Source organism: Bacteroides sp. OM05-12 (assembly GCF_003438995.1).
GTDB lineage: Bacteria > Bacteroidota > Bacteroidia > Bacteroidales > Bacteroidaceae > Bacteroides.
In genome coordinates, this window is sequence record NZ_QSUN01000015.1 from 1 (window position 1) to 57671 (window position 57671).

The following is a 57671-nucleotide window of genomic DNA, read 5'->3' on the forward strand; positions in this document are numbered from 1 at the left end:
TATAGAATCAATTATAGAAACAAATAATTAACTGTCCAACTTTTGGGGTGCAGTTCACTGTAATTAATTAGTAATCAACAATATAAGAGTAAAGAGTGATAAGGTGAAAGCAAGTCAAAGTAAAAGTTGAAAACTGCTGAATTAGCAAAAATACTATCAAAAACACTTAAGAGAGTGATGTCTTACGCTCCCGTAGATGTAAGCTATCGCTCCCTTAGGCGACAGGCAACGCTCCCTTAGGCGATTTTGGAATAACCTTGATGTTTTTTACAAACACCTCGATGTTTTAAAAAAACATCAGGTTGATTGAAAAAATCATAAGGACGATTGATGACAAAGATACGGTCGATTGACGACAAACTCCTATCGTTTGCAAATAATCGACCGTATGTCAAAGAATGAAGAATACAAAAAAGTGCTGCCCGAAATCGAGCAGCACTTAATCTATTATATCTAAATATCAACGCAATTACTTAACGGCAATCTTCTTACCATTTACAATATAGATACCCGGAGTGAGACCTTTTAATGCTTCGGAAACATCCGCTTTGCGCAAAAGAACTCCTTGTAAACTATATACTTCAACGACACCACTTAACTCACCTGCCATAACGGAATCAATACCGGATGCAAGAATAGTATAAGTGTAAGTCAACTCAGGATTATAAATAGCTCCAAGCGATACACCAAAATCCTCTGCCATATCATCGTAAAGACTATTATAAACCGTTCCTTCAGGTATAGTCAAAGTATAAGTGCCATTTTCTGCCACCTCTTTCTCAAGACTTATAATAGCATCCATAGGATGATCAAAATCTGAAAAATCGATAGTTCCTGTTGTTACTGTAGTTCCGGCTACATCTTTTAATACAATCTCTTTCGTGGTATCAAATCCACCGACCATATCAAATTCATCAACACCGACAAAAGTCAATATAAATTCTTTCAATGATTTTACCTCTCCTACTGCCGGAGTGATGTCAGAGCAGATAAATGTATTGGCTTCCACTTTCTTCGTGTATCCTGCTACAACATAATCATCTACATCACCATAAGTCACATAAGCACCGGTAATATCCGTCACTTGCAACATAAAATTAACAAATGTATAAGAATCAGTCATACCTTCAGGTAACGTTATAGTTAATACATTATCGGCAACTGCAACATATTCGCTGATATCAACACCACCTCTCGGATTCTCATCGCTCGTCATTCGTGCACTGCTAAGTGTCACATTACGACTGAAAGTAAATGCAAACTGTGTCGGAATAGCTTCCATATTCTGGGCAGGAGCAGGATCGACATTGGTACAAGTAGTAGGGGTTACATCACCTATTGTATAAGTAAATGTCAGTTCCGGATTGTAAATAGCTCCACCAGAAACGCCGAAATCATCCATAAAATCATCATACAAACTATTATAAGCTGTCTTTTCAGGAACGACTAATGTATAGATACCCGTCGTATTTACTTCATTCGCCAATGTTATGATCGCATCAAAAGGATATGTATAGTAATCTTCCGGCAGATCAATAGTCCCTGTCGTTACTTTCTCTCCTGCTTCATTCTTCAAAACAATTTCCTTACTGTTATCAAATCCACCGACATAATCATCCACGCCATCAAACGTCAAAGTAAATACTTTCAATGATTCAACTTTCCCCACTACAGGATCTATTCCAGAACAAGTAAACAGATCAGACGGTGCAGAGTAAGACACAGTAACATAACCTTCCGTATCTCCATAAGTAACAAAATTACCGGCTGCATTTTTCATACGCAATTTAAAAGTTAAATCACCATACATCGTGTTTTCATAACGAACAGTAAGCACATTTTTATTAACACTAGCTAAACGTCCAAGCGGCATTTCATCTCCGCCAATAACAAGAACAGATGACATATCCATAGTGACCAAATCACTGAAAGTAAACACAAATGCTTCCGGACGTGGAACAAGCTTACTTCCCGGTGTCGGAGTAACACTAAGACAAGTAGTTACATCCGCATGTTTACCTGCAGAAAGGAATGTTCCTTTTACTTCTACTGCATTGCCGTTTAAATCCATTCCACCAACAAACTCTACATCTACATTTCCGGCATCAAAAGATAAGTCTTTAATTGGAATATATGCAAAAAATGCTCCCTCATCATCATTCGGGTCATTCTCTATTGTAATTTGTTCCTTTGGTATAACAATGCTTGTCTCTCCGCCCCCTAAAGTATAAGAAAGTTTCACTCCATCAAAAGTAATAGGATAACTAAAATAACATTTTAGTTGTTCCACATTATCAATGTTACTTCCCTTGTCAGGAGTAAACCGGTACGAAACTTCTACTGATGAAGATTTAATATTATAATTTACCGCGTATGTACCAGGAGAGCCCGGAATATTACCTTCAAGTAATATGCCATCTGTCGTTTTTACTCTTGATATTTGCAGAGTTATAGAAGTTTGTTTATTTATGTCAGCAGGCGATAATTTTATTCCTTGAATATTGGCAGTCAACACCGAACCGGAAGCAACCGGAGTCTGAAGGTCTATACTCCCAAAAGTACCATCTTCTACGTTTCCATAAGATACCTTTGCCGATTCGCAAACAACCGGATCAGTAAAAGTAAAAGCAATCAATCCATCTGTTCCCCCTACAGCATAATATGAATTTATCGTTTCACCATCCTGAGGCTTAATACTAACTAATTCAGCAGGTAAATTTCCTGCTACGAATGTTGCTGTCACATCATTATAAGAAATGGAAGCATCTTCAGCATCTTTAATTCCCTGCAACTTTATTTGAAAAGTTCCACCAGCTGTAATCGTTCCATCTTTTATTAACGCTTTCATTTGACTACTAATTCCACAATAATAAAAATATGCTACCACCGTATATGAATCCCATGTATTGGCAATTTCAATAGGATTACCATTAGCCGGAATAATATATGCCTTATCAATCTTTAATTGTCGATCAAAGGTAAATACTATACTCCCATCATTCTCACTTATTAAATACGTTGCACCAATCTCAGGAGTCACGTTGGTCGGCTGCAAATCTTCCGCCGCCTTCATACCTACAGCAATAAGAAGTGCAAAAAATAAAAGTAACTTTCTTTTCATCTCTTTTGAATAATTATGATTAATAGTAGACAAATGTAGGCTAAAATCAAATACAAACAAAAAAAATTAAATTAATAACCACTAAATTATGGGCTAAAAAGGTCTATTAACCTATAAATTCAGGCATTTCCACTTTAGATAGAAGGGTCATGAGCTTATTCTATCCCTTCCTGCATATCTTCCGTTTCAGTAACTCTTTGCTTTATTTCATTTTCGATACTATCCTTAGCTTGTTTTGCCTTATTCTTTAATTTCAATGCCTGATAAATTCCTTTCTGTTTCGACAAGTTCATTTTCTCTTCCGGAGTTAATTGTTCCGAGAATTGTTCATCAATAATAGTAATAAACTTATCGTACTTTGTATTGGCTGCGTTCCAATCTTCCTCTGTATAATTAGGTGATTCGGTTTTCACATCTTCCACAAAACTATTAAAATCAATCAAATAAGTTTCTTTACTATCGTTACAGGCGCACAATACCAATACGGCAAACATTAATGATAAAATCGTTTTCATGATGATTGAGTTTTTATTATTATTTTTCTAAAATTCTTGCAGTCTCCACTTTCTCTAAGCGAGAATGCAATTTCTCCATCATCGATTTACGAATGCGGAGGGTAATTAAACAGTCCATATCATAAGATTGTTCAATAATCTCCGGTCCTTCCTCCTTTACAATACGCATTACATCATTCATAAAAGGATATTCAAAAACAACAGTAATATCCTCGTCTACTGTTTTCTCTATTATCTCAGCATTGGCTATAGCTTCAACAGCAGCGGCTTTATATGCAACAATCAGACCACTGGTTCCCAGCTTTATGCCTCCAAAATAACGAACGACAATAATTAATATATCGGTTAATTCATTTGAATTTATCTGACCCAAAATGGGTTTCCCTGCTGTACCCGAAGGTTCACCATTATCATTAGCACGAAAATCTTTTCGCTCATGTCCAAGCATATAAGCATAGCATACATGACGTGCATCATAATACTCTTTTTGGTATTGTTCCAAATATGCTTTAATTTGTTCATGCGTACGAACCGGCAAAGCAATTGCTATGAATTTACTTCGCTTTTCTGTATAAATACCTTCGGATATGGAAGAAATAGTTTTATAAGTATCTTCAATCATAAGAACAAAGATAATAGTTCCTGTCCTCTCAAACAAATATATACAAAAAATCATCCGTCACCGTTGTATGATTCTCTAATAGAATGACACACATAACAGGCAACGGATGATTCAGAAAAGATTTATCCTATTAAAAAACTACGATAATTTATGTATAACTAATCCGGAACGAAGTTTAGGTTCAAACCATGTAGTTTTCGGTGGCATAATATTACCGGTATCGGCAATATCCATTAATTGCTTCATTGAAACAGGATAAAGAGCCAAAGCTACTTTCATTTCACCACTATCCACCCGCTTCTTTAGTTCACCTAAACCACGGATACCACCAACAAAGTCAATTCTCTTATCAGAACGCAAATCCTTTATCCCAAGAATTTCATCTAAAATAAGATTTGATGAGATAGTTACATCCAAGACTCCTATCGGGTCATTATCATTATATGTACCTTTTTTAGCAGTCAGACTATACCACTTACCATTCAGATAGAGAGAAAAATTATGCAAGGCATTAGGTTTATAAATTTCAGCACCTTTTTCCTCTACTATGAAGTTCTTTTCTAAAGCTGCTATAAATTGTTCCGGAGTCAGACCATTCAGATCTTTGACTACGCGATTATAGTCAATAATTGTCAACTGATTTGCCGGGAAGCATACAGCCATGAAGTAATTATATTCTTCATCACCACGATGATTCGGATTCTGCTTAGCTTTCTCGGCACCTACCAATGCAGCAGCAGCAGAACGATGATGCCCATCTGCAATATACAATGCAGGCATTGCCTTAAACATACGGGTTATAGCTTCAATATCATCTTCCTTGTCAATTACCCAGAATGAATGTCCGAAGCCATCGCCCGGAGCTATAAAATCATATTCAGGTTTCTGAGAAGTATACTTCTTCACAATAGCATCTAATTCCGCATTATCCGAATAAGCAAAAAATACCGGTTCGATATTGGCATTATTTACTCTTACATGTTTCATGCGATCCTCTTCCTTATCCCTGCGGGTCAGTTCATGCTTTTTAATAATACCATTCATGTAATCCGGAACATATGCCCCAACTACCAAACCATATTGAGTTTTACCATTCATAGTTTGGGCATATACATAATAACATTCTTTCTTATCTTGTACTAACCAGCCCTTGTCTTGAAATTTCTGGAAGTTTTCGGCGGCCTTTAAATAAACTTTTTCGTCATGTTCATCTGTTCCTACCGGGAAATCAATTTCCGGCTTAATAATATGATACAACGACTTTTCATTTCCGGCAGCTTCAGTACGAGCTTCTTCAGAGTTCAATACATCATAAGGACGAGAAGCAACTTGTTCAACCAAATCTTGTGGAGGGCGAACGCCTTTAAAAGGTTTAATAACAGCCATAATTAAGGGGTATTTTTTTAGATTTATAAGGATTTCTTCTTAATAAAATATATAATCAGATAGATAGCACTACTCAATATTGACATAGCAGATGCGCCCTCGCAAAAACCGAGGGCGAAATCTGATAAATCATGTCTATATATACTACTTAGTAAAAAGAGGATACAACCGATTACAAGAAATAATACTGCAATGGTATATAGTCTTTTAGCTATCATATTTTAAGACTTATTTATTGACACGGAACTTCTCACATCCATCCTTAAAGAAACTTACAATCTGTTTTGCAGCAGCAATACCGGCATTTATATTTGCCTCGGCAGTCTGTGCTCCCATTTTCTTTGGAGTGGAGAAATAACGTCCTTCGAATTTAGAAACAAATTCATCATTAGCAGCAGGCATGATGTCTGTTACATACTTCAAGTCAGTGCGTTCTTCCATCAATTTTATTAATTCGGCCTCATTAATAACTTCTTTACGTGCAGTATTCACTAACACTCCACCTTTAGGCATCTTATTTACTAAAGCGTAGTTGATGGAGTTTTTCGTTTCCGGAGTTGCAGGTATATGAAGAGATACAACATTACAAGTCGAATATAATTCTTCTACAGAAGATACAGCTTTCACACCATCTTTCTCTATAACCTCTTTCGGGCAGAAAGCGTCAAAAGCATAGATATCCATTCCAAAGCCTTTAGCTACGCGGGCTACATTGCGTCCGACATTTCCATAAGCATGAATACCTAATTTCTTTCCCATCAATTCCGTACCGGATGTACCATTATAAAAATTACGAACAGCCATAACCATCATACCAAAAGCAAGTTCGGCAACTGCATTCGAGTTTTGTCCCGGAGTATTCATCACGCAAACACCACGAGCAGTAGCCGATGCCAAATCGACATTATCATATCCTGCACCCGCACGAACTACGATTTTAAGTTCCTTCGCCGCATCAAATACTTCAGCATCAATAATATCACTACGGATGATAATTGCATTAACATCTTTCACAGCTTCCAACAACTTAGTCTTTTCGCCATATTTTTCCAATAAGACCAACTCATAGCCTGCTGCTTCTACTTCTTTACGAATACCGTCCACTGCAACTTTTGCAAATGGTTTATCTGTTGCTACTAATATTTTCATATTTATAATGTGTTAAAATAATAAGGACGTGCCAAACACGTCCTTATCTGATGTTGATATTCAATTAATGTAGTTTTTCAAATTCACGCATACAATCAACTAATGCCTGTACGCTTTCCAATGACATTGCGTTATAGCAAGAAGCACGGAAACCACCAACAGAACGGTGACCTTTGATACCAACCATACCTCTTTCTGTAGCAAACTTCATGAAATCAGCTTCCAAATCTTTATATTGGTCATTCATCACGAAACAGATATTCATCAATGAACGATCTTCCGGATTTATAACCGTACCACGGAACAACTTGTTGCGGTCAATTTCACCATAAAGCAGATCAGCTCTTTCTTGTGCTCTCCTTTGCATTTCTTTTACTCCGCCCTGTTCCTTTATCCAACGTAGAGTTTGCAATGCAGCATAAATAGGTACTACAGGAGGAGTATTAAACATTGAACCTCCGTCAATATGAGTACGATAATCCAACATTGTAGGAATGTAACGGGATACTTTACCTAAAGTGTCATCTTTCACGATGACAAAAGTAACTCCGGCCGGAGCTAAGTTCTTTTGAGCACCACCATAAATACATATATATTTAGAAACGTCAATAGGACGAGAGAAAATATCAGAAGACATATCAGCAATCATAGGAACCGGTGAATCCAACTCTTTATGAAGTTCTGTTCCATAAATTGTATTATTAGTAGTAATGTGGAAATAATCCGCATCAGTAGGAATAGTATAATCTTTAGGAATATAATTATAAGTAGATTCAGCAGATGATGCAACTTCAACAGTTTCACCAAAAGCTTTTGCCTCTTTCATTGCTTTTTTTGCCCATACACCCGTATTTAAATAAGCTGCCTTTTTCTCTAAGAAATTATACGGAATCATACAGAATTCCAAGCTAGCGCCACCACCTAAGAATAAGACCGAATACCCATCCGGAATATTAAGCAGTTCTTTAAATAAAGCGACCGCTTCATCTAAAACTGGTTGAAAATCTTTTGCACGATGACTGATCTCCATCAGAGAAAGACCGGAGCCGTTAAAATCTAAAATAGCCTGTGCTGTTTTCTCAATTACCTCACGAGGTAAAATTGATGGTCCCGCATTGAAATTATGCTTCTTCATTTCTTTTTTTGTTAGGGTTAAACAATTCTTTAATTTTGTCTTGATGACACTGCGAATTTACAAATTATTTTCAGTATGCCAAACGAAAGTGGGTTAAAATTGAGTTACCGACCACTTTTTTCTTTCATTTTATTCAAAAACTGTATTTTTATACTTTCATTTTGTCAAATTGCACATTAAATAAGGTACATAAAATTTTGTCATTTCAAGTTTTTAGTTTATCTTTACCACAAACGAACAAAGAAAAGCAGATTAATGTTATTATAAACTATTTTAATATTATAGCCATGAAACTATTCATTAATTTTCTGTTATCTTCTCTTGTCGCATTTGCTGCAATTGAATTTTTACCGGGACTTGACGTAGACAATTACTTAATTGCTATTTTTATAGCTCTAATCATTGGACTAATAAATATTAGTATCAAACCCTTTTTATTAATATTATCCATTATTCCCACCTTTATTACTATAGTACTTGCTCTATTTTTCTTTAATGGATTAATCATTGTTTTATCGGACTGGATCATTGAAGGCTTTTCCGCAGAAGGAACTTGGTATGTTATATTATTTAGCGCTGTCATCTCAATATTAAATTGGGGCATCCATCGATTAATATGGAAATAAGCAGAAAACATCTATAAATTATTATAGTATGTTAACAAAGAAAACTATGTGAGAATAATTTAGTTTCCTTTGCTGCAAATTTATAAAGATACTTATGTATAAAAAGAATAAGATAGCATACATATTTCTTATTATTTGCTACTTAAATTGCGTATCTGCAAAAGCAATACTCCCAAATGATTCTATTCCACAGGAAAATGATATAACTAAAACTCTCTCAAAAAAAGAGTTAAGAAAAGAGCGGGTAAAAAACCGCAATTTCCATTATAATATATTAGGTGGTCCAAGCTATACGCCGGACTATGGGGTATTAATCGGAGGTAGCGCATTAATGACCTTTCGAATGAATCCCAGTGACAAGACTCAACTACGTTCCGTTGCTCCATTTGCAATTGCAGTCATGTTTAAAGGCGGCTTAAATTTAGGTACCCGTCCACAATTATTTTTCAAAAATGACCGTTTCCGGATATTCGGACAATTCGCTTATAAAAATACGATGGAGAATTTCTATGGAATAGGATATTCTACTAACAAAGATTACAACAGAAGTAAAGAAACAAGCGAATACCGATATAGCGGAATACAAGTAAATCCATGGTTCATGTTCCGTTTAGGAGAAAGTAATTTTTTTGTTGGTCCTCAAATAGATCTTAATCTTGATAAGATTCTCGATCCGGCTCCCGGTATGATTACTAATTCCGATTATATAAAAGCAGGAGGTAATGCCAACGGCTATAAGAACTTTAGCTCAGGATTGGGTTTCTTAATCTCGTACGACACAAGAGACGTACCAGCCAATGCATATAAAGGAGTTTATCTGAATGTACAGGGTAGCTTCTACAATAAGATATTAGGTAGTGATAATAACTTTTATCAGTTATTATTGGACTATCGTCAATATAAATCCGTCGGAAACCGTAAAGTAATAGCTTGGATGGCACAAAGTAAAAACGTTTTCGGCAATGTACCTTTAAACAAATATGCGCTTAGCGGAACCCCTTATGATTTGAGAGGATATTATATGGGACAGTACCGAGATAAAACATCCCACGTTATAATGGCTGAATATCGTCAAATGATCAATACAGACAAAGAAAACTTCGTTAAACGAATGTTGAGTCACGTAGGTTTTACAGCATGGGGAGGATGTGGATTCATGGGACCAAATCCTGTTCGTTTAGAAGGGGTATTACCAAACTTTGGAGTAGGTTTGCGTATAGAAGTACAACCTCGAATGAATGTTCGCTTGGATTTCGGACGAAACACAGTAAATAAGCAGAATTTATTCTACTTTAATATGACAGAAGCCTTCTAGATTTATGTTTATTTTCCGGGTTCAATCCTGAGTCCTCAAAATCAAGACATAATTTCAGTTGAATCCATCTCTTATTATTTATAAATCAAACTCATATTTTTCACAATAAGTCTTTGTATAATGCGTAGATAATTCATACCTTTGCATGCAAATTAACACATAGGTAACATCTATTACAAAATGAGCGAAAAAGCACCCTTTATGGTATTTTCTGGAACTAACTCCAGATACCTTGCAGAAAAAATTTGCAAAAGCCTTGATTGTGAAATGGGAAACATGAACATTATGCACTTCGCAGATGGAGAATTTGCCGTTTCTTATGAAGAATCTATCAGAGGTTCACATGTATTTCTAGTTCAATCTACCTTCCCCAACTCAGACAACTTAATGGAACTCTTACTAATGGTCGATGCTGCAAAAAGAGCATCAGCTAAAAGCATTGTAGCTGTAATTCCTTATTTTGGATGGGCTCGTCAAGATAGGAAAGACAAACCACGCGTTTCTATCGGAGCAAAATTAGTTGCAGATTTATTAAGTGTAGCCGGCATTGACCGTCTTATTACAATGGATTTACACGCAGACCAAATTCAAGGTTTTTTTGATGTACCGGTGGACCATTTATATGCATCCGCAGTTTTCTTACCTTATATAGAATCTTTACATTTAGAAAATTTAGTAATAGCAACTCCTGACGTAGGCGGTTCCAAACGTGCAAGTACATATTCTAAATATTTAGGAGTACCATTGGTTTTATGCAACAAATCACGTGAGAAAGCAAACGAGGTAGCATCTATGCAGATCATAGGTGACGTTAAAAATAAAAATGTCGTATTAATCGATGATATTGTAGATACTGCAGGAACAATTACAAAAGCTGCCAATATAATGCTTGATGCTGGAGCTGTTTCTGTTCGTGCCATAGCCAGTCACTGTGTCATGTCTGACCCGGCAAGCGAAAGAGTACAGGATTCCAGTTTAACAGAAATGGTATTTACAGATAGTATCCCTTATACTCATAAATGTGCAAAAGTCAAACAATTAACGATTGCCGATTTATTTGCAGAGACAATTCGCAGGGTTGTTAGCAATGAATCAATAAGTTCGCAATATATTATTTAAGCAAAAAATAAATATAATAAAAGCATCTTCATAAAATAATGAAGATGCTTTTTTACATTAAAAAATATCCAAGATAAACCTTTCCTATTATTTAATGCAATACCTATAATAAAATTCAATAGATCCAGCAACAGAAAGAAATAATCACATCTTAAATATAGCTTTTATTTCAAACAAATTTTATCAATAATTTATAGTTAAAACACCGCAATGCGAATATTATCAAATTTAGTAATAACTTTAGTTAAAAACAAATAGCCAAAGAAACAATCTAATAAAAAGATTCTAACTTTGCGCCCGAAAAGGAAACTAAAATATTTTTTCAAGTTTCCAACCTTTATATCCCTTATCTAAGACTTCCCCCTACTGGAAAACATGTTTATAGAACAGAATAAGGACAAATTATACTGATTAGAAAATATGAAAACGCAAATTTGTAGATTTATGATTAACAAAACACAGCGAATCTCACTATTCGCACTTAGCCTATCTTTCCTACTCGTATCATGCGGTAATAAAGGAATGCATATTGAACCAAACAAAAAGTTTGCAGTAGTAACTTTGCAACCAACTGATGTAGAGTTAAAAAGTTCCTATCCAGCAACTGTTCGTGGTAAACAAGATGTAGAAATCCGCCCTCAAGTAGCAGGATTTATCACTAAATTATGTGTAGACGAAGGTGCTACAGTACGTAAAGGCCAGCCACTTTTCATTATTGATCAAGTGCAATATGAGGCGGCAGTAAAACAAGCAGAAGCCGGTGTAAAAGTAGCAGAAGCCAGTGTAGCAACCGAGGAATTAACTTATAAGAATAAGATTGAGCTACATAAAAAGAAAATCATTAGTGATTACGAATTACAATCAGCTCAGAATACCCTTGCCAGTAAAAAAGCATCTTTAGCACAAGCTGAAGCACAATTAGTAAATGCTCGTCAAAATTTATCTTATACGGTAGTAAGCAGTCCTTCTGACGGTATAGTAGGTTCCATACCTTATCGTATCGGAAGTTTAGTCAGTGCATCTATTGCAACCCCATTGACTACTGTTTCCCAGTATTCTGAAATGTACGCTTATTTTTCATTAACAGAAAAAGAGCTTCTTAATCTGATTAGAAAAGATGCAGGAGAAAAGAAAATGATAGAAAGTTTCCCTACTGTAGAACTACAATTAGCAGACGGTTCACTCTATGACCAGAATGGAAAAGTAGAGACGATAAGTGGTGTAATAGACCCAACCACAGGTTCTGTTACACTTCGGGCTGCATTCCCAAATCCAAATCACCTGTTAAGGAGTGGTGGAACCGGCTCTGTACTTATACCTTATAAGATGGAGAGCGCAGTTGTTGTTCCTCAAAAAGCAACTTACGAGGTTCAGGACAAAAAATTCGTATATGTTCTACAACCGGATAATACCATTAAGAATACAGAAATTCAAATATTCAATGTAGACAATGGATCTGACTATGTAGTTATGTCAGGTTTAAAAGCCGGAGATAAGATTGTTGTAGAAAATGTTAGTACATTAAAAGATGGTCAAGCTATAGAGCCTATCACTAAAGAGCAATCTGAACAAAACTTCAAAGATGCTTTGAATAAATAGATTTTAATAACATTAGAAGAACTATGAAATTAGATAAATTTATTAATCGCCCGGTACTATCCACGGTAATTTCTATCGTAATAGTCATTCTGGGTATATTAGGTTTGCTGTCATTGCCTATATCCCAATATCCGGATATAGCCCCTCCTACCGTTCGTGTGTCTACTACCTATCAAGGTGCTAATGCACAAACAGTATTGAACAGTGTGATAGCTCCGTTGGAAGAGCAGATTAATGGTGTGGAAAACATGATGTACATGACATCTACCGCTACCAATACCGGCGAAGCTGATATCCAAGTTTATTTTAAACAGGGAACAGACCCGGATATGGCAGCTGTCAATGTACAAAACCGTGTTGCTAAAGCACAGGGATTCCTTCCTGCTGAGGTTACTAAAGTAGGTGTCATCACTTCTAAACGCCAAACAAGTATGTTATTGGTGTTCTCACTCTATAGTTCCGATGATAAATACGATAATGAATTTCTGGAAAACTATGCGAAAATAAATGTTATTCCGGAAGTACAGCGTGTACCGGGCGTAGGCGACGCAATGGTATTAGGTGCCGACTACTCCATGCGTATTTGGTTAAAACCGGATGTAATGGCACAATACAAATTGATGCCAACCGACATTACCAACGCATTAAGCGAACAAAATATAGAAGCAGCTCCGGGATCATTTGGAGAATCAGGAAATCAGACTTTCCAATATACATTAAGATATAAAGGACGTCTGCAAACTCAGGAAGAATTTGAGAATATAGTTATTCGTGCTACTGAAGACGGTCAGGTACTTCGTCTAAAAGATGTAGCAGGGGTGGAATTAGGACGTCTAACCTATGGTTTCACAAACTTGGTAAACGGTCATCCCGGTGTAACATGTATCGTATTCCAGACTGCCGGTTCTAATGCAACTCAAATTATCAATGATATTGAAGATTTGCTTAAAAGAACCGAAAACACATTACCTCCCGGTGTAAAAGTCAATATATCACAAAATGCAAATGATTTTTTGTTCGCTTCTATCCATGAAGTTATCAAAACATTGCTGGAAGCATTCTTGCTTGTATTTATCGTGGTATATATCTTCCTGCAAGATTTCCGTTCCACTTTAATTCCGGCAATTGCAATTCCGGTTGCCTTAGTGGGAACATTCTTTATCCTTTATTTAATCGGATTCAGTATCAACTTGCTGACACTTTGTGCCATGGTGCTCGCCATTGCGATAGTGGTCGATGATGCCATTGTCGTCGTCGAGGGAGTACATGCAAAGTTAGACCAAGGATACAAGTCTGCCCGCTTAGCATCTATCGATGCCATGAGTGAACTTGGTGGGGCTATCGTTTCCATTACTTTGGTTATGATGTCCGTATTCATTCCGGTAAGTTTCATGTCCGGAACTTCAGGTACGTTCTATCGCCAATTCGGTCTAACAATGGCAATTGCTATCGGACTATCCGCAATCAACGCTTTGACATTAACACCGGCACTTTGTGCTATCCTGTTGAAACCGCATAAAGAAGACGAGAAAAAGAAATCAACTTTCATCAGTCGTTTCCATATTGCTTTCAACGTATATTATGATAATTTATTGAAAAAATATAAGAAAGGTACTCTCCGCTTCATACACAAACCATGGCTTACAATCGGTTTTGTAGTTGTCGGTATAGCAGCATTGCTATTCTTCATGAAAATTACACCGACAGGTTTAGTTCCAAATGAAGATACAGGTACTATTATGGCAGTAGTAGATATGCCTCCAGGAAGTTCCAAAGAATTCACTGAAGCTACAATGATGAAGGTTGACAGTTTAATCGCTGCCGATCCGGCAGTAGAAAGCCGTACTATGATTGTCGGTTACAGTTTCCTTTCCGGTCAGGGTCCTAGTTACGGTTCTTTCATCTGTAAACTGAAGAACTGGGAAGAACGAGACATTAAGCAACGTTCGGACTTCGTTTCCGGTATGCTCTATTTATCAGCCATGAAAGTGATAAAAGACGCACGTGTATTATTCTTCGCACCTCCTATGATTCCTGGATATAGTGTATCCAACGGTTTTGAATTGAACCTGCAAGATAAGACCGGAGGTAGTCTGGATAAATTCTATGAAGTAGCACAAGAATTCATTCATAAGCTACAGGAACGTCCGGAAATACAGTCTGCACAGACCTCATTTAATCCGAACTTCCCACAATACATGATTGATATTGATGCGGCTGCTTGTAAGAAGGCCGGAATCAGTCCCAGTACCATCTTAACAACATTGCAGGGGTATTATGGTGGATTATACACTTCAAACTTCAACCGTTTCGGAAAGTTGTATCGTGTAATGATTCAGGCAGACCCAAGTGCACGTACCAATTTGGAATCATTAAAATCCATTATGATACGCAATGGAAACGAAATGGCTCCGATAAGCCAATTCATGAGTATGAAACGTGTTTACGGACCGGATAACATCAAACGTTTCAACATGTTTACCGCAATGACCATCAACGGTTCACCTGCGGACGGATATAGTAGTGGTCAGGCAATCCAAGCTATGGAAGAAGTTGCCAAAGAAGTATTACCTACAGGATATGGTTATGAATTCTCAGGTATGACACGTGAAGAGCAAAGTTCAAGCGGTAGCACTACTGCCATGATCTTTATCCTTTGTTTTGTCTTCGTATACTTATTATTGAGTGCACAATATGAAAGTTATATTCTGCCATTGGCCGTATTGTTATCCATTCCGTTCGGTTTGGCAGGTAGCTTTATCCTCGCGCACTTAATGGGATTGGTAAACAATATAATTCCTATACTTGGTGCCGCTACCAACAATATCTATATGCAGATTGCATTGATTATGTTGATCGGTCTTTTGGCAAAGAACGCTATCTTAATCGTAGAATTTGCCCTTGATCGTCGTAAAATGGGTATGAGCATCACTTGGGCAGCCGTCTTGGGAGCTGCCGCCCGTCTACGCCCTATCTTGATGACCTCTTTGGCTATGGTAGTAGGTTTATTACCTATGATGTTTGCATTCGGGGTAGGTGCCAACGGTAACCGTGCCCTTGGTACAGCGGCTGTAGGTGGTATGTTGATCGGTATGATTTGCCAGATTTTCGTTGTTCCGGCATTATTTGTCATCTTCCAGTATCTACAAGAAAAGATTAAGCCTCTTGAATGGGAAGATATGGATAACAGCGATGTTAAAACAGAAATTGAGCAATACTCTAAAAATAAAGAATAGCATAATATGAAAAAACAGATTATATATATGTTGTGTGCAACCGCTCTTTTGAGCAGTTGCCACATCTATAAATCATACGACCGTCCAGAAGTCAACGTTTCCGGCATCTATCGTGACCCGATGAATGCAAATGACACGCTTGCTTCCGATACGACGAACATGGGAAACCTCCCGTGGAAAGAAGTCTTCCGTGACCCCAAACTACAGACATTAATAGAACAAGGTCTGGAAAATAATGTAGATATGCAAGCTGCTATACTACGTGTACAAGAAGCTAAAGTAATGCTTACTTCAGCAAAGTTATCCTATCTTCCTTCTATCAATTTCGCACCGCAAGGAACAATTTCCACTTTAGATCATTCCCGCAATGTAAAGGCATATTCAATTCCGGCAGCAGCAAGTTGGGAAATTGATTTGTTCGGCAAAGTTCTGAATGCAAAAAGAGGTGCTAAAGCCAGCTTATTGCAAAGCGAAGCTTATCAACAAGCTGTACGTTCACAATTAATCGCAGGAATTGCCAATACCTATTATTCTTTACTGATGTTGGACAAACAGGTAGCTATCAGCGAAAAGACTTCTTTGATTTGGAAAGACAATGTCCGTGTTATGGAAGCGATGAAAGAAGCCGGTATGACAACAGAAGCAGCAGTTGTACAAAGTAAAGCAAACAGTCATCAAGTTGAAGCATCTCTCGCAGACCTTAGACGTCAGGTTCGTGAAACAGAAAATGCGCTGTCCGTCCTTTTAGCACAAGCTCCGCAAACTATTGAACGCAGTAGTCTTGAAGAGCAAGAGATGCCGGAGGAATTGACAGCAGGTATCCCCATACAACTACTTGCCAACCGTCCGGACGTAAAAGCTGCCGAAATGGCTTTGGCCGGTGCATATTATACGACCAATCAGGCACGTGCAGCATTCTATCCTTCCTTAACAATCGGAGGAACAGCAGGATGGACAAATGGTTCAGGAATGTCCGTGGCTAATCCGGGGAAATTACTGTTACAAGCTCTAGGCTCGTTGACACAACCCATATTCAACCATGGAAAAATTGTTGCTAATCTAAAAGTATCGAAAGCAGAAGAGAAAATAGCACAAATGAATTATCAACAAGCTATCCTAAATGCTGGTGAAGAAGTAAGCAATGCTTTATTCCTTTATGAAACAGCAAGTAAGAAAATGACTGAACATAAGGCACAAGTCGAAGAACTGACCAAAGCTGTCGAATATACTCAAGACTTGTTCCATTCGGGATCAGCATCCTATTTAGAGATACTGACTGCTCAACAATCATTACTCAATGCACAATTAAACGAAGTATCCGATACATTCCAACGTATGCAAGCTGTCATCAACTTGTATGAATCATTAGGAGGTGGAAGAGAGTAATTAACCTTTAAATTAAAAGATTATGATTAGTCCATTAGCATTTGTCGACCCCAGCGCAATAATAGGGGAAAACGTAACGGTTCACCCGTTTGCTTACATTGACAAAAATGTAGTTATCGGTAATAATAATGTTATCATGCCTTATGCCAGTGTTCTTAGCGGTGCACGCATAGGCGATGGAAACACAATATATCAGGGAGCGGTAATAAGTGCCGTTCCTCAAGATTTCAACTTCAAAGGTGAAGAAACAATCGCCCGTATCGGTAACGACAACACGATTCGTGAATACGCCGTTATCAGTCGCGCCACTCATCCGGACGGCGAAACCTGTATTGGAGATAACAACTTCATCATGCAGGCAGTACGTCTATCCCACGATGTACATGTAGGCAATCATGTGATTGTAGGAAACGGTTCACAAGTTTCAGGTGATACCACGATAGAAGATCATGCAATTTTAAGTTCATGCGTACTTATGCAGCAGCATACCCGTGTAGGACAATGGTCACTGGTACAAGGAGGTTGCCGTTTCAATAAAGATATACCGCCTTATATCGTGGCAGCTCTTGAGCCGACCGTTTATCACGGGGTAAACAAATTAGTTTTGTCTAACTGCGGATTTAGCGAGAGAGTACTTCGACATATTAGTAGCGCATACCGTTTGATATTCCAAGCCAGTATCATTAACTTGGACGATGCTTTAGACAAAATACGTAATCAGGTTCCAATGAGCGAAGAGATAGAAAACATTATCGCATTCTGTCAAAAGACACAATTAGGTCTTATAAAATAATTGTTTCTATATATTTGTATAGTAAAAAGCCGATATGAGAGTGATCTTATATCGGCTTTTCTATATTCTATAAATAAGTTATTTTACTTCTTCACATCTTCCAATCGACCAAAGTTATAAGTACCTTTTCTTATGACGTTCCCATTCTTATCCATCTCTACAAAAGGACCGTCTTTCTTTCCCTGACGGAAGAAACCTTCAAAGCGAACTCCGTTCTTATCCTCCATTATTCCTTTACCTTCCTCAAGACCATCGATAAAGCCTCCTTTGTATTTCGTTCCATCTTGAAGACGCATTATACCTTGACCGTTGGCTTTATTATTTTTCCATTCGCCTTCGTAAACGTCTCCATTTCCCCAAGTATATTTTCCTTTACCATTACGTTGGTTTCCTTTCCATTGACCTACATAGACTGCTCCGTTAGACCACGTAAATGTTCCTTGCCCCTCCTGTTCTCCATTCTTGAATTCTCCAACATACTTATCACCGTTCTTATGATAATAAATGCCTTGACCGGTTCGCTCACCATCTACATAACTACCTTCATAGCGATCACCTGTATGAAAATAATAGATACCTTTACCGTGCTGAACATCCTTATCCCAATCACCGATATATTTATCTCCGTTCACATAGTAATAAGTTCCTTTACCATGGCGTGTATCGTCTTTCCAATCACCATCATACTTCGAACCGTCTTCCCAGACCAATACCCCTTTACCGTTTTTCTTATCACCGGCCCATTCTCCTTTGTATTCGGCTCCATTCTTCCATGTATAAGTACCGCCACCTTCACGTTTATCATTCACCCAGTTACCAACATAAATATCCCCATTATAATAAAACATGGTTCCCGTTCCATGCTGATAATCCGTAAACCACATACCTTCATAACGGTTGTTATTCATGAAATAATACGTTCCTCTACCATGCTGCTGGTCTTGAAACCACTGTCCTTCATACTTTTCTCCATCAGGGAAAGTATAGATTCCGAATCCTTCGCGCTTGCCTTTTACATACTCACCTTCGTAAATATCACCGTTCTTAAAAACAGTCTTACCTTTACCGTAAGGTTTACCATGTTTCAGTTCGCCGGTATAAACAGAACCGTCTTTGAATGTATAGTTGCCAATCTTTATTTGAGAAGAAAAAAGCCCGGTTACCTTATCCATAAAACCACTTTTTCCTTGTGCATTAACAGTAGTAGATATTGTTTGTATACTGAATAATATGAACAATAAATAAATATATTTTCGCATGTTATGACTATTTATTCCTTTAATGAGGTTTCAAAGGTAACATTAATCCCTCGAAAAGCAGGAACATGTTATAATTTGTTAGATATTTTTTTGCCGACCACGACTTCCGTCAACCCGTCATTATTAAAATACTTTATTGCCAGTTCTCTCAAATCGGAGGAGGAAACTTCACGCACTGCCTCCAACGAACGTTGATAATAAGACTCATCCAAATGATTGGTCTCGATGAAAGTCCACGCTTCCGCTAAAGAAAAAGGTCCTTCATAGTTGCGGCACATCTGCCCTAACATATAATTTCTCACGATTGACAATTCCTTATCGGTTACGAGGTCATTCTTCAAAACTTCCATTTCGTGATAAACTTCTTTCACGATATTCTCCGTATATTCCCCGTCAGCTTCCGTGGAAACCACAAATACGCCCGTACCGGGATAAAAAAGAATCCCTGAACTTATACCATAAGTATATCCTTTATCTTCCCGGATATTCGACATCAAACGACTACCGAAATAGCCTCCGAACAAGGTCATAAGAACACGCATCTTCAAATAATCCGGATTATTTCTATCCATCGTCACGCATCCCATTCTTAATGAACTCTGCATGGCATCCGAACGCTCTACGAAAATACGTTTCTCCATAGATGAATCCGGACGAAACGTTTCAAACTCCTCACGTTCTTTTATCTCTCCCCAAGACTGTTTGCCGAAAGCATTCTCCACCCGTGATTCAATTTCTGCCGTTACCTTTCCCGATAGATAAACCGAACAATTAGCGGAATGATAATAATGACGATGAAATTTCTTCAAGACTTCACGATTCAGCACGTCATAATCATCCACCGTTACAGTTCTTCCACTCGGATGGGCTGTACCGAACACTGATAAATTAAAATATTTCTGAGAGATAAAGTCTCCTTTCGTACTATTTACTAATAGTTGTTGCCTGTTGACATCCAACGTCGTACGCAATTCTTTTTCGGGGAAAGTAGGTTCTTTTATAATAGACTCGACAATCTCCAAAACCTGCGGGAAATACTTATTTAATGAATAAAGTGTCAGAAAAGAATATTCCATTCCTGCGGACAACTCCAGCCACGCACCATAATAATCCAGTTTCTCTTCTATCTGACCGGAGGTGTAGCGACTGCTTCCCTCCCGGAGCATACGGTTGGCAAACAAAGCCTGAAGCGGTTGCGATTGTTGGTAACGCCCGCCACGCAGCAACAGATCGAGGCGAACTACATCTTGCTCTCCTGCCTGAATCACATTCAGCATTACTCCGTTCGACATTACCCTACGTTCCGGTTGCACGATATCTATCTTATCCAGTGAGTTAGTCAATGGTTGTATGGTACGGTCAAGCATAATTATTACTTATCGGTATTAATAGTTTTCAAAAACATTTCCGCTCTCTGCAAATCCTGCGGTGTATCGATGCCTATCGTCTCCACATCGCTAACGCCTACCTTTATCTTATATCCATTCTCAAGCCAACGAAGTTGTTCCAATGATTCGGCTATCTCCAAGGAAGACTGGGGAAGCGAAGTAATCTCTTTCAGCACCTCACCTCTATAAGCATATAAACCGATATGTTTGTAATAAGTATGATTCTTCAACCAGTCCTTCGTATCCACATAACGCTGATACGGAATAATGGAACAGCTGAAGTAAAGTGCATTCATATCCTTGTCTACCACTACTTTCGGTGAATTTATGTTTTGCAACGCTTCGAAAGAGCTTTCCTCTGTAAACGGTTTTACCAAGGTAGCTATCTGCGTCTTATCATCTTCAAAACAAGATTTTATCACCTCCAGTTGTGACGGCTGTATGAAAGGCTCGTCTCCTTGTATATTCACAACAACATCAAACCCTTTCCCTACTTTGGTATATGCCTCATAGCAACGGTCTGTACCGCTTTTATGGGTAACGGAAGTCATGACGACTTTTCCTCCGAAAGCCTTGACGGCAGTCTCAATGCGCTCGTCATCCGTAGCTACAAACACATCATCCAGTAGTCCGACCACCTGTTCGTATACGCGCTGAATCACAGTCTTCCCGCCCAACATAGCCAACGGCTTGGCAGGAAAACGGGTAGAAGCATATCTGGCAGGGATTATTCCTATAAATCTCATATTACCTTAAAATCTATGTAATATGCAAAATTACAAAAAGATTTGGTAATCCCCCTTATTTACATTTATTTTGCAGACAAAATCATCAAAATGGAGATGCATTCCTGCTTTATCTGCATCGGTTCCAACACTTATTCGGAGAAGAATATGGAACTGGCAAGGAAAGAACTGCAACGGTTTTTTCCCGACATTGTTTTTGGTAAAGAAGTAGAGACAAAGCCTCTGTTATTTCGCAAGAACCTTACCCCTTTTCATAACCAGACCGGGAGATTTCATTCTTCTCAAAGTTCTGAAGAGATAAAACGCACCTGTAAACAGATTGAACGTCAGGCGGGAAGGATGCCGGAAGACAAATCAAAGGAAATAGTAAAACTGGATATTGACTTGGTTCAATATGATGATTTCATCCTGAAACCGGAGGATATGCAACGTCCTTATATGAAAGGATAATCAAAGGAAAGGTAGTTCGAATCGTTTCGACGTGGGAAGCCTTGCGTTCAGGCTTGGTCATCCTGTCGTTTCAGCATGGGAAGCCTGTCGTTTGTCCATGCTGAAACGATTGAAACAACCGCAAGTTTATATCATCCGCCCAAATGCTTTAAAGAGAACCTACTCAAAGATTGCATCAATCCCCTCCGACTCCTCCATTTGAGAGCTTAGCGAATCTTTGCAAGGATCGAATTTATCAGGGAACGAAAAGGTTTCCGTTTCCGAATAACCCAGCGACTTATCAGCCAACACCTTATTCATATAAATAGCCCAAATAGGAAGTGCCATGCTTGCACCCTGCCCGTCGGCCATTCCGTCAAAATGAATGTCGCGTTCTTCACCGCCTACCCAACATCCGGAAACCAAAGACGGTGTGAAGCCCATAAACCATCCGTCGGAATTACGGTTCGTTGTTCCGGTCTTACCGCCCATATCCGCTTTCACACCCAAGCGACGGACGCGTCCGGCAGTACCTTCGTTAACAACGGCACGCAACATGACCAACATCTTATAAGCACTTTCCTCACTGATCACCTCCTCCACCTGCGGCGAGAAGTTGGCAAGCACATTGCCTTCACTGTCTTCGATGCGGGTCACAAATACCGGTGCGGTACGTATTCCCCTATTCGCAAAAGCCGTATAAGCACTGACCATCTCTCCCACTGATATCTCACACGGACCGAGACAAAGAGATACGGTGGGTTGAATATCACGGTTGAGTACACCGAAAGAGTGAATCAATCTGACCAAAGCATACGGATTCAATTTGCTCATAAGATAGGCTGTAATCCAGTTATCCGAATTGGCAAGTCCCCACTTTAAAGTCACCATCTCACCGTAACGTTTCTTGTTGGCATTACGAGGCGACCAGGGAATACCATTCTCATCCATCAACGTCTGCTCTATATGCCGGGTTTCATCACAAGGAGAAAAACCGTTTTCCATCGCAAGAGTATATACATAAGGTTTAACGGTAGACCCCACCTGACGGCGTCCTACCATCGCCATATCATATTGGAAATAACGATAATCCGGACCACCCACATAAGCTTTTACCTCTCCGGTTATCGGGTCCATAGACATAAATCCGGTACGAAGGAAATGTTTGTAATAGCGGATAGAGTCAAGTGGCGTCATAATCGTATCTTTCTCTCCTTCCCACGTAAAGACAGACATTTCTTCTTTCTTATTGAATGCTTTCTGAATCTCTTCTTCGGAATGACCGGCCGCTTTCATGGTACGGTAGCGATCTGTCTGCCGAACAGCTCTTTGAAGAATATCGTCCACCTGTTCCTGAGTCAGCATATTGGTATAAGGGGCTTTCTTACGTCCTTGTTTCTCTTTAAAGAAGCGAGGCTGCAAGTATTCACCCAGATGCTGGCGTACAGCTTCTTCCGCATAACGCTGCATGCGGGAGTCAATACTGGTGTAAATCTTCAAACCATCCGTATAGATGTTATAATTTGTCCCGTCTTTCTTCTTATTCTTTGCACACCATCCATAAAGCGGATTATTCTGCCATGCCAGAGAATCTTCATAGTATTTTTGCATCTGCCAGCCACGATAGTCGCTCCTCTTCGGTTCTTTGGCAGTCATCACACCACGCAGATATTCACGGAAATAAGTTGCCAATCCTTCTTTATGGTCAACCCGTCGATAACGCAAGGTCAAAGGCAGCTGCTTCAGGGAGTCACATTCCGCTTCGGTTATGTATCCGCCTTTACGCATCTGTTCCAAAACAACATTACGACGCCCCCGCGTACGCTCATTATGACGTACAGGATTGTATAACGACGGATTCTTACACATACCTATCAGCGTAGCGGCCTCCTCAATCTTCAAGTCTTTCGGCTCTCTTGAGAAATAAGTATTTGCAGCAGTCTTAATACCTACGGCATTATTCAGGAAATCAAACTTATTCAAGTACATCGTCAGGATTTCCTCTTTTGTATAATAACGCTCCAAACGAACGGCAATCACCCATTCAATAGGCTTTTGCAGCAAACGTTCGAGCACGTTATCCGCACTTGGAGAATATAACTGTTTGGAAAGCTGTTGGGAGATAGTGCTACCACCACCTGCATTTTTCTGCATCAACAGCCCGCGCTTTACGATAGCACGGAATAAGGCTTTTGCATCAATACCGGAGTGCTCTGCAAAACGTGCGTCCTCCGTAGCAATTAAAGCGTGTACCAGATTGGGCGACAAATCCTGATATCCCACATATACACGGTTTTCTTTGCTCAACGACCATGTACCGAGCATCTTACCATCCGAAGAAATAATCTCAGTGGCGAATTTATAAGTAGGATTCTCCAGTTCCTCTACCGGAGGCATATAACCGATCCAACCTTTCGCGATAGCAGTAAATACGAAAGCTGCTCCCAAAATGATAATAGCAAGTAATCCCCAGAGAATATATATAATCTTTTTCATCACAAATAGAATTATTTATCGTGCAAAAGTATAACAAATCTTTTAATTAAAAGCGGTTTATAACAAAGTTCAACTAAATCTATGTCGAATCGTGTCTATTTAATCTTTTTTTCATACCTTTACGCTCCGTATTAGATTGTACACAGATAAACAATTAAGGATATGGAAAACAGAAGTTTAGTTACCATTGCCGATCATTCCAAAGAACGGATTCTCTATCTTTTGGAGATGGCAAAGCAGTTCGAACAGAATCCAAACCGTAAAATATTGGACGGTAAAATAGTTGCAACCCTCTTTTTTGAACCGTCTACACGTACCCGCCTGAGCTTTGAGACAGCAGCCAACCGACTGGGTGCCCGTGTCATCGGATTCACAGATCCAAAAGTCACAAGCTCTTCTAAAGGAGAGACATTAAAAGATACGATTATGATGGTGAGCAACTATGCGGACATCATCGTCATGCGCCATTATCTGGAAGGTGCGGCACGTTATGCCAGCGAAATTGCTCCTATACCTATTATAAATGCAGGAGACGGTGCCAACCAACATCCGTCGCAAACGATGCTCGATCTCTATTCTATTCAAAAGACACAAGGCACATTGGAGAATCTGAACATCTATCTTGTAGGCGACTTGAAATACGGACGTACAGTACACTCTTTGCTGATGGCGATGCGTCATTTCAATCCGACATTCCATTTCATTGCGCCCGAAGAGCTGAAGATGCCGGAAGAATACAAGTTATACTGTAAAGAACATAATATAAAGTATGTAGAACACACCGACTTTACCGAAGAGACGATAGCGGAAGCTGATATTTTGTATATGACCCGTGTACAGCGCGAACGTTTCACCGATTTAATGGAATACGAGCGTGTGAAGAATGTATATATCTTAAAGAATAAAATGCTTGAACATACCCGTCCCAACCTCCGGATACTTCATCCGTTGCCTCGTGTAAACGAGATAGCTTATGACGTAGACGACAATCCGAAGGCTTATTATTTTGAACAAGCCCACAACGGACTCTTTGCCCGCCAAGCCATCATCTGCGATGCGCTGGGCATTACACTGGACGATATTAAATAAGTATACATTATTATATAGGAAGATTATGAGCGAAAACAAACAAGAATTACAGGTTGCCGCATTAAAGAACGGAACTGTAATAGACCATATACCAAGTGAGAAGTTATTTACCGTCGTCTCTTTATTGGGATTGGAAAAGATGGATTCCAATATCACGATCGGATTTAACTTGAAGAGTAAGAAGTTGGGTAAAAAGGGTATTATCAAGATAGCGGATAAATACTTTGACGATGAGGAAATAAACCGGATATCCGTCGTTGCTCCACACGTAAAACTAAATATTATCCGCGATTACGAGGTAGTGGAAAAGAAAGAGGTACAAATGCCGGAAGACTTAAAAGGTATTGTGAAGTGTGCCAATCCGAAATGTATTACCAACAACGAACCAATGGCTACCCTTTTCCACGTGATAGATAAGGAGAATTGCATTATCAAATGCCATTATTGCGAAAAGGAACAAAAGAAAGAAGATATTACCATTATCTAAACGATAAACTCTGATTAAACCAGTATAAGAATGAAACAGGATTGGAAACCGGGAACAATGATTTATCCGTTGCCTGCCGTATTGGTAAGCTGCGGAAGTAATGAAAGCGAATATAATATCATAACAGTAGCGTGGACGGGTACTATCTGTACCAATCCGCCGATGTGTTATATATCCGTGCGACCGGAACGCCATTCTTATTCCATCCTGAAAAAGAATATGGAGTTTGTCATTAACCTGACAACTAAAGATATGGCGTTTGCCACAGACTGGTGTGGTGTGCGTTCCGGCAAAGACCATAACAAATTCGAAGAGATGAAACTCACTCCCGGCAAATCCACCGTCATAAATGCTCCTATTATTGAAGAGTCTCCTTTATGCATCGAATGCCGGGTGAAAGAAATCATTTCATTAGGTTCACATGATATGTTTATTGCCGATGTAGTCAATGTGAAGGCAGACGACAAGTACCTGAATGCAGCAACCGGGAAACTGGAACTGGCAGAAACGCATCCTTTGGTATATCTGCACGGAGGATATTATGATTTAGGAAATAAGATCGGTAAATTCGGCTGGTCTGTCGAGAAAAAGAAATAATATGAGAAAAAGTCTACTCCTCTTAATCTATTTATTTGTTTGCCTATCTTCTTATTCACAGAATGATCCAGTGAATAAAGAGAAAAACTTTCATGTAAATGTCGGTATAAAAGGAGGATTCAACTCATCCATGTATTTTGTAGATAAGTTCAAGATAAAAGACGTCACGATCCATGAAATACAAAACAATTACAGAGTAGGATATTTCGGTTCCATATTCATGAGAATAAATATGAGACGACACTTCATCCAACCGGAAATAAACTACACCATCAGTAAAAGCGACATTCAATTCGACAAGAAGGGTTCGCAGCATCCGGATATAGAACCCGATTATGCAAACATCAGTTCTACAATACGAATGGTAGAACTTCCTATTCTATACGGATATAACTTCATCAAATCCGGCCCGTATGAAATGCATTTCTTTGTCGGTCCGAATATAAAATACGTTTGGCAACAGAAATCTAAATTGCGGTTCAATAACTTTGACCAACAAGGTATCGAAGAAGATTTATACCCGATAAATATCAGTGCCATTCTTGGTGTCGGTGTCAGGATTTCCCGTATAATCTTTGACTTTAGATACGATATAGGACTTTATAATATCTCGAAGAGCGTGACTTATGAGAATATTAATCAAGAGGGCGAAGAAGAAAAATCCAACATCATTTTCAATCGAAGAAACAATATTCTGAGCTTCTCTCTGGGTTTTATCTTTTAAATAAAACATTTTCACCGTTTCATTGTGGAATGTCCATATTTTATTTAAATTTGTCCACATAATAAAAATCTCGAATAAACCTACTTATTATCTATCATTAGAATGAAAAGAGACGATTTAATTTTCGACATTATCGAAAAAGAGCATCAACGTCAGCTCAAAGGCATTGAGTTGATAGCATCAGAAAACTTTGTAAGCGACCAAGTAATGCAGGCCATGGGTTCTTGCTTAACCAACAAGTATGCAGAGGGATATCCCGGTAAACGTTATTATGGCGGTTGTGAAGTTGTAGACCAAAGTGAGCAAATAGCCATCGACCGTTTAAAACAAATATTCGGTGCGGAATGGGCCAATGTTCAACCACACTCTGGAGCACAAGCTAACGCTGCAGTATTCCTTGCCGTTTTAAATCCGGGAGATAAATTTATGGGATTGAACCTTGCACATGGAGGCCACTTGTCTCATGGTTCATTGGTAAATACATCGGGTATTATCTATACGCCATGCGAATATAACCTGAATAAAGAAACCGGACGTGTGGATTACGACCAAATGGAGGAAATCGCACTTCGTGAAAAGCCGAAAATGATTATCGGTGGAGGTTCAGCTTACTCTCGCGAATGGGACTACAAACGTATGCGTGAAATCGCTGATAAGATCGGTGCTATTCTTATGGTAGATATGGCTCATCCGGCAGGATTGATCGCAGCAGGATTGTTGGATAACCCTGTAAAATATGCTCATATCGTAACATCAACAACTCACAAGACACTTCGTGGTCCTCGTGGTGGTGTTATCATGATGGGTAAAGATTTCCCAAATCCATGGGGAAAGAAAACACCGAAAGGTGAAATCAAGATGATGTCTCAATTACTTGATTCCGCTGTATTCCCGGGTATCCAAGGCGGTCCGTTGGAACACGTCATTGCTTCAAAGGCTGTTGCTTTCGGAGAATGCCTGCAACCGGAATATAAGGAATACCAGAAACAGGTTAAAAAGAACGCAGCCGTATTGGCACAAGCTCTTGTCGACAGAGGTTTCACAATCGTATCCGGCGGTACAGACAACCACTCTATGCTGGTAGACCTGAGAGAGAAATATCCGGAACTGACAGGTAAAGTAGCTGAGAAAGCATTAGTATCTGCAGATATTACGGTAAATAAGAATATGGTACCGTTTGACACACGTTCTGCATTCCAAACTTCCGGTATCCGTTTGGGTACTCCGGCTATCACTACACGAGGTGCAAAAGAAGATTTGATGCTCGAAATAGCAGAAATGATTGAAACTGTGCTCTCTAACGTGGATAACGAAGAAGTAATCGCTTCTGTTCGTGCACGTGTCAATAAGACAATGGAGAAATATCCGATCTTTGCTTATTAATATAGTAAAGGCTGTATAAGCCTCGCTTTAATAAATTCGCCCCTGTTACTTCTTGCAACAGGGGCGATTCTTTTTTAATCAGAGTTACCCGATAATTACCGGGAAGGGTACGTCATCTTCTTGTTGGCAGATAACACCTGCTTTTCAGCATACGGTCCTTTGTTTGCAAACGATAGGAGTTTGTAAACAAAGGACCGTACGTTTATTCTCAATCGACCGTATGTTTGAAAAATACATCAATATCGGGTAAACTTAAATTTACTCACAGATCAACGCTTTGGCAATCCAAGCACAGGCTTCCGCATCTGCCAACGCATGGTGATGGTTCGTCAAATCATAACCGCAATAGGCCGCCACCGTATGCAACTGATGATTCGGCAACTGCTTTAATTTTCTTCGTGAAGCCTGAAGCGTACAGTAAAATTCATAATCCGGATAATCCATCTGATACATACGAAAGACAGCTTTCAAACAACTTTCATCAAATGCTTTATTATGAGCGATAAGCGGCATCCCTTCTATGCGCGGAGCTATCTCTTTCCACACCTCAGGAAATATCGGAGCATCCATTGTGTCTTCTTTGGTTAAGCCATGCACCTTAGTGCACCAATAAGCATAAAATTCCGGTTCGGGACGAATCAAACTATAAAACTTATCTATAATCTCTCCTTCCCTTACCACGACAATCCCGACACTACAGACACTCGTCCGATACTGGTTGGCCGTCTCAAAATCAATAGCAGCAAACTCGTTCATCCTCCGTTAGCTCAATCCCTCAACATAGCCATTCACAATATCTATCATCTCAGCCTGAGGAACTTTAGGCAATCCCGGCATACGCATGATATCCCCTGCTATCGCCACAATCATTTCCGCTCCGTTATTAATCACTACATCCTTGATATGGAGTTCAAAATCCTTTGCCACTCCATAGGCTTTCGGGTCTGCCGAGAATGAATACTGCGTTTTGGCGATACAAACGGGATATTCACTGATACCCAGTCTATCAATTAACTTCAGCATCTTTTGAGCCTGACTGGAATAAGTTACCATCTTAGCTCCGTAAATACTTTTAGCGACCTTCTCTATCTTAACCGGAATTGCATCCCCATCCGCATAAGTAAGTTTCAAAGTACCGGAAGGCTTCTTTTCTATTGTCTCTACAACGAGATTTGCCAAATCGACTGCTCCTTCGCCACCTTGTGAGTAAGCATCATTAATGGCAAAACCAATTCCCGCCCAATCACAATATTCACGTATTTGATTGATTTCGTCTTCCGTATCCGTACTATAACGGTTAAAAGCCACCACTATATTCTGATGGAAAGAACGAAGGTTTTGTATGTGTTTATCCAAGTTCTTTAACCCTTTGCACAATCCCTCGCTATTCGGTTCCTTGAGTTGGTCTACGTTCACGCCTCCGTGCATTTTCAATCCTTGGGAGGTAGCGACTATCACAGTCAGCTTAGGCTGCAAACCGGCTTTACGGCATTTAATATTAAAGAACTTTTCAGCTCCTAAATCAGCACCGAATCCGGCTTCTGTAATGACATAATCACCAAAAGTCATTGCCATCTTAGTAGCTAACACAGAATTACAGCCATGGGCAATATTGGCAAACGGCCCACCATGAACGAAGGCTGCCGTATGCTCCGTCGTCTGCACCAAGTTCGGATGAATAGCTTCTTTCAACAAAACGGTTATAGCACCTGCCACTCCCAAATCTTTTACCGTAAAAGGTTTGTCGTCATAAGTAAAACCTAAAAGGATATTTTCAATACGGCGGCGAAGGTCTTTTAAATCTTTTGACAAGCAAAGTATCGCCATGATTTCAGATGCAGGTGTAATATCAAAACCTGCCTCATGGGTTATCCCGTTAGCCTTTCCACCCAAACCGACTACTATATTGCGCAATGAACGGTCATTTACATCGAGCACCCTCTTCCAAAGAATTTCTTTCAGACCGAAACCTTCGGACTGATGCTGGTACAAATAATTATCCAACAAGGCAGTTATCATATTATGAGCGGAAGTAATGGCATGGAAATCACCTGTAAAATGCAGATTTATATTTTCCATCGGCAATACCTGGGCATATCCACCACCGGCAGCGCCTCCTTTCATTCCAAAACAAGGTCCCAACGAAGGTTCACGCAATGCTACAATCGCTTTCTTACCGATCTTATTCAGCCCCAACGTTAAACCGATAGACACGGTTGTCTTCCCTATACCGGCTTTTGTAGGAGTAATGGCAGTCACCAATATCAGGTTACTTTTTTTAACCCGCTCCTCATCGATTAAATATTCAGGGACTTTAGCAATGTACCTGCCATAATTCTCAATGGCTTCTACCGGGATACCGGCTTCTGTTGCTACTTTCTTTATTTTATGCAGCTCTATGCTACGTGCTATTTCAATATCTGTCTTCATAATAGTACATTTTAAAGGTTACAAAACTAACAATAAAAGACGAAGAATGGTTCGCCCTTTATAATTATTTATGCACACTCTTGCATTTAGGCCGTAAAGAAGTGAGAGTGAATCAAAGTCAAACTATTATTGAAGAAAGATCAATCATATTATAAGGCAAAAAGAAATTCCAATTGAGTAATGATACATCCCCCCTGCCAACTTATTCCTTTTTGCCTTATACTTCTACTTTAATGCCACTCCATCCTTAAATGCATTGCCTACTTTCTCACCGATTACAAGATAATCGTTGTGTACCGGGTCGAAGATGATGGGACGCAGCTTGGATGGGTCTATTTTTCCTTTCTCGTCCAGAATACTTTCATCTGCCGAAACATTAACGATACGACCTACGAGATGACACGTTTCGGGGTCATACGATATGAGTTCACACTCGACGGCCATCGGCAGTTCGTCAATGAGCGGCGCATTCACAAATTCGGACTTTGTGGCATGAAAGCCCGCTTTGACAAACTTGTCCGGTTCCCGATTGCCGGAAACAATGCCTACATAATCGCAGGCTACCATTTGCTCTACGGTAGCCATGCTTACAGTAAACGCTTTGGTAATAAGCAGATTTTTCACAGTCTTGTGACCGGCACTCAGGCACATATTAATTTGGTCGTCCAGGTCGATACCTCCCCATGCAGCATTCATGGCATCGGGGGTTCCCTGCTCGTCGTAGGTAGCTACGATGAACACGGGTTGTGGATAAGTCCACGGTTTTGCTCCAAAATTCTTTCTCATAATGCTAGTTCCTTATTTCTATGTTACAACATATGGTTGGTTACAAAAATAACAATTTAAATTCAGACTTGTTGTATTATTCCAATAATGTCTTCTGCTATTTGAATATCTGTCAAGTGATTTTTACGCAGGAACTCCGCCACATCGAACCGATCTTCAAACTCTTTCTTTGCGCCATAGTTCAGTACTTTCATGTCGGTTGCTCCATAGTAACGGGTTATCATCTCACCGAAACCGCCGTCCAATACGCCGTCTTCCAGCGTGACTACCAATCGGTGGTCGGCTTTCAGGCTATCCAGCAGTTCTTCATCTACTCCGGTAATGTATCGGGGATTGATGAGAGTGGCATCGACATTTGCCTTTTCTTTCAAGAGTTTCCGGACCGATTGCCCTAATTGAAAGAAAGAGCCTAACCCCAAAATCGCTACTTTCGAACCGCGATGAGATACCTTATAACGGTTCAATTGGCTATAGTCCGCATCAACCGTTTCCTCGCTTGCGATTACATCATTGGCAGGGACGCGGATAGCTACGGGGTGTTCGTTTTGGCGAAGGCTCCACTCCAGCATGGCAAAATACTCTTCCTTATTCGTCGGAGCGAGATAGACCATGTTCGGAATGTTGCTTATCAACGGAATATCGAAGAAACAGGTATGAGTGACATCGTTCATGGCTGTTAATGAGCCCCAGAATACCAATATCACCGCCGGGTTATTATTGATGCAGAGGTCTTGTGACAGTTGATCGTAACTGCGCTGTATAAAGGTACTATAAACTCCATAGACAGGCTTGCCACCGGCTGCAGCGATTCCCGATGCTAAGGCTACGGCGTGCTCTTCGGCAATGCCTACATCGACGAATTGCTTTCCGGCACGTGCACGACGTTCCGGAGTGAATCCCATAACAGTCGGTGTACCTGAAGTGATTCCCACAACGCGCGAATCCTCTTTCATCTTGCAGAGGAGATATTCGGCGGTCAGGTCGGCATAGTCTTCCGGCACATCGGTCGGTATGACCTGCGGCACTCCGGACTCTTCCTTCGCTAGCTCCTCTAATACAGCTGCAGGGTCGAAAGGACTGCAATAATGCCATGCCTCTTTATGCTGTTCTGCCGGAGCATAACCCTTTCCTTTTAATGTATTGATATGCACCACTACGGGGTGGCGACTGTCTTTCACGGTCTCAAAGGCTTTTATCAGGGCTTCCACATCGTTGCCATCTGCCACATAAACATAGTCCAGCCCCATGGCCCGGAAGAAGTTGCATTCACACGTTCCATTGCTTTCGCGCAGGGCTTGCAGGTTGCGATAGAGTCCGCCGTGGTTTTCGGCGATAGACATTTGGTTGTCGTTGACAATGATGATGAAGTTACTGTCCAGTTCGGCTGCATAGTCCAATCCTTCAAAGGCTTCGCCACCACTCAAAGAACCGTCACCTATCACGGCGATGACGTTTCCGGTGCCGCCTTGCAGGTCGCGGCCCTTTGCCAAACCACTTGCCAGGCTGACGGAGGTGGAGGTGTGACCGATGGTGAAGAAATCGTGCTCGCTCTCATTCGGTTCGGTGTAGCCTGATACTTCATCGTAGCGGTCGGCGTTGAGGAAGGCTTCTTTCCGTCCGGTCAGCATCTTGTGCACGTAACATTGGTGGGATACGTCGAACACAATTTTGTCTGTCGGAGAGTTGAACACATAGTGCAGGGCGATAGTGGCTTCCACCATGCCGAAGTTAGGGCCGAAGTGACCGCCGTGGGCACTTAGCTTCTTTAGCAGGGTTTCACGGATTTCTCCGCTTAATACATTGAGTTCCTTCATGGACAATTGCTTTACATCCGAAGGAGAGTTAATTGTCTCTAAATACATATTCTAATGGTCTTTAATATTATAACACGAATCATTGCTTAGGATTCCAGTTGCAAATGTACGGATAAACTTACCTTGCGGGAGTATCCATATTACGGGTATTCCTACCTTTTTTACGGATTGTGTACTATACCGCCGTATGCTGGACGCCACCCTTGCCAACGGCATCACCCCATTGAGATAAAAGCTGTAGTCATGGCCTATCAAGTTATCGGCACATTGGGAAAGTGGGCTATAAAGAAAAGTTTTTATAGTGCCGTACAAGATTTCCGTATTGGTTTGTCGTGCATGGTGCGGCAAGATACAATCTGAAAAACGTCTAAGGGAGTGATGTCTTACGCTCCGGTAGATGTGAGCTATCGCTCCCTTGAGCGTTGGTCAACGCCCCCTTGAGTGTAAGACAACGCTCCCTTGGGCGATTTACAAACTCTTTTCAAAACAAAGATAAGGAATCGTACGGCCTTTCATGAAGATATTGCCCACAAACGTATAGCCGTTATTCACAAACAACCGTTGCGCAGCTTTATTAAGAGAGAACGTATCCAAGCGAATACTTTTCATACCTTGTAGCCTTGATAGCTCTTCGGCAAATGTAAATAACCTTTTCGCTACTCCTTTCCCACGAAAAGCAGGATTTACAGCAAGACGATGGATGCCATTTGCCGGCAATTCGGTCATCCACTCTACGTCATTGTATTCTTTCGATAAAGAACTGTTGATAGCCATAAAGCCGGATATAAATCCATCCAATTCTTCCAGCCAGAGTTCACCCAGTTCGATATCCTTACTATATTCCCTTTCTCCCGGATAATCAGAATCCCATTGGGTGTTACCTCCCTCCGTCATCAATCGTTTTACATCAAGAATGATGTTGAGTATCAATGGTAAATCTTCCGGTATTGCTTTACGAATCATCTCTTCTCCTTATTTATATCTCCGAAACGCAAAGGTATAAATAAAAGTTTCAGACGCTCATATTATAAGCAACAATTAACGCTATCTTCCGAACCTTGACGTATCCACATCACTCTTTTTCGACTCCTTAAAGCCTCCGAATTTATAAACGAATGAGAGGGAAACGGTGCGTCGATCGCTCAATACATTCATACGGCTATGCTGCCCTGCATAATTGACCGTAGTCTCGGGAATCGTACTGTTAAAGATATCATCGCAACGAAGCATCAACTGCGCTTTTTCCTTTGCAAAGGTCCATTTCAATCCGGCCGATACCTGATAAGAATCACTTAAATCATAAATACCCTGTATACTGGAAGTTGCATAATAGCCGGATATATCCAACTTTAAATCCGGAGATGAAGATAGTTTCACGGTATTACTCAACATGGCAAATCCGAAGAAACGTTTACGGTCGAAAGACAGATGATGGAAATCAGACGCTCTTTCTCGTTTCTGAAAACTTTGCAGTGTCAATTGTGAGTTTAATATCTCACCTATTTTAAACGGAACGACCAAGGCAGCTCCCATTATACGTGAGAAATCAAAGTTAACCGGTTGGAATATACCGTTCAAACTTTCATCCGACTGCCATTGGAGTTGTACGAAATGATCGGATGTATGATTGACAAAAGCAGTCAATACATACTTTTGTTTAAAGATATAGCTACATTGGAACTCATAAGAGCGCGAAGGTTTCAGGTACGGATTACCTTTCATTACCGAATAGGCATTGAGATAGTTGGTCACCGGATTTATCTCCCAATACGACGGATACTTCTTATCGCTCGACAAAGACAGTTGCAAAATATGCGTCGGCGAAATGACATAGCTTATATTGACATTCGGAAACCATGCGACATTATCCCACAACGTACTTGTCCTGCCCCCGGATTCTTCCGTCGTTTTATAATATTCGGCAGCAATAGAGGCCTGTACCGATAGTTTCTGCGCAAAGGTCTTTGTAAATCCGGCAAAGGCATTCACTGTCCGTTCATTCTGAATACTTCTAAAGGATGAAGCCTCATCAAAATTATCATCCTGCCAAGTATCGGAAAAACTGTTGTTGCGGGAGAAGGAAACATTTACTCCGTAAGTCAATCCCCAATCGTCGGGCAACGTATGTGTCTGGTTTACGTAAACCATTCCTTTATGGATACGTTGCTCCGAAGCGGATAGAATAGTTTTCTTCAATTCCTCACCGGAGCGATTGGCTAAATCCTGATCCGAGTTATCCTTATAATAAGTATAATCCGCACCGGCCACCAAACCGAAATGAGAATTATACTCCAACCTCAGATTATGCAGTCCCGAAGGTCCTTCCACAGTATTATCCGTATAGACTTTCTCATAGGCAACTTCATCCCGCAACGCAAAGTCTGTTTCCGAATGACGCCGGCTTGTTGCATCGTCCAACTGAGCCGTATAAGTGAGATTCAGTTTATCCTTACTCTTAAAAGTATATCCTGTGCCTATGCGGACATTATGTGCCAGTTGTTTACCCTTCCCCCTATCCACCTGAGTTATCCGGTTCAATACGTCATTATAGGTGTGAAGTGACAGCAAGTCTTCTCCCGTCCGCCACTGCGTCCAGTTGTTAGAGTAGAGAGCATCCAGAGAGAATCTGGATGTGACATAAAGTAAATTACCGCGCAGCATCGTGCTCCCGTAACGGGTTTGAGAATAAGCAGCCGCCACTTCTCCCTGCAAAGTATCCTCCATTTGTTCCTCCAAGAGGATATTAATCAATGCTCCCCTCACATTATACTGTGGTGGAGCACTATACATAACCTCCGCTTTTGCTACCATCGACGCAGGTATGGATTTCAGCAAAGAAAGTAACTGTTCGTAGCTCATGGTAGACAACTGTCCGTTGATGATAATATGTAACGAACTACTCCCTATCAGCGACAAGTCGTTTTCATTACGGGAAATCACTCCCGGCAACTCTTTTATAGCGTCAAAAGCATTATTCACCGCTTTATCTTTTATCAGACGCGGAACGTCATATTTCAGTTTACCATCCTCGACCTTCACTATCGGACGCTCTCCTTTTACCATCACTTCGGGTAGTTTCACCAGAACACTGTCTAAGAATACGTGTACCGAATCCGTCTGTTGGGCAAATAGCTGCACCAACCAAAGCGAGAATACAGCCACCCATATAATACGTTTCATAATCTTTTGTTTAAGGGTATATCGCAAAATACGGCAAAATAGAAATATATTCACGTTATCATTTGCTTACGAAGTGTTATTTAGTCTTATCAAAAAGGAGGATGATAGCCTGTTCTTACTATTTTTGTCAGCATGAAATTGCCTATTAAAATTATTGCCACCCTTGTCATTCTATCATTGATAGGTGTATTCGGGTATCAGACCTATTGGCTTACGGGACTTTATCACACGATGAAAGAGCGCATGGTAAAGGACATCCATGAATCCATGCAAATGGGCGATTACAGTGAAATGATGTTCAGAATAGACTCACTCAGCCGTTACAGTGAGTTGCACGGGATGATAGAGGCAAGTGCCGGTGCTGTCAATGACACGGTAGCTGCTGAAAACGGAGGGCAAATCTATATGAAATCAAATGCTTCGGCACAGGATTCGGTGGGCAACTCCATGGAAAACGAACAAGAAGCAACGCTCATGGCGGATAACCCTTTCAGTGCGCAAATAAAAAAGACGAATGATTTATTGCTGCTTTCACAATATTTCCAAAGGGGCATACACTCCGGACTGGATGACTTCACGGATATGAATGTACAACGATATGACAGCTTACTGACAACCATTCTTGCCGACAAAGGTATCGTAGCTCCGCACCGCAGTGAAATACTCCATTGCACCAACCGGTACCGGAACGACAGTTTGCTGCACGATACCGTATTAATAGCAACCGTCACCAATGTTCCTTCTTACCGTCCCGGCCCCAAAGCCATACATTTTGATTACATATTCGATATACATGGAAGCTCTATCCACAGGCTATGGATGGAACCGATAGAAATACTCGTACTCAAGCAGATGACAGGTATCCTGATAACATCCCTACTTATTCTTATCATTCTGTCCTTCTCCTTCGGATACCTTATTCATATCCTGTTCCGGCAGAAGACCCTTGAAGAAATGAAAGAAGACTTCACCCATAACATGACGCATGAGCTGAAAACTCCGATTGCCGTTGCTTATGCAGCCAATGACGCCATGCTCAATTTTGAGATAAACGATAAAGAGAAGAGAAGGAAATACCAGTACGTCATACAGGAACAATTAAAACAGCTCGGCGGATTGGTCGAACAAATCCTCTCGATGAGTATGGAACAAAAGCGGAACTTCAAGTTGCATAAAGAGTCTATCCATATAAAAGAATTGTTGGACGAACTTATTGAGCAGCACAAGCTGAAAGCCGATAAACCCGTCACATTCCATACGGACATCCGTCCCGAAGATTTAACGGTGAATGCCGACCGCACGCACTTGTATAATATCATCAGCAATCTGATAGACAACGGAGTGAAGTATTCCGATGATTCCGCCCATATATCCATCCGTGCCGAACAAAACGATGAATATACCCTCCTATCCGTCACGGACAAAGGCAACGGCATACCTTCCGATAAGCTGGCGCATATTTTTGATAAGTTCTACCGCATACCTACCGGCAACCGTCATGCCGTAAAGGGTTACGGACTCGGATTATACTATGTAAAAACAATGGTGGAACAACATAAAGGGAGAATTTCAGTTAATAGTATTACCGGACAAGGTTCCACGTTTACAATCCTGCTACCGCTATGAACAACGAAAAGATACATGTACTACTCGTAGAAGACGAACAGACGCTCGCCATGATTATCAAGGAAACACTGGAGAACCTTGATTTTAAAATCAGTACGGCAAAAGATGGAGAAGAAGGTTTACATCTTTTCTTTGAATTGCATCCCGATGTTTTGGTGGCAGATGTAATGATGCCCCGAATGGATGGCTTCGAAATGGTACGCCGCATCCGCCAGACAGACAAACGTACGCCGGTGTTATTCCTAACCGCACGCTCTGCCATTAATGATGTAGTAGCGGGCTTCGAATTGGGAGCGAACGACTATCTGAAAAAACCTTTCGGCATACAGGAGCTTATCATACGAATCAAGGCATTACTGAATAAAGCTTTTATTGAAGAGAGATATGAAAACAGTTATAATATAGGTAATTACACATTGAATCCTATTACTCAGATATTATCTTTCGCCGGAAGCAAGCAAGAGCTTTCACACCGGGAAACCGAAATACTGAAACGACTGTGCGAAAACCGTAACCAAGTGGTAAATACACAAAATCTTTTGTTGGAATTGTGGGGAGACGACAGTTTCTTCAATGCGCGAAGCCTTCATGTATTCATCACCAAACTGCGGCACAAACTATCGCAAGACGAGCGGATAAGGATTGTCAATGTACGGGGAATAGGATATAAATTGATAATTAATAATTGACAATGAACAATTAATAATGAAGGACAAGAGAAACGTCACCTGTCCTACATTATTCATTATTAATTGTTCATTATTAATTTCCCAACAGGATTATAGTTTTCTCCAGTTCAGGCTCAACGAATTCAGTACCACACTGACAGAGCTGAACGCCATTGCAGCACTGGCAAGCATCGGGTTGAGCAGCAATCCATTGATAGGAAACAATATACCTGCCGCAATGGGAATACCGATCAAATTATAGATAAACGCCCAGAAAAGGTTCTGACGGATCAACTTCACCGTCTGGCGTGAGAGTTTAAATGCTTTCGGAAGCATCAGCAAATCCGAAGTCATCAACGTCACCATAGCCACATCCATCGCAATATCCGTTCCGCGCCCCATAGCCACACTGACATCGGCACGTGCCAACGCCTGAGAATCATTGATGCCATCACCTACCATTGCCACCACTCTCCCTTCCGACTGTAATTGCTTCACTACCTCTTCTTTATCGGAAGGCAAAGCATCCGAAATAAAACGGTCTATATCCAGTTCTCCCGCCACAGCCTGAGCAGTTTCGTGTCCGTCGCCCGTGAGCATACATACGTAGATGCCATTGGCTTTCAACTGTTTGATAGCCGGTAAAGATGTCGGTTTCAACTGGTCGCTAATGGCGATGACCGCAAGCAGTTCATTCCCTTTGCCGAAGTAAACGATACTTTTGGCTTCCCTTTCATATTGAGTCAGCATATCCTCCAAGACATCTTTTACTTCCGCATTAAAGGTTATCAGCAGCTTATGGCTTCCCACCCAATAAATCTCGTGGTCTACTTCCACCTTTATACCTCTTCCGGTCATACTTTCAAATGAACTTACCGTAGCCGGCTGTATATTCTCCGCCTGCAAAGCCTCTACGATAGCTTCTGCCAACGGATGTTCCGACTTCTGCTCCGCAGACAGTAGAATGGATTTATAGTTCGTATCTTCCGCCTGTGCCCACAGCCAACCGGAAACGGTGGGATGCCCTTCCGTCAACGTTCCTGTTTTGTCAAAAACCACCGTATTCACCTTACACATCTGTTCCAGTGCAACGGCATCCTTTATCAGTATATGATTGCTTGCACCCTTTCCGATACCCACCATCAAAGCAGTAGGAGTGGCAAGTCCCAAAGCACACGGACAGGCAATAACCAATACGGACACGGCGGACAATATAGCGTAGGAGAAATCGTCCATTCCTCCCAATACCATCCATACCACAAACGTAAGTATGGCAATGCCGAGAACAGTAGGAACAAAGATAGAAGTTACTTTATCCACAATACGCTGTACGGGAGCTTTTGAACCTTGAGCTTCCTGCACCATACGGATAATATGCGCAAGAACGGTCTCTTTACCCGTTTTCTCCACCCGGAGCGTAAAAGAACCTTTCTGATTGATCGTACCGGCAAGGACGTGCTCACTGCTCGTCTTCTCCACCGGTATCGGTTCGCCGGTTATCATGCTCTCGTCCACATACGAACTTCCGTCCACCACCGTACCGTCTACCGGAATCTTTTCGCCGGGACGAACGCTTATCAAGTCATTTGCCTGAAGCAGAGTAATCAGTACATCCTCTTCTTTGCCGTCTTTTATCAAACGGGCGGTCTTGGGCTGCAATCCCATCAACTTACGGATGGCGGACGAGGTATTGCCTTTCGCTTTCTCCTCCATCAGCTTGCCCAAAAGAACAAAAGCGATAATCACCGTAGCCGCTTCGTAATAGACATGAGGTTCCAACCCCCTGTTATACCAGAAGTCCGGGAAAAACGTATTAAACAGACTGAACAGGAAAGCGATGGAGGTACTCAACGCCACCAGCGTATCCATATTGCTACGTCCTATCTTCAGTTGTTTCCATGCATTCACATAAAAGGAATTGCCGAAATAAATCAGTACCGGCAATGAAAGTACCAGCATGATAAAATTCACATAAGGCACGTGCATGAAGAACATGCCCAATACGGCTACGGGAACAGAAAAAAGCCACGCTCCTATTGTCTTCATTTTTAATTTCCCGAAACGTTCCTTTTGTTCTTCTTCCTGACGTTCCAAGGCATTGTCTTCTTCTACAATCAGGTCGTATCCGGCTTTCTTCACCGCCTCGTGTATCTGTTCGGGAGTAATCTTTCCGGAGTCGAACTCTACCGACAGATTGTTGGCTGCAAGGTTCACGGCTCCATTCACCACCCCGTCCAATCCTTTCACCGTACGTTCCACATTGTTAGCGCACCCGGCACAATGCATACCAAGTACCGGATATATTTTTTTCTCTATCTTACTCATTATATATAATCTGTTTTTATGAATGATTTTGTCCTGCTTGCAAAGATAATAAACAAGCAGGAAAGGAGCTTTGTTCACCCTTATAATTTATTCGTTTGACCATGCTGAAACGACAGGATGGGCATGGGCAAACGACAGGTTCGCCATGCCTAAACGCAAGGCTGTTTTCGGCTGAACGATTAAATCGTTCTTATCATTGGAATTAATGCGCTAATTATTCGTAGGAATCCACAATATATTCTATATTTGTACATCAAATGAGAGTATACAACAGGTGTATGACTAACAAAATGATTATGAAAAAGCAAACGATAGGTTTCTTAACCATAGCAACCCTAATTAGTTCCATCTTTTTTTCGTGTAACGACGGAAAAGTGAAACAATATGGTAACATGGAATTTGATAGTATCAAGATAGACAATACAGCTTCACTTATCAACGATAGCACTTCCCCGAATTGCAATTTGAGGATTGATTTTGTCTATCCGGTCAAATGTGACAATCAGGTATTGATGGATAGCGTCAACCGGGCATTAATCGTCACTTGCTTCGGCAAGGCGTATGACGGGTTGGATGCAACCGCTGCCGTCGATTCTTTCAGAAACACCTACGTGAAAGAATACCGCACAGATTTGCAAGCGCTTTATCGGGAAGACCTGCAAAACAGTAACGGCGAAGAGTCCGTAGGCGGATGGTATTCCTATTATCAATCCATTGAAGCGCGTCCGTTAAGTGAAAATTCACGTTATCTGGTATATGCCGTCAACGAAAGCGAATATCGCGGAGGCGCTCACGGCACATACAGCACGAACTTTATCAACTTCAATGCCGAAAACGGAAGCATCCTGCATCTGAACGATGTGTTCAAACCGAATTATAAAAACGCTGTCAGCGAACTTCTGTTGGAGAAACTGATGAAAGACACCGATAGCGCCACGCTGGAAGAACTGGAAGACAAGGCTTATCTGCAAGATACGGAAATGTATCCGAGCGAGAACTTCCGTCTGGGAAAGGATAGCATTTATTTCTTCTATAATGTATATGAGATAGCTCCATACAGTACAGGAGCTACGGAAATAGCACTTTCATACGATGTGTTACAAGGTTTGCTGAAAGAACAACCGGTCAATACGAATAAGAAATAACGATGGAGTTGATCTTAAAATACTTCCCGAACCTGACAGACGAGCAGAAACGGCAATTCGCCGCGCTCTATGATTTATATATCGACTGGAATGCGAAGATAAACGTTATCTCTCGAAAAGATATCGAGAATTTGTATGAGCATCATGTGCTGCACTCCCTGGGAATCGCCAAAATCATTAATTTCCGTGCCGGAAGCAGTATCATGGATTTAGGTACGGGCGGAGGCTTTCCGGGTATCCCCCTTGCCATACTTTTTCCCGAATGTAAATTTCATTTAGTAGACAGTATCGGTAAAAAAGTCCGTGTGGCAACGGAAGTGGCAAATGCCATCGGGTTGAAGAACACGACTTTCAGGCATGCCCGCGCACAAGAGGAGAAGGCTTTATTCGACTTTGTAGTGAGCCGGGCCGTAATGCCGCTTGCCGACCTGATCGACATTATCAAAAAGAACATAGCAAAAGAACAGCATAACGCCTTGCCCAACGGACTTATTTGCCTGAAAGGCGGCGAACTGGAACGGGAAACGATGCCCGTAAAGAACAAAACAATGATATCCGACCTGAACCAATATTTCAAAGAACCGTTCTTTGAGACGAAAAAGGTCGTATATGTTTCACTTTAACGTCAAGAAGATTGCGTTATGAAAATTAAAAGATTTGAATTTAATATGTTTCCGGTAAACTGCTACGTATTATCGGACGAGACAAAAGAAGCGGTAGTAATTGATGCAGGATGCTTTTACGAGGATGAGAAGCAGGCATTGAAGAATTACATAACCGGTAATGAACTGCACGTTACACGCTTGCTCTGTACCCACCTCCATCTGGACCATATCTTTGGCAATCCGTTTATGCTGAAAGAGTACGGAGTAAAGGCGGAAGCCAATCAAGCCGATGAATTTTGGCTAGAACGTGCACCGCAACAATCCCGGATGTTCGGATTTGAATTGAAAGAAGCTCCCGTCCCATTAGGCAAATACGTATGCGACGGAGATATTATCACTTTCGGAAATACAAATCTGGAAGCAATCCATGTGCCCGGACACTCTCCCGGCAGTTTGGTATATTACTGCAAAGAAGAGAAATGTATGTTTTCCGGTGACGTATTGTTTCAGGGAAGCATCGGACGGGCAGATCTTGCCGGAGGTAACTTCGACGAACTGCGGGAGCATATATGCAGCCGTCTGTTTATATTGCCCGACGATACGGTGGTCTACCCCGGTCACGGAGCACCTACCAGTATCGGAGCAGAGAAACGGGATAACCCATTCTTCAGATAACAAATAATCAATCTTATTATTATATAACCATGAAAACAGATTTATTGTCTTACCGTCACATCGGAATCAATGACAGCGACCTGCCCGAAATGCTGGAAAAAATCGGTGTCAAGAGTTTGGATGAGTTAATTGATAAAACCATTCCGGCAAATATACGTCTGAAAAAGCCGTTGAACTTGCCCGAACCTATGACCGAAAGGGCCTTTGCCGAACACATATCGGCGATAGCTGCCAAAAACAAAGTCTACACATCCTATATAGGATGCGGATGGTATGATACCATTACTCCGGCTGTTATCCAGCGAAACGTATTTGAGAACCCGGTATGGTACACTTCTTACACTCCTTATCAGACAGAAGTTTCACAAGGACGCTTGGAGGCGTTGATGAACTTCCAGACGGTAGTCAGTGACCTCACCGCAATGCCGCTCGCCAACTGTTCATTATTGGACGAAGCAACCGCCGCTGCCGAAGCTGCTGCCATGATGTACGCCCTGCGCACACGCGACCAGCAGAAATCAGGCGCTAATGTGCTCTTCGTAGATGAAAGCATCTTCACCCATAATCTTGCCGTTATCCAGACACGTATCATCCCGCAGGGAATGCAGTTGAAAGTAGGCAAGTACAAAGACTTCGAGTTCACTCCCGATGTATTCGGATGTATCATCCAATACCCCAATGCAAACGGAAATGCGGAAGATTATCGCGAATTTACCGAAAAAGCCCATGCTGCCAACTGTAAAGTAGCCGTGGATGCGGACATCATGAGCCTTGTACTGCTCACTCCTCCGGGAGAATGGGGAGCAGACATCGTATTCGGAAGCACACAACGTTTGGGTATTCCTATGTTCTACGGCGGTCCTTCTGCCGGATACTTTGCTACACGTGACGAATACAAACGTAACATTCCGGGACGTATCATCGGATGGTCTAAAGACAAATACGGAAAGCTGTGTTACCGTATGGCACTGCAAACCCGTGAGCAACATATCAAACGTGAGAAAGCAACTTCCAACATCTGTACCGCTCAAGCCTTACTGGCTACAATGGCGGGATTCTACGCCGTATATCATGGTGCGGAAGGAATGACAAACATTGCTTCACGCATTCATAGTATCACTTGTTTCCTTAACAAGGAAATCAGCAAGCTCGGGTATAAACAAGAAAACAGCTGTTTCTTCGATACACTCCGTTTCTCCTTGCCGGAACACGTTTTCCCACAACAAATCCGTACCATCGCTTTGAGTAAGGAAGTGAATCTCCGTTACTTCGAGAATGGAGAAGTAGGTATGAGCATCGATGAAACAACAGATCTGCATGATATCAATATATTGCTTTCCATCTTTGCTATCGCTGCGGAGAAGAACTATCAGGAAGTAACCACATTACCGGACTGCTCTTGCATCCCGGCGGGTCTGAAACGTACAAGTTCGTTCCTTACACACGAGGTATTCAATAAATACCACACGGAGACGGAAATGATGCGATATATCAAACGTCTCGACCGAAAAGACATCTCATTGGCACACTCCATGATTTCGTTGGGTTCCTGCACCATGAAGCTGAATGCAGCATCCGAGATGCTCCCGTTAAGCAATCCCGGAATGATGTGCATCCATCCTTTGGTTCCGGAAGACCAGGCCGAAGGCTATCACGAATTGATTCATAATCTAAGTGAGCAACTAAAGGTCATTACCGGATTTGCAGGAGTTACTTTACAACCGAATTCAGGTGCGGCAGGTGAATATACAGGTCTTCGCATCATACGTTCTTATCTGGAAAGCATCGGACAGGGACATCGTAACAAGATTCTTATCCCGGCTTCCGCACACGGTACAAACCCTGCATCTGCCATACAAGCCGGATACGAGACCATTACTTGTGCCTGTGACGAACATGGTAATGTGGAACTTGCCGACTTAAAAGCAAAAGCGGAAGAAAATAAAGATAATCTGGCAGCGTTGATGATTACCTATCCGTCCACACACGGTATCTTTGAAACGGAGATCGTAGAAATATGTAACATCATTCACGCATGTGGAGCACAAGTCTACATGGATGGAGCCAATATGAACGCACAAGTAGGGCTTACCAATCCGGGATTTATCGGAGCCGACGTTTGCCACTTGAATTTGCATAAGACATTTGCCAGCCCTCACGGCGGTGGCGGTCCGGGTGTAGGCCCTGTATGCGTAGCCGAACATCTCGTTCCTTTCTTACCAAGCCATCCGATATGGGGCAGCAACCTGAATACGGTTTCAGCAGCACCTTTCGGCAGCGCGGGTATCCTCGCTATCACCTACGGCTATATTAGCATGATGGGAACAGAAGGATTGACACAGGCTACCAAGATCGCTATTCTGAATGCAAACTATCTGGCAGCTTGTCTGAATGATACTTACGGCATCGTATATCGCGGAGCAAACGGATATGTAGGTCACGAAATGATTCTGGAATGCCGCAAGATACATGAGGAAACAGGTATCAGCGAGAATGACATTGCAAAGCGTCTGATGGATTACGGCTACCATGCTCCTACTCTTTCTTTCCCGGTACACGGTACATTGATGATAGAGCCGACGGAAAGCGAAAGCCTTTGGGAACTGAAGAATTTCGTAGAAGTAATGCTCACAATCTATCAGGAGATACAAGAAGTAAAAGAGGGAAATGCCGACAAAGACGATAACGTACTTGTTAACGCTCCACATCCTGAATATGAGATTGTAGCGAATGAATGGACACACAGTTACTCTCGCGAGAAAGCTGCCTATCCGATAGAATCCGTACGGGAGAACAAGTTCTGGATAAACGTAGCCCGTGTGGACAACACATTAGGCGACCGTAAACTGTTGACAACACGTTACGGAACTTTCTAAAGCATAACACAATAGAACGATTCCCCGCCCAAACGACGGGGAATTGTTTTATTAATACATATAAATAATGAAATACGGCGTAAGCAACCATACATTATTACTGATTGCAGGCATTGTCTGGACAGTAGCCGGTGCCAACATACTCAGAATCGGAATCATCACTTGGCTTACCGATTCAAAGGATTGGCTGTTCAAAGTAGGAGAAGCAACTGCCATCTTCCTTTTATTCTTCATTTTCATATTCCGCAGATTATTCAACAAACATTCCGAACGAATCAAAGCAAAAGGGAATAAGAGTTGCCCCTTTTCTTTTTTCGACCTGAAAGGATGGATCATCATGTGCTTTATGATAGCGCTCGGCATCACCATCCGCACCTTTCATCTGCTTCCCAACTCCTTTATTTCGGTATTTTATACAGGATTATCCACCGCACTGATCATTACGGGTATATTGTTCCTGAACAAATGGTGGAAAGAGAAAAGGTCTACTTCAGCTTAATATATCCGAGCCGGGTGTAGCGGATGCCTTTGCTCTCATAATGCGAAAGAACTTTAGCGGACACGAGATATAGCTGCTCTTTCGGATGAACCTTTCGGGTGTAACAACTCAGCATATCAGGTGCCAGACTTCTTGCCGCCGCCTTTACCAAAAAAGAGAACCGGTTGCCATCCATATCCGAAGCTAAAACATTCTGATCCACGAAATAATCATTCTTATACGTATCCAACTGTAGCCTGACTGCCAACACCGTCAAGTTCAAATCCTTGAGTTTCTCTCCTACCGTACCTACATAACGACTCACGGCAGGAATCTGCCTCTTGGATATGACCGTTTCTAAATAAACCTGACGAAAGCCCTGTGCAGCCTCAACCAATTTTTCATCTTTCCTGTTACGGGGTTCAAACTTATTGGCAATCCAAAGTACATAATGCGGGTCTATATAATAAATCTCCGCCAAGCGTTTACCGCTATATTTCCCAAAAGCAATCATATCATCCGACGAGGAATAATAAGGTTCGAAATAGGTGTTATCCAGTATTTTGAGACACACATTGCAGTTGCGGAGGTATTCCATGGCACGTTGCACCGCATCATCAAAATTAATCGCCAAGTTCCGGATATATAAAGGAGATTGTGCTTTAAATATTCTCCATAATGCGTAGACCGAACGATGAGCCGTAGCCACACTGACGGCATAATATCCTCCGTCTTCTCTCCTGCCCCGGTTAAACTCATCCAAACCTTGAAATACCTTCAGGGCAATCCCGTCACTCACATTATATAGATTAACTTCATTGCTCATAATTAATAAGTATTTCGGTTCTACTCCTGTAAATATACAAAATTTGCCGGAAAAAAGCCAGAGTTATAAAAGAAAAAATTCTCTGTAACCGTATGACCGTTTACAGAGAACTTTATTTTTTATAGTAGACGCTTCTACTTCAGACGTACTAACTTTCACAAGTCTGCAAATCTTAATTAACCTTAATCTAATACTATGAAAAACACAATCATATAACAGCCCGTCAGACAGCTTGTTCACCGAGTAAAAGTTAATTAATTAAAAAGAGAAGGAAGTCTGTGCCGGAAACCTATGGTTCAACATACGGTCGATTGCTTACAAACGATAGGAGTTTGCAAACAAAGGACCGTATGTTCGTCGGCAATCGTACGGACGTCTTTTTTAATTTGAAGTATTCTCTATAAAATAAAAACTGCTCCCGAATCTCGGAAGCAGCCTCTCTTAGTTGGGTACGCTTAATTTTCTCTAATTTAGTCCTGAATTCTTCATATCCTACAAACAATCTTTTTACCCATCCTATTATCTTATGTCTTCAAAATATCATGTCTTACGACACAAAAGTATACTGTTTGTTTAAAACTGCATATATTTCAAAGCAGAAATATAACAGATAGAGCGCGTTTCTTGACTTAAATCAAAAAACAAGATTGTATTGTCATCTATTTGTAATGTACTTGCTGTATCTCAATAGATTCTTGATTATGATATTTTTCATTTGTATTCCCCATACTTACAGTAAGCAGGCACAAGAATATCATTCGAAGCACCATCGCATTAAAACCTGTTCTTTTCCAGAGTAAAACAAATGCCAAAGCCGTAAAAAGAACAGTCCATATAAATGAAGACAGATGCCATCCTTCGGGACTGAATGTCATCAGGCCAAGCAACAAGAATGAAGGTGCGTAGGCAAGCTCCATGCTATTTCCACCGGTCAACCGCTTCATCAATACAGCCAACAAGAACAAGACAGCGGTAACTATAAATGCCAAAACCCATGCGTTTATAGCCAAATGAAAAAGGTCATAAACACGCAACACCAGCATATTCCCTTGAAACACCGCCAAATATGCAAGGCTGAAAATCCAAAAGAGAACACCGCCCGCAATAGAAACCATGCGGGCTGTTCTTTTTGTATGTGAAGTATAACTCTGATTCTTCATTATTTGGTTTTCTTTAATACCATTGCCGTACGCGCCGGAATATAAAGTTTAAGCCATTCCTTTTTCTCTTTTTCATAAAGAGGATCGGATATGGTAAAATGTTTCACTGTATCATCAGACAGGCCATTACCGCCAAACTTCACGGCATCCGTATTCAAGACTACTTCATAAGTGCCCGGAGATACTAAAAAGCCATAGTCCGTAAACGATTTAACCGGATTGAAGTTGAACACAAATACCAAGTCCTTACGTTGATATGCCAATATCTGATCGCCATCGTTGTGCCAGATTTCAACAACGTCGGTATTCTCAATTCCCTTCACACTCTTTATGAGCTTAATCATCTCTTCATCAAAATCGGCAAGATAATGATAAGTAAGGTTCTTGTTGTCTACCAAATCCCACTGGCGGCGGGCATATTTATATGACCAGTTATTACCTTCGCGAGGGAAATCAATCCATTCGGGATGACCGAACTCATTACCCATGAAGTTCAGATAACCACCGTTGATGGTAGATGCCGTCACCAGACGAATCATCTTATGCAATGCCAAGCCGCGATGAACAATATAGTTCTCGTCTCCTTTCTGCATATGCCAATACATATCGGCATCAATCAGGCGGAAGATAATCGTCTTGTCACCCACCAAAGCCTGATCATGACTTTCGGTGTATGATATGGTCTTTTCATCCTTACGACGGTTCGTCACTTCCCAAAAGATACCGGACGGTTTCCAATCTTCGTCTATCTTTTCCTTTATCGTCTTAATCCAATAATCCGGAATGTTCATCGCCATGCGGTAATCAAAACCATAGCCTCCATCCTCGAACTTCGCAGCCAGTCCCGGCATTCCGGATACTTCTTCAGCTATTGTTATCGCTTTCGGATTAACCTGATGAATCATCTTGTTTGCCAAAGTCAGATAACAGATTGCATTGTCATCCTCATGGCCATTGAAGTAATCTCCATAGTTGCAGAAAGCCTCTCCTAAACCATGACTGTAATACAGCATGGAAGTAACACCGTCAAAACGGAATCCGTCAAATTTATATTCTTCCATCCAGTACTTGCAATTGGACATCAGGAAATGCACCACCTCGTTCTTGCCGTAATCAAAGCAAAGCGAGTCCCACGCCGGATGTTCACGGCGACCTCCCGGATAGAAATACTGGTTCGGATCACCGGCAAAGTTGCCTAAACCTTCCACTTCATTCTTCACGGCATGAGAGTGTACAATATCCATGATAACGGCAATGCCCATACCATGCGCCTCATCTATAAGTTGTTTCAGTTCTTCCGGAGTACCGAAACGCGAAGAAGCGGCAAAGAAACTGGAGACATGATAACCAAAACTTCCATAATACGGATGCTCCTGAATCGCCATGATCTGAATACAGTTATATCCGGCTTTTGCTACACGGGGAAGTATCTTTTCACGGAACTCATTATAAGTTCCTACTTTCTCTTCCTGCTCCGCCATACCGATATGGCATTCATAGATCAACAACGGATCCGTATTTGGTTTAAATGATTTCTTTTTAAACTTATAAGGTTTCTCCGGACACCATACCTGTGCACTGAATATTTTAGTCTGTTCATCCTGAACCACACGCGTAGCCCATGCAGGGATGCGTTCTCCCTGTCCGCCTTCCCAATACACATGAAGTTTATATAAATCACCATGATGTACGGCTTCTTCTTTCAGATTTATCTCCCAAACGCCATTTGCCTTACGCTTCAAAGCATACTTTTCATTCTCTTCCCAATTATTAAAATCACCCACCATATAAATATGAGTGGCATTAGGAGCCCATTCACGAAACGTCCAACCTTTTTCCGTACGGTGCAAACCAAAATATAAATATCCCGAAGCAAAATCCGCCAGCGTATTTTTACCTCCATCCGTCAGTTCCGCTTCCTTATCAACAGCATGCTGATGTCGTCCTTCGATAGCCGTTTCATACGGTTCCAGCCAAGGATCATTCTTTATTATAGTCAGTGTCTTTTCCATAACAGGGAAATTTTATTGAGTTTAAGCCAATACTTTAACAATCACTTTCTTTACTCCGGTTTCAGAGATGCCCGGAGCGTGTCCGTCTTGCGGGAAGAAGATAGCAAACATTCCCGGTTTCACGGCAATGTAATCTTCGGCCAATCCTTCAAAGAAAGTAATGTCTTTCTCCGCATTATATTCCGCATTGGCAGGTACACAATCTTTTGCAGGGGTATATCCCATCACTTCCGTTCCCGATAAAGGGATTTGTATATCAATGAAGTCTCTATGAGTCTCCAACTTTGCCTGTTCCTTTGTCTTAGGATTTGTCTGAGCGAAGTTCACTACAAGGTCTTTGCCTTTTAACTGTACCTTAGTTCCTGTTTCAATTGTGTTTAAATCTGTTGATTTCAAATATTCAATTGCTTGTGCAAACAAGGGATTTAATGAAGTATATTTTTCTAAATTATCAAGTGTATCTACTACCATAATCCTTTTAATTTAAATTAGTTACAATATATTATTTTACTCGTTTATTCAAAGTCGTCTATCGTATAATTGGTAAAGTCGGCAAAGCGTTTCAATTGCTTGAACACTGCCTCTGTCTTATCAAGAAAGTCGGGTGCTGAAAAGAAATTATCCGGCACATAATGCGTGCAGGTATATTCCTTACACTTCAAATAATCCATATACGGAAAATCTTTCGGGAAACCTTTCGGTGCTGTCTTCAAGTGTGTTTCACCGATAACAGGGAAGTATTGTTTGAATTCAGGATCTTCTGCTATTTCCCTGAATTCGTCTATATTATCATAAACCGATTGACGTACGGCTTTTAATATCTTCGGTTCAAGGCAAAGGCTGCCTCCCGCCAGCATACAGTTACCGTTCTCTATATGCAGATAATATCCGCAATGATCGGATTTCTTTCCTTTCGCATTGACATATCCCCCGAAATGTACTTTATAAGGAGTTTTATCCGGTGAGAAGCGAGTGTCACGGTAAATACGGTACATACAATCTTTAGCCTGAATACCTTTTATCGATTCGTCAAAAGTAGCGATTCGCTCGATAACAGCGGTCAACAGCAACTCGAATTCCAACTGTGCACGTTTATATTCTTCTTTATGCTCATTAAACCACTCCCTATTATTATTTGCCGATAATTCTTTTAAAAATTGAAAGATAACAGGTATATTCATTGCTCGCTGTATTTAATTTCACAAACGTACAAAAATTATTCAAGCAGCGCAACGGATTAGGTAGAAAATTGAAAATATTTAGCAGGACTGAATATACCTTTCTATCCAATATCTACCATTCTCTCAACCAAAATTCATTGAAAATATCGCTTTTCGTATCTATCCCCCGATCATTGCTAAATAAATCCAATATAGGTATACAACGAAATTCATTTTTTTTACAATCTTGTCTTAATTTATCCGATGGTGATTCATGACAAATTATTAATATATAATGAAGATTCTTTTCAAATTCCCCATCTTTATAAGCATTATAAAATATAGAGCGATATCTCTCCAACTGATTATCATGCGTAGAAGTATAAACTTTATTCTCGATTAAGATAGCATGCCATTCCGATACCCCGTCATGTTTTAATTCAACGTTAGCATGAACATCGATTTTATTCCATTCTAACCAAGTCTCGACACTGCCAACTATTTGTCCATCATCTTGTTTTTCTAATAATTTAAATAAAATCTCTCGACAATATCCATATAAAATAGAATCTTCTTGTGCATATAGAGATGAAGCACGCTTTAAAGTCCAAGCAAGTATATAGCTCATCATTGCCTCTTTGTTTCCCCTTCCTTCAGGATCTGATAATAATAATGATTTCATAATTTATTCCAATTATAATATACCACAAACTTATAAAAGCCTCCCCCCATCATTGAAAAGAAAGTGAATATTGAGATAATTAACTCTCAGCAAGCACTTTGAGCAACGCATCATGCATTTTTCCATTGGAAGCCAACACCTGATGTCCTGAGTAGAAAGTATCTCCACCGCTGAAATCCGTAACTTTGCCTCCGGCACATTGTAATATTATAGTGCCAGCCGCTATATCCCACGGACCTAAATAGGCTTCTATTCTTGCTTCGAAACGCCCGGCTGCCACATAACACATTTCGACGGCGGCAGCTCCCTGCAACCGCATTCCACTGGCATTTCCATATAGCGCATTGACCAAATGAAGTGCCGTCGGTTTGTATTTATCCACAGCATAGGGAAATTCCAAAGCAATAAAAGCCTTATCCAACTCGGCAATACTTGATACATGAATCTCTTCTCCGTTCAAGTAGGCTTTACCACCTCTACGAGCCCAGTAACATTCATTACGACAGACTTCATAAACCACTCCGAGAAGTAGTTCTTCACGGTTTCTCAGGGCAATGCTGACACAATAAGGGGCATTATCATGGATAAAATTAGTAGTCCCGTCCAACGGATCTACCAGCCAACAAGATTCTTCGGAGGTCAGGCTTCCCGAACCTTCCTCGGCAATGAAACCTGCTTCCGGAAGCAATGCTTTCAATTTCTCCACGACTCTCCTTTCGGATTCTTTATCTACATACGAAACATAGTCGTGAGAATTCTTCTCCTCTACCAATTCACGGCGGAATTTACGACGTTCTTCTCTCAGGAAACTACCGGCTTCCACTGCAATCTTACGAACCTCAGTGGTTATCTTCTCCAAATCTAACATACCTATTGTTATTTTTAGTCCGGACAAACTTACTGAATATTTACGAATAGTGAGAAAATCATTTAGATAGATTAACCTGAAAAAAAGATAACGGCCGCATTACCGTTTATCCTTATTCGGCGCTTTACAGAAACAGCCTTCCAAATGATCGTTCACAAAACCGGCTGCCTGCAAATGAGCATAACAGATAGTTGAGCCGAAGAACTTGAAGCCTCGCTTTTTCATGTCTTTGCTCATAGCATCCGATTCGGGAGATGTGGCAGGAATCTGGCTCAACGTCTTGAAATTGTTAACAATAGGCTGCCGATTAGGGAAGAACGATAAAGTGTACTCGTAAAAACTGCCGAACTCCTTCTGAACAGCCATAAACAGTCTTGCATTATTGATGGTGCAATTGATTTTCAGTCGGTTTTTGACGATTCCATCAAATTGCATCAATCGTTCGACGTCTTCTTGTGTCATTTGCGCCACTTTCTTCACATCAAAGTTGTGAAAGGCTTTCCGGTACCCTTCACGTTTTCGGAGGATAGTAATCCAAGATAATCCTGCCTGAGCACTTTCAAGTACCAGAAACTCAAATAGGGTTTTATCATCGGTAACGAGTTTGCCCCATTCTTCGTCATGGTATTTTACGTATAATTCATCCGTTCCGGCCCAACCGCAACGTGCATCTATCAGATCTTTCATATTCATATCAGTATATCGAACATATCGTGCAAATATACAAAAAAGGGTAGTTCTCACGAACAGACCCTCCTTTGATTATGCCTGTTTTATCCTTTATTTACAAATTAAACGACTCCAGCGTGCTAAACAATTCTTTAGGTTGGAGCGGTTTTGTCAGATACCCATTAAAGCCACTGGAAAGTATCCGCTTCCTGTCATCACTATAAGCAAAGGCTGTTACCGCTATGATAGGAACGTCCTTGGACATTTCCCGGATGGCGGCAGTAGCCTGATAACCGTCGCATTTCGGCATACGTATATCCATCAATATCCCATCCGGTGCCCCTTCCAAGAAAAGAGAGATTGCTTCCTCTCCATTCCACGCATGTATCAGGTCATATTTCTTTTCAAGTATAATCTCGAACAATTTATAATTATCTACCGTATCTTCCGCTATCAGTAACTTTTTCTTCTTTGTTGTTACAGGTATGGGAGCTTGAGCGGTGTTCTTTTCTTCCACTACCTCAATCGGCTTCTGTTCTTCTTCGGATTCGGGTACGGATTCAACAACATCCGCCTGTTCCAGTTTTACCGGAAGTGTAAACCAGAAAGTAGAACCTTTGCCTTGCTCGGAATCAACCCCTATTTCACCGCCCAACTTGTTCACGATGCTTTGGCAGATAGCCAATCCGAGCCCCGTACCTTGTTTGAACGTATCCAGCTTTACAAACCGGTCAAACACTTTCTGCCTTTCTTTTTCCGGAATGCCCATACCGGTATCTTTTACATAAAAGTACAAATTTTTACCCCGTTGTTCGTAGCCAAAGGTTATATCCCCTTTTTCCGTAAACTTCAAAGCATTGTTCAGGAAATTGTTTACCACCTGAGAAATGCGGTTACGTTCGGTGCGAATCACACACTCCGGCAGTCCGGGTATGAAGTTTATCGCGACATTAGGGTTTGAAGAGACTTTTAAACGGGTGGTTTGTTCCAAATCTCTCAACAAAGTATTTATATCTACATCCGACCAGTTAAACTCCAGTGTATCCGCCTCTATCTTGGACAAGTCCAGAATATCGCCGATCAATTGCAGCAGCAATTCATTGTTATGATGGATAATTTCTTTATAACTCTCCACCTCTTCAGGATTCTCCCCACTGGCAAGCAAATCGGAAAAGCCGACGATTGCATTGAGCGGAGTACGTATTTCGTGACTCATATTGGCAAGGAACGCAGATTTTAACTTGTCGGAACTTTCTGCTTTTTCCTTCGCCAATCTCAATTTTTCTTCCCCTTTTTTCTGCCCGTCAATATCAATATTAACCCCCAGCAAAACAATGTTTTCATTCTCCGGCTCAAATACCTGCTGCATGATATATTGTTTTATCCAATGGTAGTCACCGTTCACCTTCACACGCACATCTTTCTCCAAAGGTTCCATTTTATGAGACTTGGCCTGTCCCCAATAATCCATCAACGCCACCCTGTCTTCGGGGTGTACATTCTCAAAGTTAGAAAACAACGCCCGTATATTATCATTTTCTCTTCCGCCCAGATTGGCCAAATACTCAGGAGTAGATATCTGTTCATCTCTCAGGATATTGACCGCACCGAAACCGATATTAGACACCGAAGAAGCAAAACTTACCATATCATGGAACTGCTTGTTCTGGGTCAAAGTCTGGTGTATCAATGTATTATCCAACCATATCAGTACATAAGATTTAATATCCCCCTTTTGATTCAAGATGGAATCGACAATAAACCGGAAGAACTTCGGTTCCTTATGCTTACTTTTTATATAACATTCATTTATCTGTTCATAATCATACTTCACTTCTCCGAAGACAGGAGTTCCCTCCCTTGCCATCTGTTTATACTCATCGTTAATACACGGATTTCTAAAGAAGTTCAATTGCCCAAGAACTTTATCCCGGGAATAGACGCCCAGATACTCCAAATAAGTATCGTTTACTTCCTGTATAACTCCCGTATTATCGCAGATAGCACACCCTACCGGCAAGTTATTGAATACAGAGGCAAACTTCTGACTTGTCTGCTGTATGGACTTCTCCAAAACCTTCTCCTTACTGATATCATGTACGATCAATAAAACGAAGTCTTCTTTACCCAATTTCAGGAATGATCCGGAAAGCATGATATTATAAAGGCCTTTCGATTGAGTACGGCTAAAAATACTCATGGTAATCTCCACATTGGAGAAACGTCCCTTTTGGGCGAATGTCTCCCTCATCTTCATGCGTATAGGGCAAGACGCACAAAAGTCTTCCTTACCGCACCTACCCGCCTTATAGGAATATTTGCAGTCCAATGCCTCACCGAAACATTGTTTTTCTTCCGGTTCTTCTTTTCCATTCAAGAAATAATAGTTGGTTTTCCTTATATGGCTGGTACTGTCTATCAAAAAGAAGTAGGTTTGAGAATTATTCCAAATAGCATTATTGATAAGCGCATCCATCCTGCTTTTTCTTCTGCTTCTCAACAGATAGATGATAATACACAGCAACATTACAATGATATAAGATAAAACAGCAAACCACCCCGTTACAACGGGGGTAAAAGTCGCATTTAGTAAATGTGCACCCATATATTTCTATATTTCTTCTTCGTTTAGGGTTTAAAGATATATAATAAATTCCGTGTAATCAGCTTTTTTTAACTAAAATAAACGAGTTTTGTTCCTATTTTTATTCTATAAAAGGAATTTTTGCTCCTTTTATTTTATATAAACGTTAAATATTTTATTCTCTAAAACAACTATGTGGTGAAAACGTTAAATTGTAAGTACCTTTGCAATAGTTACTCATTTATATAAATTATATCATATGAAAAAACTTTTTAATATCCTCGTAATTTCCACCCTTGGCTTTGCAGCTTGTTCGGATGGTAATTCTTACAAAGTCATCGGAACGGTTGAAGGTGCAGCAGACGGTGACACTGTATACATACAAGAAGTGGTAGGCCGTGACTTACTAAAGACCGACACCGCGATTATCATCAGTGGAAAATTCTCTTTCAATGGGAAACAGGACTCTACGGTAAACCGTTACATCACATACGCTAAAGGA

Annotated in this window: 47 protein-coding genes (1 of these 47 running past the window's edge); 21 read left to right on the forward strand and 26 right to left on the reverse strand. The window is 40.9% G+C overall.

Annotation, left to right across the window (positions count from 1 at the left end):
- Positions 1 to 469: 469 nt before the first annotated feature.
- From DXB63_RS11815 to serC, 6 genes are all read right to left on the reverse strand, one after another.
- Entirely contained in the window at positions 470 to 3121 is a 2652-nt protein-coding gene (locus DXB63_RS11815) for a hypothetical protein (RefSeq protein ID WP_122126627.1), read from the reverse strand.
- A gap of 155 nt (positions 3122 to 3276) precedes the next feature.
- Positions 3277 to 3636 carry a DUF6565 domain-containing protein gene (locus DXB63_RS11820; protein WP_122348244.1) on the reverse strand — a complete coding sequence of 120 codons (360 nt, stop codon included), beginning with the start codon at positions 3634 to 3636 and terminating at the stop codon, positions 3277 to 3279.
- A 19-nt stretch (positions 3637 to 3655) separates the two neighbouring features.
- A complete protein-coding gene (locus DXB63_RS11825) occupies positions 3656 to 4258 on the reverse strand; it encodes a YigZ family protein (protein WP_122126629.1) in 603 nt (200 codons plus the stop codon).
- A gap of 138 nt (positions 4259 to 4396) precedes the next feature.
- Positions 4397 to 5644 (reverse strand): DUF1015 domain-containing protein, encoded by a 1248-nt coding sequence (locus DXB63_RS11830; RefSeq protein ID WP_122126630.1) that lies wholly within the window; start codon positions 5642 to 5644, stop codon positions 4397 to 4399.
- A gap of 228 nt (positions 5645 to 5872) precedes the next feature.
- Positions 5873 to 6793, reverse strand: a complete 921-nt coding sequence (locus tag DXB63_RS11840) for an NAD(P)-dependent oxidoreductase (RefSeq protein WP_122126632.1) — start codon at positions 6791 to 6793, stop codon at positions 5873 to 5875.
- A gap of 64 nt (positions 6794 to 6857) precedes the next feature.
- Positions 6858 to 7928, reverse strand: coding sequence for a 3-phosphoserine/phosphohydroxythreonine transaminase (gene serC, locus DXB63_RS11845; RefSeq protein ID WP_122126633.1), 1071 nt, complete (start codon positions 7926 to 7928; stop codon positions 6858 to 6860).
- A 287-nt stretch (positions 7929 to 8215) separates the two neighbouring features.
- Here serC and DXB63_RS11850 point away from each other — a divergent pair, with 287 nt between their 5' ends.
- From DXB63_RS11850 to lpxA, 7 genes are all read left to right on the forward strand, one after another.
- Positions 8216 to 8554, forward strand: a complete 339-nt coding sequence (locus DXB63_RS11850; RefSeq protein WP_147332287.1) for a phage holin family protein — start codon at positions 8216 to 8218, stop codon at positions 8552 to 8554.
- Between the two features lie 94 nt (positions 8555 to 8648).
- Positions 8649 to 9869, forward strand: coding sequence for a BamA/TamA family outer membrane protein (locus tag DXB63_RS11855; RefSeq protein WP_122126635.1), 1221 nt, complete (start codon positions 8649 to 8651; stop codon positions 9867 to 9869).
- Positions 9870 to 10049: 180 nt separating this feature from the next.
- Positions 10050 to 10988 carry a ribose-phosphate pyrophosphokinase gene (locus DXB63_RS11860; RefSeq protein ID WP_178301175.1) on the forward strand — a complete coding sequence of 313 codons (939 nt, stop codon included), beginning with the start codon at positions 10050 to 10052 and terminating at the stop codon, positions 10986 to 10988.
- A gap of 444 nt (positions 10989 to 11432) precedes the next feature.
- Complete coding sequence (locus tag DXB63_RS11865; RefSeq protein ID WP_122126636.1) at positions 11433 to 12587, forward strand: efflux RND transporter periplasmic adaptor subunit; 1155 nt, start codon at positions 11433 to 11435, stop codon at positions 12585 to 12587.
- A gap of 23 nt (positions 12588 to 12610) precedes the next feature.
- Positions 12611 to 15823 carry an efflux RND transporter permease subunit gene (locus DXB63_RS11870; RefSeq protein ID WP_122126637.1) on the forward strand — a complete coding sequence of 1071 codons (3213 nt, stop codon included), beginning with the start codon at positions 12611 to 12613 and terminating at the stop codon, positions 15821 to 15823.
- A 6-nt stretch (positions 15824 to 15829) separates the two neighbouring features.
- A complete protein-coding gene (locus tag DXB63_RS11875; protein ID WP_122126638.1) occupies positions 15830 to 17209 on the forward strand; it encodes a TolC family protein in 1380 nt (459 codons plus the stop codon).
- A gap of 22 nt (positions 17210 to 17231) precedes the next feature.
- On the forward strand, positions 17232 to 18002 hold the full coding sequence (gene lpxA, locus DXB63_RS11880) for an acyl-ACP--UDP-N-acetylglucosamine O-acyltransferase (RefSeq protein WP_122126639.1): 771 nt from the start codon (positions 17232 to 17234) through the stop codon (positions 18000 to 18002).
- Between the two features lie 83 nt (positions 18003 to 18085).
- Here lpxA and DXB63_RS11885 read toward each other — a convergent pair whose 3' ends face one another.
- From DXB63_RS11885 to kdsB, 3 genes are all read right to left on the reverse strand, one after another.
- A complete protein-coding gene (locus DXB63_RS11885; RefSeq protein WP_122126640.1) occupies positions 18086 to 19261 on the reverse strand; it encodes a phosphatidylinositol-4-phosphate 5-kinase in 1176 nt (391 codons plus the stop codon).
- Positions 19262 to 19329: 68 nt separating this feature from the next.
- On the reverse strand, positions 19330 to 20628 hold the full coding sequence (locus DXB63_RS11890) for a pitrilysin family protein (protein ID WP_122126641.1): 1299 nt from the start codon (positions 20626 to 20628) through the stop codon (positions 19330 to 19332).
- Positions 20629 to 20633: 5 nt separating this feature from the next.
- Positions 20634 to 21395, reverse strand: a complete 762-nt coding sequence (gene kdsB / locus DXB63_RS11895) for a 3-deoxy-manno-octulosonate cytidylyltransferase (protein WP_122126642.1) — start codon at positions 21393 to 21395, stop codon at positions 20634 to 20636.
- 90 nt (positions 21396 to 21485) lie between these two features.
- Between kdsB and DXB63_RS11900 the strand changes: the two genes are divergently transcribed.
- Positions 21486 to 21845 carry a 2-amino-4-hydroxy-6-hydroxymethyldihydropteridine diphosphokinase gene (locus DXB63_RS11900; RefSeq protein WP_369869609.1) on the forward strand — a complete coding sequence of 120 codons (360 nt, stop codon included), beginning with the start codon at positions 21486 to 21488 and terminating at the stop codon, positions 21843 to 21845.
- 159 nt (positions 21846 to 22004) lie between these two features.
- Here DXB63_RS11900 and DXB63_RS11905 read toward each other — a convergent pair whose 3' ends face one another.
- On the reverse strand, positions 22005 to 24323 hold the full coding sequence (locus DXB63_RS11905; RefSeq protein ID WP_178301176.1) for a transglycosylase domain-containing protein: 2319 nt from the start codon (positions 24321 to 24323) through the stop codon (positions 22005 to 22007).
- A gap of 159 nt (positions 24324 to 24482) precedes the next feature.
- On the opposite strand from DXB63_RS11905, the gene pyrB reads away from it, so the two are divergent.
- From pyrB to glyA, 5 genes are all read left to right on the forward strand, one after another.
- Complete coding sequence (pyrB, locus tag DXB63_RS11910) at positions 24483 to 25409, forward strand: aspartate carbamoyltransferase (RefSeq protein WP_122126644.1); 927 nt, start codon at positions 24483 to 24485, stop codon at positions 25407 to 25409.
- Positions 25410 to 25434: 25 nt separating this feature from the next.
- Entirely contained in the window at positions 25435 to 25896 is a 462-nt protein-coding gene (gene pyrI / locus DXB63_RS11915) for an aspartate carbamoyltransferase regulatory subunit (protein WP_122126693.1), read from the forward strand.
- Positions 25897 to 25926: 30 nt separating this feature from the next.
- Entirely contained in the window at positions 25927 to 26493 is a 567-nt protein-coding gene (locus DXB63_RS11920) for a flavin reductase family protein (RefSeq protein ID WP_122126645.1), read from the forward strand.
- A 1-nt stretch (position 26494) separates the two neighbouring features.
- Positions 26495 to 27217, forward strand: a complete 723-nt coding sequence (locus DXB63_RS11925) for a porin family protein (protein WP_122126646.1) — start codon at positions 26495 to 26497, stop codon at positions 27215 to 27217.
- A 102-nt stretch (positions 27218 to 27319) separates the two neighbouring features.
- Entirely contained in the window at positions 27320 to 28600 is a 1281-nt protein-coding gene (gene glyA, locus DXB63_RS11930) for a serine hydroxymethyltransferase (RefSeq protein WP_122126647.1), read from the forward strand.
- 258 nt (positions 28601 to 28858) lie between these two features.
- On the opposite strand, the gene DXB63_RS11935 is transcribed toward glyA, so the two are convergent.
- The 6 genes from DXB63_RS11935 to DXB63_RS11960 all read right to left on the reverse strand — a co-directional run bounded on the left by DXB63_RS11935 (position 28859) and on the right by DXB63_RS11960 (position 36810).
- Positions 28859 to 29356 (reverse strand): 3'-5' exonuclease, encoded by a 498-nt coding sequence (locus DXB63_RS11935; protein WP_122126648.1) that lies wholly within the window; start codon positions 29354 to 29356, stop codon positions 28859 to 28861.
- A gap of 6 nt (positions 29357 to 29362) precedes the next feature.
- On the reverse strand, positions 29363 to 31030 hold the full coding sequence (locus DXB63_RS11940) for a formate--tetrahydrofolate ligase (protein ID WP_122126649.1): 1668 nt from the start codon (positions 31028 to 31030) through the stop codon (positions 29363 to 29365).
- A 225-nt stretch (positions 31031 to 31255) separates the two neighbouring features.
- A complete protein-coding gene (locus DXB63_RS11945) occupies positions 31256 to 31816 on the reverse strand; it encodes a flavin reductase family protein (protein WP_122126650.1) in 561 nt (186 codons plus the stop codon).
- Between the two features lie 62 nt (positions 31817 to 31878).
- Complete coding sequence (locus DXB63_RS11950) at positions 31879 to 33678, reverse strand: 1-deoxy-D-xylulose-5-phosphate synthase (RefSeq protein WP_122126651.1); 1800 nt, start codon at positions 33676 to 33678, stop codon at positions 31879 to 31881.
- Positions 33679 to 34098: 420 nt separating this feature from the next.
- Entirely contained in the window at positions 34099 to 34593 is a 495-nt protein-coding gene (locus DXB63_RS11955; RefSeq protein WP_122126652.1) for a GNAT family N-acetyltransferase, read from the reverse strand.
- An 81-nt stretch (positions 34594 to 34674) separates the two neighbouring features.
- Complete coding sequence (locus DXB63_RS11960) at positions 34675 to 36810, reverse strand: outer membrane beta-barrel family protein (RefSeq protein WP_122126653.1); 2136 nt, start codon at positions 36808 to 36810, stop codon at positions 34675 to 34677.
- Positions 36811 to 36942: 132 nt separating this feature from the next.
- Between DXB63_RS11960 and DXB63_RS11965 the strand changes: the two genes are divergently transcribed.
- On the forward strand, positions 36943 to 38436 hold the full coding sequence (locus DXB63_RS11965) for a cell wall metabolism sensor histidine kinase WalK (RefSeq protein ID WP_122126654.1): 1494 nt from the start codon (positions 36943 to 36945) through the stop codon (positions 38434 to 38436).
- Positions 38433 to 39125, forward strand: coding sequence for a response regulator transcription factor (locus DXB63_RS11970; protein ID WP_122126655.1), 693 nt, complete (start codon positions 38433 to 38435; stop codon positions 39123 to 39125). Before DXB63_RS11965 ends, DXB63_RS11970 begins: the two co-directional genes overlap by 4 nt.
- A gap of 90 nt (positions 39126 to 39215) precedes the next feature.
- Here DXB63_RS11970 and DXB63_RS11975 read toward each other — a convergent pair whose 3' ends face one another.
- Entirely contained in the window at positions 39216 to 41429 is a 2214-nt protein-coding gene (locus DXB63_RS11975; RefSeq protein WP_122126694.1) for a heavy metal translocating P-type ATPase, read from the reverse strand.
- A 296-nt stretch (positions 41430 to 41725) separates the two neighbouring features.
- Between DXB63_RS11975 and DXB63_RS11980 the strand changes: the two genes are divergently transcribed.
- The 5 genes from DXB63_RS11980 (at position 41726) to DXB63_RS12000 (ending at position 47229) form a co-directional block, all read left to right on the forward strand.
- Entirely contained in the window at positions 41726 to 42574 is an 849-nt protein-coding gene (locus DXB63_RS11980) for an RsiV family protein (RefSeq protein WP_158563676.1), read from the forward strand.
- 2 nt (positions 42575 to 42576) lie between these two features.
- Positions 42577 to 43197, forward strand: coding sequence for a 16S rRNA (guanine(527)-N(7))-methyltransferase RsmG (gene rsmG, locus DXB63_RS11985; protein WP_122126657.1), 621 nt, complete (start codon positions 42577 to 42579; stop codon positions 43195 to 43197).
- An 18-nt stretch (positions 43198 to 43215) separates the two neighbouring features.
- Positions 43216 to 43854 (forward strand): MBL fold metallo-hydrolase, encoded by a 639-nt coding sequence (locus tag DXB63_RS11990; RefSeq protein WP_122126658.1) that lies wholly within the window; start codon positions 43216 to 43218, stop codon positions 43852 to 43854.
- Positions 43855 to 43883: 29 nt separating this feature from the next.
- Entirely contained in the window at positions 43884 to 46730 is a 2847-nt protein-coding gene (gene gcvP / locus DXB63_RS11995) for an aminomethyl-transferring glycine dehydrogenase (RefSeq protein WP_122126659.1), read from the forward strand.
- A 67-nt stretch (positions 46731 to 46797) separates the two neighbouring features.
- The gene (locus DXB63_RS12000) at positions 46798 to 47229 is read left to right on the forward strand and encodes a hypothetical protein (protein WP_122126660.1); all 432 of its coding nucleotides are present in this window, start codon (positions 46798 to 46800) and stop codon (positions 47227 to 47229) included.
- Here the strand turns inward: DXB63_RS12000 and DXB63_RS12005 are convergent.
- The 9 genes from DXB63_RS12005 to DXB63_RS12045 all read right to left on the reverse strand — a co-directional run bounded on the left by DXB63_RS12005 (position 47216) and on the right by DXB63_RS12045 (position 57190).
- Positions 47216 to 48034 carry a hypothetical protein gene (locus DXB63_RS12005; RefSeq protein ID WP_122126661.1) on the reverse strand — a complete coding sequence of 273 codons (819 nt, stop codon included), beginning with the start codon at positions 48032 to 48034 and terminating at the stop codon, positions 47216 to 47218. The two genes, DXB63_RS12000 and DXB63_RS12005, sit on opposite strands and share 14 nt — an antisense overlap.
- A 659-nt stretch (positions 48035 to 48693) precedes the next feature.
- A complete protein-coding gene (locus DXB63_RS12010; RefSeq protein ID WP_122126662.1) occupies positions 48694 to 49194 on the reverse strand; it encodes a hypothetical protein in 501 nt (166 codons plus the stop codon).
- A complete protein-coding gene (locus DXB63_RS12015) occupies positions 49194 to 51206 on the reverse strand; it encodes an alpha amylase C-terminal domain-containing protein (protein ID WP_122126663.1) in 2013 nt (670 codons plus the stop codon). Before DXB63_RS12015 ends, DXB63_RS12010 begins: the two co-directional genes overlap by 1 nt.
- Positions 51207 to 51227: 21 nt before the next feature.
- On the reverse strand, positions 51228 to 51677 hold the full coding sequence (locus DXB63_RS12020; RefSeq protein WP_122126664.1) for a YhcH/YjgK/YiaL family protein: 450 nt from the start codon (positions 51675 to 51677) through the stop codon (positions 51228 to 51230).
- Positions 51678 to 51721: 44 nt separating this feature from the next.
- Positions 51722 to 52387 carry a DUF2461 domain-containing protein gene (locus tag DXB63_RS12025; RefSeq protein ID WP_122126665.1) on the reverse strand — a complete coding sequence of 222 codons (666 nt, stop codon included), beginning with the start codon at positions 52385 to 52387 and terminating at the stop codon, positions 51722 to 51724.
- Positions 52388 to 52499: 112 nt separating this feature from the next.
- Positions 52500 to 53048, reverse strand: coding sequence for a PD-(D/E)XK nuclease family protein (locus DXB63_RS12030; RefSeq protein WP_122126666.1), 549 nt, complete (start codon positions 53046 to 53048; stop codon positions 52500 to 52502).
- 79 nt (positions 53049 to 53127) lie between these two features.
- Positions 53128 to 53916, reverse strand: coding sequence for an inositol monophosphatase family protein (locus DXB63_RS12035; protein WP_122126667.1), 789 nt, complete (start codon positions 53914 to 53916; stop codon positions 53128 to 53130).
- 99 nt (positions 53917 to 54015) lie between these two features.
- Positions 54016 to 54603 carry a DNA-3-methyladenine glycosylase I gene (locus DXB63_RS12040; protein WP_122126695.1) on the reverse strand — a complete coding sequence of 196 codons (588 nt, stop codon included), beginning with the start codon at positions 54601 to 54603 and terminating at the stop codon, positions 54016 to 54018.
- A 97-nt stretch (positions 54604 to 54700) separates the two neighbouring features.
- Positions 54701 to 57190 carry a PAS domain-containing hybrid sensor histidine kinase/response regulator gene (locus DXB63_RS12045; RefSeq protein ID WP_122126668.1) on the reverse strand — a complete coding sequence of 830 codons (2490 nt, stop codon included), beginning with the start codon at positions 57188 to 57190 and terminating at the stop codon, positions 54701 to 54703.
- A 238-nt stretch (positions 57191 to 57428) separates the two neighbouring features.
- On the opposite strand from DXB63_RS12045, the gene DXB63_RS12050 reads away from it, so the two are divergent.
- Positions 57429 to 57671: the beginning of a TlpA disulfide reductase family protein gene (locus tag DXB63_RS12050; RefSeq protein ID WP_122126669.1), read on the forward strand. 849 nt of this gene lie beyond the right edge of the window; the window shows 243 of its 1092 coding nt (coding positions 1-243); it begins with the start codon at positions 57429 to 57431; its stop codon lies beyond the right edge, outside the window.

Excerpts from the sequence above, each read along its gene's own strand:
- DXB63_RS12000 (WP_122126660.1), top strand. The coding sequence starts at position 46,798 with ATGAAATACGGCGTAAGCAACCATACATTATTACTGATTGCAGGCATT.
- pyrI (WP_122126693.1), top strand. The coding sequence starts at position 25,435 with ATGAGCGAAAACAAACAAGAATTACAGGTTGCCGCATTAAAGAACGGA.
- DXB63_RS12010 (WP_122126662.1), bottom strand. The coding sequence starts at position 49,194 with ATGAAGAATCAGAGTTATACTTCACATACAAAAAGAACAGCCCGCATG.
- DXB63_RS11890 (WP_122126641.1), bottom strand. The coding sequence starts at position 20,628 with ATGCTTGACCGTACCATACAACCATTGACTAACTCACTGGATAAGATA.
- DXB63_RS11920 (WP_122126645.1), top strand. The coding sequence starts at position 25,927 with ATGAAACAGGATTGGAAACCGGGAACAATGATTTATCCGTTGCCTGCC.
- gcvP (WP_122126659.1), top strand. The coding sequence starts at position 43,884 with ATGAAAACAGATTTATTGTCTTACCGTCACATCGGAATCAATGACAGC.
- DXB63_RS11960 (WP_122126653.1), bottom strand. The coding sequence starts at position 36,810 with ATGAAACGTATTATATGGGTGGCTGTATTCTCGCTTTGGTTGGTGCAG.
- DXB63_RS11820 (WP_122348244.1), bottom strand. The coding sequence starts at position 3,636 with ATGAAAACGATTTTATCATTAATGTTTGCCGTATTGGTATTGTGCGCC.
- DXB63_RS11925 (WP_122126646.1), top strand. The coding sequence starts at position 26,495 with ATGAGAAAAAGTCTACTCCTCTTAATCTATTTATTTGTTTGCCTATCT.
- DXB63_RS12040 (WP_122126695.1), bottom strand. The coding sequence starts at position 54,603 with ATGAAAGATCTGATAGATGCACGTTGCGGTTGGGCCGGAACGGATGAA.
- DXB63_RS12020 (WP_122126664.1), bottom strand. The coding sequence starts at position 51,677 with ATGGTAGTAGATACACTTGATAATTTAGAAAAATATACTTCATTAAAT.
- DXB63_RS11870 (WP_122126637.1), top strand. The coding sequence starts at position 12,611 with ATGAAATTAGATAAATTTATTAATCGCCCGGTACTATCCACGGTAATT.
- rsmG (WP_122126657.1), top strand. The coding sequence starts at position 42,577 with ATGGAGTTGATCTTAAAATACTTCCCGAACCTGACAGACGAGCAGAAA.
- DXB63_RS11900 (WP_369869609.1), top strand. The coding sequence starts at position 21,486 with ATGGAGATGCATTCCTGCTTTATCTGCATCGGTTCCAACACTTATTCG.
- DXB63_RS11935 (WP_122126648.1), bottom strand. The coding sequence starts at position 29,356 with ATGAACGAGTTTGCTGCTATTGATTTTGAGACGGCCAACCAGTATCGG.
- lpxA (WP_122126639.1), top strand. The coding sequence starts at position 17,232 with ATGATTAGTCCATTAGCATTTGTCGACCCCAGCGCAATAATAGGGGAA.
- pyrB (WP_122126644.1), top strand. The coding sequence starts at position 24,483 with ATGGAAAACAGAAGTTTAGTTACCATTGCCGATCATTCCAAAGAACGG.
- DXB63_RS11875 (WP_122126638.1), top strand. The coding sequence starts at position 15,830 with ATGAAAAAACAGATTATATATATGTTGTGTGCAACCGCTCTTTTGAGC.
- DXB63_RS11840 (WP_122126632.1), bottom strand. The coding sequence starts at position 6,793 with ATGAAAATATTAGTAGCAACAGATAAACCATTTGCAAAAGTTGCAGTG.
- DXB63_RS11970 (WP_122126655.1), top strand. The coding sequence starts at position 38,433 with ATGAACAACGAAAAGATACATGTACTACTCGTAGAAGACGAACAGACG.
- DXB63_RS11955 (WP_122126652.1), bottom strand. The coding sequence starts at position 34,593 with ATGATTCGTAAAGCAATACCGGAAGATTTACCATTGATACTCAACATC.
- serC (WP_122126633.1), bottom strand. The coding sequence starts at position 7,928 with ATGAAGAAGCATAATTTCAATGCGGGACCATCAATTTTACCTCGTGAG.
- DXB63_RS11885 (WP_122126640.1), bottom strand. The coding sequence starts at position 19,261 with ATGCGAAAATATATTTATTTATTGTTCATATTATTCAGTATACAAACA.
- DXB63_RS11825 (WP_122126629.1), bottom strand. The coding sequence starts at position 4,258 with ATGATTGAAGATACTTATAAAACTATTTCTTCCATATCCGAAGGTATT.
- DXB63_RS12005 (WP_122126661.1), bottom strand. The coding sequence starts at position 48,034 with ATGAGCAATGAAGTTAATCTATATAATGTGAGTGACGGGATTGCCCTG.
- DXB63_RS12030 (WP_122126666.1), bottom strand. The coding sequence starts at position 53,048 with ATGAAATCATTATTATTATCAGATCCTGAAGGAAGGGGAAACAAAGAG.
- DXB63_RS12035 (WP_122126667.1), bottom strand. The coding sequence starts at position 53,916 with ATGTTAGATTTGGAGAAGATAACCACTGAGGTTCGTAAGATTGCAGTG.
- DXB63_RS11815 (WP_122126627.1), bottom strand. The coding sequence starts at position 3,121 with ATGAAAAGAAAGTTACTTTTATTTTTTGCACTTCTTATTGCTGTAGGT.
- DXB63_RS11950 (WP_122126651.1), bottom strand. The coding sequence starts at position 33,678 with ATGTATTTAGAGACAATTAACTCTCCTTCGGATGTAAAGCAATTGTCC.
- DXB63_RS12025 (WP_122126665.1), bottom strand. The coding sequence starts at position 52,387 with ATGAATATACCTGTTATCTTTCAATTTTTAAAAGAATTATCGGCAAAT.
- kdsB (WP_122126642.1), bottom strand. The coding sequence starts at position 21,395 with ATGAGATTTATAGGAATAATCCCTGCCAGATATGCTTCTACCCGTTTT.
- DXB63_RS12045 (WP_122126668.1), bottom strand. The coding sequence starts at position 57,190 with ATGGGTGCACATTTACTAAATGCGACTTTTACCCCCGTTGTAACGGGG.
- DXB63_RS11830 (WP_122126630.1), bottom strand. The coding sequence starts at position 5,644 with ATGGCTGTTATTAAACCTTTTAAAGGCGTTCGCCCTCCACAAGATTTG.
- glyA (WP_122126647.1), top strand. The coding sequence starts at position 27,320 with ATGAAAAGAGACGATTTAATTTTCGACATTATCGAAAAAGAGCATCAA.
- DXB63_RS12015 (WP_122126663.1), bottom strand. The coding sequence starts at position 51,206 with ATGGAAAAGACACTGACTATAATAAAGAATGATCCTTGGCTGGAACCG.
- DXB63_RS11945 (WP_122126650.1), bottom strand. The coding sequence starts at position 31,816 with ATGAGAAAGAATTTTGGAGCAAAACCGTGGACTTATCCACAACCCGTG.
- DXB63_RS11855 (WP_122126635.1), top strand. The coding sequence starts at position 8,649 with ATGTATAAAAAGAATAAGATAGCATACATATTTCTTATTATTTGCTAC.
- DXB63_RS11965 (WP_122126654.1), top strand. The coding sequence starts at position 36,943 with ATGAAATTGCCTATTAAAATTATTGCCACCCTTGTCATTCTATCATTG.
- DXB63_RS11990 (WP_122126658.1), top strand. The coding sequence starts at position 43,216 with ATGAAAATTAAAAGATTTGAATTTAATATGTTTCCGGTAAACTGCTAC.
- DXB63_RS11850 (WP_147332287.1), top strand. The coding sequence starts at position 8,216 with ATGAAACTATTCATTAATTTTCTGTTATCTTCTCTTGTCGCATTTGCT.
- DXB63_RS11860 (WP_178301175.1), top strand. The coding sequence starts at position 10,050 with ATGAGCGAAAAAGCACCCTTTATGGTATTTTCTGGAACTAACTCCAGA.
- DXB63_RS11940 (WP_122126649.1), bottom strand. The coding sequence starts at position 31,030 with ATGAAGACAGATATTGAAATAGCACGTAGCATAGAGCTGCATAAAATA.
- DXB63_RS11865 (WP_122126636.1), top strand. The coding sequence starts at position 11,433 with ATGATTAACAAAACACAGCGAATCTCACTATTCGCACTTAGCCTATCT.
- DXB63_RS11980 (WP_158563676.1), top strand. The coding sequence starts at position 41,726 with ATGAAAAAGCAAACGATAGGTTTCTTAACCATAGCAACCCTAATTAGT.
- DXB63_RS11975 (WP_122126694.1), bottom strand. The coding sequence starts at position 41,429 with ATGAGTAAGATAGAGAAAAAAATATATCCGGTACTTGGTATGCATTGT.